Origin of the sequence: Bradyrhizobium sp. WSM1253 (genome assembly GCF_000244935.1) — a bacterium.
In the GTDB taxonomy this organism is placed as follows: Bacteria; Pseudomonadota; Alphaproteobacteria; order Rhizobiales; family Xanthobacteraceae; genus Bradyrhizobium; species Bradyrhizobium canariense.
Window position 1 is genome coordinate 258,444 of the sequence record NZ_JH600072.1, and the last position, 57,671, is coordinate 316,114.

39 protein-coding genes and 3 pseudogenes (2 of these 42 cut by a window edge) are annotated in these 57,671 nt (G+C 59.2%); 18 read left to right on the top strand and 24 right to left on the bottom strand.

Annotation, left to right across the window (positions count from 1 at the left end; translation table 11 throughout):
• The 4 genes from BRA1253DRAFT_RS01185 to BRA1253DRAFT_RS01200 all read right to left on the bottom strand — a co-directional run.
• Nucleotides 1-604, bottom strand: partial view of a DsbE family thiol:disulfide interchange protein gene (locus tag BRA1253DRAFT_RS01185; RefSeq protein WP_009859371.1) — the 5' portion only. Its footprint begins 20 nt before the window's first position; 604 of the gene's 624 nt are visible here — the first part of the coding sequence; its start codon is at nt 602-604; the stop codon falls past the left edge of the window.
• Nucleotides 601-753: a heme exporter protein CcmD gene (gene ccmD / locus BRA1253DRAFT_RS45795; RefSeq protein WP_083869754.1), complete on the bottom strand. Its 153-nt coding sequence runs from the start codon at nt 751-753 to the stop codon at nt 601-603. The genes BRA1253DRAFT_RS01185 and ccmD overlap by 4 nt, the downstream gene beginning before the upstream one ends.
• A gap of 10 nt (nt 754-763) precedes the next feature.
• On the bottom strand, nt 764-1,537 hold the full coding sequence (locus tag BRA1253DRAFT_RS01190; RefSeq protein ID WP_009859373.1) for a heme ABC transporter permease: 774 nt from the start codon (nt 1,535-1,537) through the stop codon (nt 764-766).
• 1,357 nt (nt 1,538-2,894) lie between these two features.
• Entirely contained in the window at nt 2,895-3,851 is a 957-nt protein-coding gene (locus BRA1253DRAFT_RS01200) for an AraC family transcriptional regulator (RefSeq protein ID WP_009859375.1), read from the bottom strand.
• A gap of 486 nt (nt 3,852-4,337) precedes the next feature.
• On the opposite strand from BRA1253DRAFT_RS01200, the gene BRA1253DRAFT_RS01205 reads away from it, so the two are divergent.
• Nucleotides 4,338-5,378, top strand: a complete 1,041-nt coding sequence (locus BRA1253DRAFT_RS01205) for a LysR family transcriptional regulator (protein ID WP_009859376.1) — start codon at nt 4,338-4,340, stop codon at nt 5,376-5,378.
• Nucleotides 5,379-5,494: 116 nt separating this feature from the next.
• Here BRA1253DRAFT_RS01205 and BRA1253DRAFT_RS01210 read toward each other — a convergent pair whose 3' ends face one another.
• Entirely contained in the window at nt 5,495-6,169 is a 675-nt protein-coding gene (locus BRA1253DRAFT_RS01210) for a redoxin domain-containing protein (protein WP_009859377.1), read from the bottom strand.
• 845 nt (nt 6,170-7,014) lie between these two features.
• On the opposite strand from BRA1253DRAFT_RS01210, the gene BRA1253DRAFT_RS01215 reads away from it, so the two are divergent.
• From BRA1253DRAFT_RS01215 to BRA1253DRAFT_RS01225, 3 genes are all read left to right on the top strand, one after another.
• Entirely contained in the window at nt 7,015-8,202 is a 1,188-nt protein-coding gene (locus tag BRA1253DRAFT_RS01215) for an AraC family transcriptional regulator (RefSeq protein ID WP_009859378.1), read from the top strand.
• Nucleotides 8,203-8,650: 448 nt separating this feature from the next.
• The gene (locus BRA1253DRAFT_RS01220) at nt 8,651-9,307 is read left to right on the top strand and encodes a response regulator transcription factor (protein WP_009859379.1); all 657 of its coding nucleotides are present in this window, start codon (nt 8,651-8,653) and stop codon (nt 9,305-9,307) included.
• A gap of 355 nt (nt 9,308-9,662) precedes the next feature.
• Complete coding sequence (locus BRA1253DRAFT_RS01225) at nt 9,663-10,052, top strand: response regulator transcription factor (RefSeq protein WP_009859380.1); 390 nt, start codon at nt 9,663-9,665, stop codon at nt 10,050-10,052.
• Between the two features lie 38 nt (nt 10,053-10,090).
• Here the strand turns inward: BRA1253DRAFT_RS01225 and BRA1253DRAFT_RS01230 are convergent, their stop codons facing one another.
• The 4 genes from BRA1253DRAFT_RS01230 to BRA1253DRAFT_RS40375 all read right to left on the bottom strand — a co-directional run bounded on the left by BRA1253DRAFT_RS01230 (nt 10,091) and on the right by BRA1253DRAFT_RS40375 (nt 14,683).
• Nucleotides 10,091-10,657, bottom strand: coding sequence for a molybdopterin-dependent oxidoreductase (locus BRA1253DRAFT_RS01230; RefSeq protein ID WP_035992194.1), 567 nt, complete (start codon nt 10,655-10,657; stop codon nt 10,091-10,093).
• Between the two features lie 215 nt (nt 10,658-10,872).
• Nucleotides 10,873-11,397, bottom strand: a complete 525-nt coding sequence (locus tag BRA1253DRAFT_RS01235) for a PAS domain-containing protein (protein WP_009859382.1) — start codon at nt 11,395-11,397, stop codon at nt 10,873-10,875.
• Between the two features lie 374 nt (nt 11,398-11,771).
• Nucleotides 11,772-12,485, bottom strand: coding sequence for a response regulator transcription factor (locus BRA1253DRAFT_RS01240; RefSeq protein WP_009859383.1), 714 nt, complete (start codon nt 12,483-12,485; stop codon nt 11,772-11,774).
• On the bottom strand, nt 12,482-14,683 hold the full coding sequence (locus BRA1253DRAFT_RS40375; protein WP_009859384.1) for a PAS domain S-box protein: 2,202 nt from the start codon (nt 14,681-14,683) through the stop codon (nt 12,482-12,484). Before BRA1253DRAFT_RS40375 ends, BRA1253DRAFT_RS01240 begins: the two co-directional genes overlap by 4 nt.
• A 1,125-nt stretch (nt 14,684-15,808) precedes the next feature.
• Between BRA1253DRAFT_RS40375 and BRA1253DRAFT_RS01250 the strand changes: the two genes are divergently transcribed.
• From BRA1253DRAFT_RS01250 to BRA1253DRAFT_RS01265, 4 genes and pseudogenes are all read left to right on the top strand, one after another.
• A complete protein-coding gene (locus BRA1253DRAFT_RS01250) occupies nt 15,809-20,659 on the top strand; it encodes a trifunctional serine/threonine-protein kinase/ATP-binding protein/sensor histidine kinase (RefSeq protein WP_009859385.1) in 4,851 nt (1,616 codons plus the stop codon).
• Nucleotides 20,660-22,458: 1,799 nt separating this feature from the next.
• Entirely contained in the window at nt 22,459-23,391 is a 933-nt protein-coding gene (locus tag BRA1253DRAFT_RS01255) for a LysR family transcriptional regulator (protein ID WP_009859387.1), read from the top strand.
• Nucleotides 23,392-23,834: 443 nt separating this feature from the next.
• Nucleotides 23,835-24,722, top strand: coding sequence for an oxygen-dependent coproporphyrinogen oxidase (gene hemF, locus BRA1253DRAFT_RS01260; RefSeq protein WP_009859388.1), 888 nt, complete (start codon nt 23,835-23,837; stop codon nt 24,720-24,722).
• A pseudogene (locus BRA1253DRAFT_RS01265) lies at nt 24,719-25,087 on the top strand (HAD family hydrolase); the annotation flags it as partial. The gene hemF and the pseudogene BRA1253DRAFT_RS01265, both read left to right, overlap by 4 nt.
• Nucleotides 25,088-25,569: 482 nt before the next feature.
• On the opposite strand, the gene BRA1253DRAFT_RS01275 reads toward BRA1253DRAFT_RS01265, so the two are convergent.
• The gene (locus tag BRA1253DRAFT_RS01275; RefSeq protein WP_009859390.1) at nt 25,570-26,619 is read right to left on the bottom strand and encodes a cyclopropane-fatty-acyl-phospholipid synthase family protein; all 1,050 of its coding nucleotides are present in this window, start codon (nt 26,617-26,619) and stop codon (nt 25,570-25,572) included.
• A gap of 1,892 nt (nt 26,620-28,511) precedes the next feature.
• Between BRA1253DRAFT_RS01275 and BRA1253DRAFT_RS01290 the strand changes: the two are divergent.
• The 3 genes and pseudogenes from BRA1253DRAFT_RS01290 to BRA1253DRAFT_RS01305 form a co-directional block, all read left to right on the top strand.
• Nucleotides 28,512-28,959, top strand: a pseudogene (locus tag BRA1253DRAFT_RS01290) (DUF3788 domain-containing protein); the annotation flags it as partial.
• A 666-nt stretch (nt 28,960-29,625) separates the two neighbouring features.
• Nucleotides 29,626-30,081, top strand: a complete 456-nt coding sequence (locus tag BRA1253DRAFT_RS01300; RefSeq protein WP_009859391.1) for a (2Fe-2S)-binding protein — start codon at nt 29,626-29,628, stop codon at nt 30,079-30,081.
• Between the two features lie 3 nt (nt 30,082-30,084).
• A complete protein-coding gene (locus BRA1253DRAFT_RS01305) occupies nt 30,085-32,277 on the top strand; it encodes a xanthine dehydrogenase family protein molybdopterin-binding subunit (protein WP_009859392.1) in 2,193 nt (730 codons plus the stop codon).
• Between the two features lie 250 nt (nt 32,278-32,527).
• Here the strand turns inward: BRA1253DRAFT_RS01305 and BRA1253DRAFT_RS01310 are convergent, their stop codons facing one another.
• From BRA1253DRAFT_RS01310 to BRA1253DRAFT_RS01325, 4 genes are all read right to left on the bottom strand, one after another.
• Nucleotides 32,528-33,550 carry a hypothetical protein gene (locus tag BRA1253DRAFT_RS01310; protein ID WP_009859393.1) on the bottom strand — a complete coding sequence of 341 codons (1,023 nt, stop codon included), beginning with the start codon at nt 33,548-33,550 and terminating at the stop codon, nt 32,528-32,530.
• A 234-nt stretch (nt 33,551-33,784) separates the two neighbouring features.
• The gene (locus tag BRA1253DRAFT_RS01315) at nt 33,785-34,186 is read right to left on the bottom strand and encodes a hypothetical protein (RefSeq protein WP_009859394.1); all 402 of its coding nucleotides are present in this window, start codon (nt 34,184-34,186) and stop codon (nt 33,785-33,787) included.
• Between the two features lie 296 nt (nt 34,187-34,482).
• Entirely contained in the window at nt 34,483-37,656 is a 3,174-nt protein-coding gene (locus tag BRA1253DRAFT_RS01320) for an efflux RND transporter permease subunit (RefSeq protein ID WP_009859395.1), read from the bottom strand.
• Entirely contained in the window at nt 37,653-38,894 is a 1,242-nt protein-coding gene (locus BRA1253DRAFT_RS01325) for an efflux RND transporter periplasmic adaptor subunit (RefSeq protein ID WP_009859396.1), read from the bottom strand. Before BRA1253DRAFT_RS01325 ends, BRA1253DRAFT_RS01320 begins: the two co-directional genes overlap by 4 nt.
• A 743-nt stretch (nt 38,895-39,637) precedes the next feature.
• Here BRA1253DRAFT_RS01325 and BRA1253DRAFT_RS40950 point away from each other — a divergent pair.
• From BRA1253DRAFT_RS40950 to BRA1253DRAFT_RS43270, 5 genes are all read left to right on the top strand, one after another.
• A complete protein-coding gene (locus BRA1253DRAFT_RS40950) occupies nt 39,638-40,129 on the top strand; it encodes an OsmC family protein (protein ID WP_157158507.1) in 492 nt (163 codons plus the stop codon).
• 245 nt (nt 40,130-40,374) lie between these two features.
• On the top strand, nt 40,375-41,295 hold the full coding sequence (locus tag BRA1253DRAFT_RS01335) for an NADP-dependent oxidoreductase (protein WP_009859397.1): 921 nt from the start codon (nt 40,375-40,377) through the stop codon (nt 41,293-41,295).
• 188 nt (nt 41,296-41,483) lie between these two features.
• Nucleotides 41,484-42,101 (top strand): nitroreductase family protein, encoded by a 618-nt coding sequence (locus BRA1253DRAFT_RS01340; protein WP_009859398.1) that lies wholly within the window; start codon nt 41,484-41,486, stop codon nt 42,099-42,101.
• A gap of 34 nt (nt 42,102-42,135) precedes the next feature.
• Nucleotides 42,136-42,681 carry a carboxymuconolactone decarboxylase family protein gene (locus BRA1253DRAFT_RS01345; protein ID WP_009859399.1) on the top strand — a complete coding sequence of 182 codons (546 nt, stop codon included), beginning with the start codon at nt 42,136-42,138 and terminating at the stop codon, nt 42,679-42,681.
• Nucleotides 42,682-43,454: 773 nt separating this feature from the next.
• Nucleotides 43,455-43,826, top strand: coding sequence for a hypothetical protein (locus BRA1253DRAFT_RS43270; RefSeq protein WP_009859400.1), 372 nt, complete (start codon nt 43,455-43,457; stop codon nt 43,824-43,826).
• Between the two features lie 623 nt (nt 43,827-44,449).
• Here BRA1253DRAFT_RS43270 and BRA1253DRAFT_RS01350 read toward each other — a convergent pair.
• Nucleotides 44,450-45,814, bottom strand: coding sequence for an MFS transporter (locus tag BRA1253DRAFT_RS01350; RefSeq protein WP_157158508.1), 1,365 nt, complete (start codon nt 45,812-45,814; stop codon nt 44,450-44,452).
• Nucleotides 45,815-47,716: 1,902 nt separating this feature from the next.
• Here BRA1253DRAFT_RS01350 and BRA1253DRAFT_RS01355 point away from each other — a divergent pair.
• On the top strand, nt 47,717-48,154 hold the full coding sequence (locus tag BRA1253DRAFT_RS01355) for a hypothetical protein (protein WP_009859402.1): 438 nt from the start codon (nt 47,717-47,719) through the stop codon (nt 48,152-48,154).
• A 106-nt stretch (nt 48,155-48,260) separates the two neighbouring features.
• On the opposite strand, the pseudogene BRA1253DRAFT_RS46085 reads toward BRA1253DRAFT_RS01355, so the two are convergent.
• A pseudogene (locus tag BRA1253DRAFT_RS46085) lies at nt 48,261-49,102 on the bottom strand (transposase).
• Nucleotides 49,103-49,309: 207 nt separating this feature from the next.
• On the opposite strand from BRA1253DRAFT_RS46085, the gene BRA1253DRAFT_RS01365 reads away from it, so the two are divergent.
• A complete protein-coding gene (locus BRA1253DRAFT_RS01365) occupies nt 49,310-49,711 on the top strand; it encodes a hypothetical protein (RefSeq protein WP_009859403.1) in 402 nt (133 codons plus the stop codon).
• A 984-nt stretch (nt 49,712-50,695) separates the two neighbouring features.
• Here BRA1253DRAFT_RS01365 and BRA1253DRAFT_RS01370 read toward each other — a convergent pair.
• From BRA1253DRAFT_RS01370 to BRA1253DRAFT_RS01405, 8 genes are all read right to left on the bottom strand, one after another.
• Nucleotides 50,696-51,238 (bottom strand): cytochrome b, encoded by a 543-nt coding sequence (locus BRA1253DRAFT_RS01370; RefSeq protein WP_009859404.1) that lies wholly within the window; start codon nt 51,236-51,238, stop codon nt 50,696-50,698.
• Nucleotides 51,239-51,600: 362 nt separating this feature from the next.
• Complete coding sequence (locus tag BRA1253DRAFT_RS01375; RefSeq protein WP_009859405.1) at nt 51,601-51,810, bottom strand: hypothetical protein; 210 nt, start codon at nt 51,808-51,810, stop codon at nt 51,601-51,603.
• Nucleotides 51,807-51,974: a hypothetical protein gene (locus BRA1253DRAFT_RS44205; protein ID WP_009859406.1), complete on the bottom strand. Its 168-nt coding sequence runs from the start codon at nt 51,972-51,974 to the stop codon at nt 51,807-51,809. The genes BRA1253DRAFT_RS01375 and BRA1253DRAFT_RS44205 overlap by 4 nt, the downstream gene beginning before the upstream one ends.
• A 1,461-nt stretch (nt 51,975-53,435) precedes the next feature.
• Nucleotides 53,436-54,470: a uroporphyrinogen decarboxylase gene (gene hemE / locus BRA1253DRAFT_RS01385; protein WP_009859409.1), complete on the bottom strand. Its 1,035-nt coding sequence runs from the start codon at nt 54,468-54,470 to the stop codon at nt 53,436-53,438.
• Nucleotides 54,471-54,768: 298 nt separating this feature from the next.
• Nucleotides 54,769-55,599, bottom strand: coding sequence for an FTR1 family protein (locus tag BRA1253DRAFT_RS01390; RefSeq protein WP_009859410.1), 831 nt, complete (start codon nt 55,597-55,599; stop codon nt 54,769-54,771).
• A gap of 11 nt (nt 55,600-55,610) precedes the next feature.
• On the bottom strand, nt 55,611-55,943 hold the full coding sequence (locus tag BRA1253DRAFT_RS01395) for a cupredoxin domain-containing protein (protein WP_157158512.1): 333 nt from the start codon (nt 55,941-55,943) through the stop codon (nt 55,611-55,613).
• 38 nt (nt 55,944-55,981) lie between these two features.
• Nucleotides 55,982-56,854 (bottom strand): hypothetical protein, encoded by an 873-nt coding sequence (locus tag BRA1253DRAFT_RS01400; protein WP_009859412.1) that lies wholly within the window; start codon nt 56,852-56,854, stop codon nt 55,982-55,984.
• A gap of 617 nt (nt 56,855-57,471) precedes the next feature.
• Nucleotides 57,472-57,671 carry the 3' portion of a cupin domain-containing protein gene (locus BRA1253DRAFT_RS01405; protein ID WP_009859413.1) on the bottom strand. It continues 214 nt past the right edge of the window, so 200 of the gene's 414 nt are visible here — the last part of the coding sequence; the start codon falls outside the window, past its right edge; the stop codon is at nt 57,472-57,474.

Genomic DNA, 57,671 nt, shown 5'->3' on the forward strand with positions numbered 1-57,671 from the left:
CAATTGCCGCCATCAAAGCAGGTCGACTTGCGTCCGAGATGCCTCCAACCAGCTTGTAGGCGATTGTGCCATCCCCCTTGACCACATAGGTCTCGGGGACGCCATAGACGCCGAAATCGATGCCCGTTCGGCCGGACAGGTCAGTGCCGACTTGTGCGAAGGGGTTCCCATTCGCGGCGAGATAGGCTAGCGCGTTTCTGGGATCGTCTTTGTAGACGATGCCGGTAAGCGTCACCCCCTGCCGCTGCAGCATCCGGTCGCTCGCCAACGCCATCAGAGCCCCTTGTTCTTCCCGGCACTCGATACACCATGATGCGAACACGTTCACAATTGTCACGTGCCCCTTCCGCAGATCGGCGCTCGACAAGCCGGGTGGACCAGGCGTGCGAAGCCCCTCGAGCGGCTCCAGTGCAAACTGCGGTGCCGGCTTGCCGATCACAGCGGAGGGCACGAGCGACGGGTCTCCGGCGCCGAGCCGCACCAGGAATAATACCGCGATTCCGAAGAAGACTAGAAGCGGGATAATCACCCACAGGCGGGCCAGCGCGCGTTGACGGGCCGTGGTGCTCGCAGGGAGGTGAATCGAAGGTGTGATGTTGCTCATACGCGGCCGCGCGGATCCGAGTGACCAAGTCGCAGACGACGCAGGGTACGGCGCTGAACGCGATAGTCGATGAGGACCGCCGCGATCATCCCGGCAAGCACGGTGCCCGTCACCAGAAAAGTCATTGTGATGAATCCGCTATGCTGCATCACAATCTGCTCAGGACGCCATTTCGACAGGCAGTATGCAAGCCATGGCAGGTTCACCCGCAGCCGCCATCGTGATCGCAAGCCGCCGGATACGGCGTCGCATGATTTCGTTACGGACTGCCATTACGTGGAGAGTCACGAACAAAAGCGAGTATGCGAGCGCCATCACAATCAGCGGCCATAACATCGTGCCGGCAATCGCCGAGCCCTCCATGCGAAATACCGATGCCGGTTGGTGGAGAGTGTTCCACCAATCAACCGAAAACTTCACGATTGGGATGTTGATGAACCCAACCAAGGTCATGATCGAAACTGCTCGTGCCGCCCGGTTCGGGTCCTCGATCGTCTGCCAGAGCGCGATTAGACCGAGATAGATCAGAAACAGAACCAACACGGAGGTGAGCCGGGCGTCCCAAACCCAATATGCGCCCCACATCGGTTTACCCCAGAGGGAGCCTGTGACGAGGCAGATAAAGGTGAAAGCCGCGCCAAGCGGCGCAGCCGCCTTTTGTGCTGCATCGGAAAGTGGATGACGCCAAACTAAGGATCCGAGCGCAAACACCGCCATGAACGTGTAGGCAAGCATCGCTGTCCACGCTGCGGGAACGTGGATGTACATGATGCGCACCGTCTCGCCTTGCTGGTAGTCGGGTGGCGCGGCGAATGTTCCAAGCAGACCAACTGCGAAGGCGAACGCCGTCCAACCCCAAAGCCAAGGCAGCAGCCTTGCGGCGATACGCACGAAATTACCAGGATTGCTGTACGCAGTGAAGTTCAGACTCAAATTCCGATCTCCTCGAACTCAACCTGCAGGCCGGGATTGCTCGCGCTCCCGACGAAAGTTCGTGCCACTCGGGCGTCTACAAGCCGATGAGCATCGCATCACACCGGAGACGATTTCACAAATTACCTCCAGTTATTGTTTTGATGCCCGCTAGGCGCCCAGAGCTGAGCGGCTCCGATTTGTATACTTGGAGTGCCGAAATCGTCCCGTGCAGACGGCACAGCAATTCGAGAGACCGATAGTAGGTGGGAGCCGCGCGCTATTCGATCGCGTGCGACGTCGAGATAGCGGTTAATGCCGCGCTCGATGCTCGGCGTAATGAGCTAAAAGTGACGGCGCTCGTCTCGTGTAAGCGGTCCGCTTCAAAGGGCGCCTTCTTCGTATAGGTCCCTTACTCCGTTTGGATGCCCGACCCGTACGTAGGGTCAATTGAGCAACAATCGCGATCGTCGTATCTATAACGCGTGCGGTGGCCCTCCCAGCTATCGCTGCCCACCTTGGGCGTTTCCTCCCTAGACTTAGGCCGCTTGTGGCAACGCAGGCGGCCCTTTTTTTGTGTGCACTCATTTGGAATTGAACCGAGGTCTGGTCGACCTATACCTCGGCAGGGTCACTTCATACCCTCGCGCAATGGCAACAACTAAGCGCTCGGTGCTACCAGATGATACGGAGCGAGCAGCAACGGAACCGGCCCGCGAGCAGGCAGTTGCAGGACAAGGTCGGCCACGTAATGCTCGACCGGTCTTTCCCATCATCGAGCCGTATGTTGCCAGTAATTACTGTTTACTTCCATGGTTGCGGAGAGCCCCCCAATGATAAGCATCGCCGATCTCTTAATCCGGTTCCGGCAAGGGAGCCGGCCCGCGTCCAATGCTCAAGTTGCGGTTGTGACCGATCGGGATCGATCCAGCATGGCCGAGTTTGTCCGCATCCTGCAGGCCTACGATCAAGGCCGGTACGGCAGGAGTTAGAGGGCGACCGCGTCTCAAGCAGCGAAGAAAATCCGGGACACGGGACCGTCCACACTTGACTTCAATCAGTCATTTCGGTTTCGCAATGCAGGTGCCATCAGTTGCTAATCGGCGATCCGCTTTCGAGGCCATGATCGAATTCGTGACAAAGGATCGTCGCCCAACCACGATGAGCCGCGGCTAACGTTGTTGTGACCACGACAGCTCGGCGACGCGTTTCAGTCGCCCCGGTAGTAACTCGCAAGGCGAGCTGCTGAGGTGCCGTCGCCGCCGGATAATGGGAAATGCCCTGCGACTATCTATCCGATAGCCATTTATCATAAGCTTAATTCAGACGCGATCTTATCACGGCGGCGTTTGGCTGCCCTCACCACCTCGCCGTATGTTCAATCGGAGTTCTGTCCATCACCCTCAGATTCTTCCGGAACGTATCCATGCACTTGGCGGAAGGCACGGAGAAAGCTACTGTAGCTCCTGTAACCGACCGCCCGCGCGATCTGCTCAACTGAAAATGTCCTCGCGGCGAGCATATCGGCTGCACGCTTCATCCGTATTTGCCGGAGCGCTACCATTGGCGAACATCCTATCGTGCGCACAAAGCGCGCCATGAATGCGGATCGGCTCAAGCCGGCCTTTTGCGCCAAGGCCATGACAGAGTGATCGGCCGCCGGCCGCGCTAGCATATCGGCGAACGCAAGAGCGATTTGACGGTCACTCAAAATAGAGAAGCGTTCGAGCCAAACGCTGGTCGAATTGAGACTGCGACGGACGAGCGTGACGAGCACCTGCTTGAGAATGGCGGTTGTCATCGCCTGCATTCCAACCCGCCGGCCGCTGATTTCTGCCAACGCGGCCTGCAACTTTGACCCCACTTCATCGGCTGGTTCGAAGCGCTCGACAATCGGCGTGGAAAGGCCTGCAAAGAGGTCGATCGACGAGCCGTAGGTAGCGCGAAAGTACCCGCAGATCAGCATGACCATCGGGTCCAGGTCCCCGGCGACGAATCGCTGGATTCGCTCGCCGAAGCGCGGATCCCATTGCGCTTCGACCACATTCACTCTCTTGGCCGCTGTGCGGTCATCGACCTCGATGTGAAACGGCTTCTTGGCCGGTGTGATGACAAGGGTGTGAGGTACTAGAGGAAATGCGGAGAAGCCACCCACGACCATTCGTCCGGTCCCGGAAAGATTGTAGTGGATAGCCGGCGCCTCCGCGCTTCCGAATGACAGGCGCCAGCCTGGGCTAACCAAACACTCGATGAGCCCAATGACGTCGACATCCAAAGTTGCCATCAGCACATCGAGATGGGATCGAAGCAATGTAAGATTTGGACGATCGGACATGTGTTTCGGACTCTCGGATTGAGCTGATGTCCTAGTCTTAGGACAGGACAATTGCAAATCGTGGAACTGCATTATGGCTAGGATGATGCGCATCTGCTCGCCATGACCAACTGCCTAAGCGAAGTTGGGAACCTCTTCGACGAGCGTGAGCGTGCCGCGCTTCCCGCGGCCCTCATTTCACTGTCCAGAACTGACGCCTTAGGAGATCCCCAAATACAAAAAGCACTTAATGGAAAGGTAGGCGAGGCGATCCCAATGCAAACCTGACATTAAACTGGTCTCGCGTACGATGTTCTAGCAACCGCGACCTCAATAGGAAACAGCATCGATGCGAACGCTTTCAGCAAGACGCGGCCGGCAATTCCGAGCCGGCGCACAATACCTGTTTCCTCGGAAGCTCCGCGAGCAACCGCTTGATCATCACCCCTGCCTACTATGGCAACGAACCGAACGGCCCGTACCGCGGCAAATGTTTCGAGTATGACTATGCAGCTGCAACTTTATCAGGTGCGATATTTCTTAGCCCTAGCAAAGACGCTAAATTTTACGCGAGCTGCGGAGCAATGCAATGTGACGCAGCCGGCGCTGACAAAGGCGATACAAAAGCTGGAGCAAGAACTCGGTGGCGCGCTGATTCACCGTGAACGTCATCTCACCCAGCTCACCGATCTGGGCAAGATGATTTTGCCCACGCTGGAGAAAATATTTTCCGCCGCCGAGGCCGTACGGCTTCAGGCACGAGGCTATCAAAAGAAGACAATAGCCCCGCTTAAGATCGGACTGGTGCCGTCAGTCTCCGCCGCACTCATTACGGAATTGCTCGTGGAGCTCGCCAGGATCATCCCCGATCTTCGAGTCGATCTGCGCGAGGCCGATGCCAACGGGCTGGTTGCGATGCTTTTGGATGGCGAGATCAATGCCGCACTTGTCGGTGACGCCATGGAGCTGCCTGAGCGTATCGACCGCTGGCGCCTGTTCGAGGAACGCTGCGTGCTCATCTTGTCTCGGAAACATCCGATGGCCAGGCAAACCGTCATCCTGCTCGAAGACTTGCATGAGTTGGTCTTTCTCGAAAGGGTCGGATGCGACGTCGCAGACCGATTTAAGCGGGCTTGTTTTGCCGGCCACCCAGGCCCCAAGGTTGTGCACAGGAGCGATCAGGAAAGGCATCTTCAGCAAATGGCATTCGCCGGTTTGGGGGCCATCTTGGCGCCAGAGCACGCTCCCAGACTACCGTCGCTCGCCACTGTCGGAATTGAGGGCGACCCCGTCCGGCGCGAGGTGCAGCTTTTGGCCGTGGCGGGGAGGCAGTATTCGCCGGCGCTTGACGCCTTCATCAAGGTTGCTCGTGTTCGCGACTGGACGAGTGCGTTGGACAAACTCCGCCGCGCATCTGCCCCTGACTCGAACAAGGACAATGTTTGCACCGCTGATGCACAAGGTGCAGGTTCCTTGATCCAAATCACGGGCCCCGGCCCCGCCTCCTCATGCCCGAGCTTGGCACGGGCATCCAACCGTCGTTGCTGAAGTGACGCGAAGTCGTGGATGGCCAGGACAAGCCGGGCTATGACGCAGTTGCAGTGGCCCATGCGCAGCCTCTTGAATTGACTTGTCTCATTCCGGTCGGCCTCGAAGGACGAGGCTTAGGCCCATCCTATTTCGGACAGGGCAGCAAGTAAGGTTTCGGTCTGCGCTCCCGTGATGGAGTCCGGGCCGACAAACGCTCGACGGATGATCCCTCGTTGGTCGAGGACATAGATGGCCGGCATCGGCAACATCCAAAAGGAGAAGCCATGGGGAGCGCAGAGATCGAGTCCGAGCCGCAAGAGATGGCTCTTTACGTCCCCCGGCACCACGGACAACAGGCCGAACGAAAGGCTCACCCCAAGATCTAGGTCGGAGAGGAGTTCCAGATCCAGTCGGTGGTCGCGTTTGAAATTGCGCAGCAAGTCCCCTGTCTCGGGCGTTATCGCAATTACTCTGGCGCCAGCAGCGCGGATACTAGGGATGGCCCCGTGAAGAGCGCGTAGACCAGCTGCGCACATTGGGGACCAAGTCCCGTAAACGAAGATGACAATTAACGGTGCAGTTTGTCGCAATTCCAAAGATGAAACGAGCTTTCCATTTGCCTCGGGCAGAAGAAAATCGGGGGCAAGTTCGTTCGCCTTCAGGGCGCCGTCAGGAATACCGGCCTCTTGCAACCATGACGAAAGCAGGCGGTCGGTCCGGATGTCCAGCATGCGTAAACCGCTCAAGGTCTCCGCAGAGGGTTCGACCTGCGTACTAGCCGGGCGCCCCTTTGAAACTTCATCGCCCATTCTGGTCCTCCCCGGTGCGCCCACGGTACTTGGCAGCGGATGTTTCTTCCATGGTGACCGAGCGTTTTGGAAAGCGAAAATTCAACTTTGGAATGGTAACCGTCCACGAATAATCGTTAGGAATAGTCGCCGCCCCCAGTATCGCGATGCGCGCGGGCAGACGAACAAGTAGGCAGCAGCTTCCGTTGAGGAGGTCACGACCCTTTCACCGCGCCAGGGCTCCTGCATACCGAGCGACACGATCGAGGAGAGACAATAGCCAAGCATCGAGCTGGACGAGCTGGTACACCAAGAGTGTCCTTCGAACCGATACCTGATCGCTGCACGACGCATTGGGTCCCATTAGCGCGTGCCCTATTCGGCATTTTGTCAGGAGTGCTTCTGCAAGATGCAGCCGCGAGCCACGACAATCGGTGAGCAAGCCAACCTCCTCAGTCGAACATCTGTTGCTGATAACGTATGCCCCGACCGACAGAGGCGCCTTCTAGCCCGCACGGCGTTGAGGGAGACAGACGTAACCAAATTGAGGTTTGCTTGCCCGCCGCTTCAAAAATCAGAGTCGGTGAAGTGACGCCGCGCGCCAAATAGGTCGGAGCCGGGATATCCAAAAGTCGCAGCCCTGCTCCGCCAAAAGTCTAATCCCGTTTTGCCCTTTCTGTCAGACATGCAAACGCGAGTGCAATTGGCGACTTCCGTGTCGCAGGGCAGGCTCACCTCGCATCCCTTGTAGCAGCTTTCGGGGAGGATCTGCCGCTCGGCCCGGCGCGACGCCCTACTCCCAAAGCAGGCACCGCGATCGCGCAACGGTATGGATGAATGCAGTCCTGAATCGGAGTTCGAATTCCATGCGTCCAGCCAATGATGACCAGTTGATGCCACGAGTCAAATTCCAGCAGACGGGTGAAGCGATGTTGGAACGCCGCCGACCACTTTCGCCCTCCACGCCGCGACCCGAGCTCCAGCAAGTCCCTTTTTGCAAGGAGCTTGGAAAGCCACGCGATTGGCGCCACGGCCCTGAAGATCGGCAACAACTTTCAAGATCACGAATGTTGCTGCCGATAGCTCAATCTCCGATCATTGTTTGCGACCATGAGCCACTCATTTTCGATCCAACTCGCCAATTGGATGATCAGGTGCCGGCGGACTTGATCCATCCCGTTGTCGAAATTTCTCCTCGCGAGGCTGTGGCACGCCTCACCATAACGGGGCACGGCATGACGGCCGAATCTGTGCGATCCACAAATCGAGGCAAAATCCAACATCAGTATCGGGCTCCAATGCATATGCTCGTCATGTACGAGAAGGGGGAGCGCCGCGATGGAGAAACATTTGTGGAAGGTCTGCCGCCATCAGCCCTCCGGAACCTCGAGCGGAAGCTGACATTCGTTCCTGCTGGCCGCGAGTTTTACGATTGCCACGAGCCGCGCGGATCGCAGATGCGGCTCATGTACTTCTACTTCGACCCTGAGAGGCTGAGGGCTCTTTCTAAACGTGGCATCACCGGCCTGCCGGACTCCCCACGCCTACTGTTCGAAGACGAAACGCTATGGAACACCGCGCTCAAGCTGAAGACGTTCGTCGATAGCTCTGCAGGAGACCCGGTCTACTTCGAGAGTCTCGGTAGTTTGCTCATGCATGAAGTCGTGCGTTTCACTTGCGGGATGCCCAGCATTCAACGTCAACTCCAAGGTGGTCTTGCACAGTGGCAGCAACGGCTCGTCACAGCCTACATCCAGGAGCATCTCAATGAGCGGATACCGATTGGCACGTTGGCGCAGCTCGTTCGTCTTAGCCCGTATCATTTCTGCCGGGTGTTCAAGCAATCTCTCGGAATGCCGCCTCATCGGTACCAGACCAAACGTCGCGTTGAGCAGGCCAAATTACTGCTGGCAAACCGCGCAGGCTCTATGACGGAAATCGGTCGGGCGGTCGGCTTCAGCAGTCGTAACGCGTTCGCCACAGCGTTTCGGAAGGCGACGGGAATTGCTCCCGCGGAGTACCGCCGAAGCGTGGCTCCTCCGATAACCGTATGAATGAATTGCGCCGTCGCGCTCAACTTTGCCATTCGAAGGTAGCGTCTCGGTGTCACATTGCGATGAGGACGATCGGGCGTTGGATGCCCGTCAAGAAAGCAGGTTACGGACCTTAAGAAGGCATGCATCTGCCGCTGGTGGCGAAGAGAGGCAGAAAGCCTATCGCGGGACTTGGACAAAGCGACCGAAAGCAAGCGGCGCCGGGAAAAGGACCCGCCCAGAGCGATCCTAGGGACGTTTCGCAAATCTGTAGCTGCTGATAGGCTGGGCGCGAGACTAGGTCGATTGTAGTCATCACCCCTATTTTGGTCCGACCGATGAAAGGTCAGATCATCTTCACGCGCAAACGATCGCGTTCCACGCTGGAACTCGCGGAGTGTCATTTGTTGAATGGTCTTCGTGAAGATGATAGTTTTACACGGAATCGTCGGTTTTGGCGGAGTATCCCGTGGCGCAGCATTCAATTCAAAAGCGTGCGGTAGCTGAGGAGCCAACTATCGTCGTGGTTGACGACGACAACGACTTCCGCGCCTCACTCGGGGACCTGTTCAACTCGGTTGGCTTCAAGGTCAAGATGTTTGGCTCGGCAGCGGAGCTGCTGCAAGGCGAATTGTTGCCCGACGCGGTGAGCTGCCTCGTACTTGACGTCAGATTGCCGGGCCTAGGCGGTCTCGACGTCCAAGCCGAGCTGTCGAAAGTGAACGCTTCCATTCCCATTATCTTCATGACCGGCCACGGCGACATTCCGATGTCGGTCAGGGCCATGAAGGCAGGCGCTGTGGATTTTCTAACCAAGCCATTCCGCGATCAAGACATGCTGGATGCAGTCACGATCGCGCTCGAGCGCGATCGGACGCGGCGGAAGACCCAGCAGTGGCTCACGGAATTGAACTCGCGTCTTGAGCGATTAAGCGCGCGCGAGCGAGAGGTGCTGGCTCTCGTGACGACTGGCTTAAAGAACAAGCAGATCGCTTTTAAGCTGGAGATAGCTGAGATTACTGTAAAGGCGCACCGCGGTCATGTTATGCAGAAGATGGGTGCGCAATCGCTGGCCGAGCTTGTCAAAATGGCGGAGACGCTCGGTATAAAGTCGCCCCGGTCTTAATCGCTTCCTGCTTGCACGTGGGTCCATCAGCTAAGAGGGTTATTATTTGGGCAAATCAACTGACGGCTTAATCGCTTGCCGCCAGGCCCTGCTGCCGCGTCAAGCGCGACGGCCCGACATCAGCGCACGCGTTCGGACGCGGCCCAAACTGGGCTGAACTATTCACATGGTCTGCATCGATTATTCCTAAGTATAGCATCGGTTGTTCCAAAGTGTAGCACCGCCCGTCCGCCGTACAATCGCCAATTCAGACCCTTGTCGTTAGGGTCCAATGGTGTCCGCGCAGTGCGCTTCCTGAGATGGACACGGAACGCGAGATGCGGCGGGCCACCTCCCCAGTGATGAAGGCGGGGATATGTCTAGCGAGAGTCAAATTTCGATCATCGATGATGATGAACAATCTCGCTCAGCCTTAGCGGGTCTCCTGCAAGCGATGGGATTTACGACTGAGACCTACTCGTCCGCAGTGGAGTTTCTGGCGTCTCCAAACGTGCGCGATAGCTCCTGTTTGATCGTTGATGTCCACATGCCGCGCATGACCGGGACTGAGTTGCATAGCCGCTTGGTAGGATCCGGCTATAATATACCAACGATTCTGATCACCGCTTACCCCGACGACAGCGCGCGAACTCGGGCTCTGGATCAAGGCGTCGTTGGCTACCTGACCAAACCCATCGACGAAAAGGTTCTATTCGGATGCGTCGAATCGGCTCTACAGCGCGCGAAATCAGATGAAAATCCCTAATCAGCAATCGATCGGCTGCCGCGCAGGAAACGTACCCTTCAGCTCGAAAATCGTTGCTCTTTGAACGGGTCCCCGTAAATGTGAAATCCGTTAAATTCCCACAAGCCCGGCGATTCGCGATCCAAGAACTGGATCCCGCGCACCCATTTCACGCTCTTATAACCATAGAGGTTTGGAACCACGAGCCGGAGCGGGTAGCCATGTTCGGCCGTAAGGGGTTCGCCGTCATGCCGCAAGGCGAAAACCGTCGTCGGGAGCAGAAAGTCCGAGATTGGCAGGTTCGCCGTGTAGTTGTTCTCGCCATGGATCATCACGTGCCGCGCCTCTGGCCGCAACGTTACTCGCTTCATCAATTCTGCGGCGAGAATCCCTCCCCAATGGTTGTTGAACCGGCTCCAGCGCGAGACGGAGTGCAAGTCAGCAAACACTTCACTTTGCGGCAGTTTGCAGAGCGCTTCCCAGGAAAGCCGCAGCTGCTCCTCTACCAGGCCGAACACGCGAAAATCCCACGTCGTGGGAGCAAAGACCGGCACCGAGCCCACATGCAGCACCGGCCACTTGAGGGTCAGCGACTGCCCTGGGGGCAGCCGCCCAGCGTCACGCATCTCACGCTCCCGTTCGCGTCGCTCGTTCGGTTGCACGAATAGCTCCTCCGCAAAGTATAGCTCGGCCTAGTTGGCGCACGCGGTGATCTCCGGGGCATGAAGAGCGGTCACCCGGGTTGCGTCGGGCATCACGGAACATAGGTTCTTGGTACCCTACATTCCGAGAACCGAACTACCAAGGCTCTAGTCCAGCCCAAAGTGGCGAAGGAGGAGGCTCACTCCTCCCCGTCACCGATCTTGGAGTTAGAAATACTTGCAGGCTCGGAGAGTAAGCCAGGAACAGTCTTGCTGGTGTTGTGACGGAAAATGTTGACGGCTCCGATCACCTCGTCCTCGTCGTCGCGAATCGGAAAGACATTAACGAGGGCCAGAAGACGATTACCGTTGGGCTGTTCGCAGATGACATCGGCGTTCCGAACGGTGCCGCCGTTGTTGATCACCACGGAGGGGGGTGCAAGTTCGTGCGGCATCACTTCTCCCGAGGGGTAACGAAGAAGGTGTGACCCGCAATACTTTTCTGAGGTTCCCAGAGAAGGCGAGCGTCCCCAACCCGCGATTGCAGCTTTGTTGCACTTGACGACGGTGGCATCCTTTTCGAGAACGTACATCCCGACTGGGATAGAATCCATTGCCGCTTGGTCCGCAAGAATCCCTTTTGCGACGAGATGTCCGTCGACCAGTTCTCCTCGGAAGTCGATTTTGTCGAAGTCGCCATCCAAAATCATCTTGCTTGTTGCCATGTTCAACCTCCTTCTGCGAAAAAAAGCTCCAGTGCATTTAACGGAGTTTCCATTTCGCGGCCGTTGACTCAACCCCAACATGCTAACTTGCACAGCCGGCCGTCGGTACCTACCATTTTGTAGTCGCAGATAAACAATGAGAGGGCAGTCCTTTCGTTTCGTTTAGGCCAACTACGATCGGGTTCAGAACCCGGCCTCTTCGCTTATGCGACATTAGAAAAACGCCCGCTTCAGTTCATGAGCCCGCGCGGACCCGTGGGGCCTGGCAGCGGACTCATTGGGAGCGCAGATGGTGGAGCCATCCAAGTCTTGTGGTGGGGGCCAGATGAACGCCCGCATCACGCCCAATGGGTTCCTCGAAGATGGTCAAAGAGTCACTTCGTTATATCGCCGCGCCCCTTCTGTTTCCCTGTGACGTGCTTCGCCGTGCGGCTCATGCGAGGCAGTCCTTCCGGGTCCGCGGGGTTTTCGTCATCCGCCTTGAGCCGATCCGCAATTCGTACCAAATCCGCCAGCGAGCGCGCGTCCATTTTTTGCATAATTTGGCTACGATGAACGCGGACAGTTACTTCGCTGACGCCAAGTTGGCCGGCAATCTGCTTGCTTACGCGCCCCTTTGCAAGCAAAGTCATGATTTCCGTTTCTCGATCGGTCAGGCGCGCAAATCGCTCGTGGATTTGCGCCCGAGCGCGTCCTTGCGCGGCGAGCGCACGGTGGCGTTCAATCCCTTGGCGTACCGCATCGAGCAGCTCTTGCTCCCGGAAAGGCTTTGACAGGAACTCTATTGCACCTGCTTTCATGGCCCGCACTGACATCGCGATATCGCCATGGCCGGTAATGAAAACAATAGGCGTATCGACGTGAGCCGCGACTAGTTGTTTTTGCAACTCAAAGCCGCTTGCACCTGGAAGTCTCACATCCAGAACGATGCAGCTCGGTAGTACCGGAGGGTTGGTGCCCAAAAACGCCTCAACTGACTTGAAGAGCGCGACCTTCACTGAGATCGTCTCCAGAAGGGCACCCAAACTTTCGCGGACGAATTCGTCATCGTCTATGACGGCAACGACGGGCTGGTCACTCTCGTTCATGGTGCATCTGCAATGGGTAAGCTGAATTGAAAAACTGCTCCAAATGGAGCGCCTGGGGTCACCGAAATCTGTCCATCGTGGGCTTCGATTATCGAACGACAAATTGCCAAGCCCATACCCGTTCCGTTGTGTTTTGTCGTGAAGAACGCGTCGAAGAGTCGATCGATCACCGTGGAATCGAATCCAACGCCGGTGTCGTGGAATGAGATCTCAACCATTCTGTCATCCAGCACCCGAGACCTTATCGAAAGGGTCCTTGGACGATCCTTCACAAGCATCATTGATTCGATGCTGTTCAGTACGAGATTCAGAATGACTTGCTCCAATTGGACGCGGTCGCCGTTGATCCGCGGAACCGACTCGTGCAGATCAGCAAGCGTCGTTATACGGTGCTTGCGAAATTCCTCTTGCGTTAGCTTCATGACATCACGAATCGCCTCAATAATATCGAGCGGGGCCTTTCCAACCGGGGTTTTGTTCATCAACGCCTTAATGCGGGCGATTATATCGCTCGCGCGTCGCGCGTCCTTGGCCAACCGCTGGGCAGCCGCCCTCGCTCTGGTGAGATCCGGCTCCTCCGTGCTCAACCAGTGGAGGCACGTATCGCTATTGGCTGCAATGGCCGTCAGAGGTTGGTTGATCTCGTGAGCGATGGACGCAGACAGCTGCGCCATCGCAGTAAGACGGGTCACCCGGGTCAGCTCTTCCCGCGCTCCGCGTAGCGCCTCCTCCACTCGTCTCTGATCTGTCAAATCGCGCACAAACGCGGTGAAGTGCCAGGTTTCCAGCCGAATAGCAGTGACAGTCAGTTCGACGGGGAATTCATGTCCAGCGCTGTGGAGCGCCGTTATGTCGATGCGTCTGTTTAGTATCGGGCCTTGCCCGGTTGCGAGAAAATGCTCACACCCTCGCGAATGAGCCTCGCGATACTGCATGGGGATAATCGTATCCACGATCCGCCTGCCGACCGCTTCATCGCAGGACCATCCAAACATGTGTTCGGCGCTTTTGCTCCAGCCCGTAATTATATCACGCGCGTCAATCGTGATGACAGCGTCGAGGGAGGAATCCAAGATCAATCGCGTTTGGTCCTCGGCCAGACGAAGGTGTTCCGCCGCGCTTTTGCGTAGTGTGACCTCCGTCGTGATGTGGGCGGTCGCATAGATTCGACCGTCCGCATCGACGATTGGGAACTTCTGAACTGCGCCCCAGCGCGGACCTATATCGGTCGTAGCAAGCTCCTCAAGCATCACTTCGCCCGAACGAGGCACTTCTCGATCGTTCGTTCGAAGTGCGCCCGCTCCGCGCAATTTAGATAGGTCATCCTCGGTTTTACCAATAATTTGATTGCGGAAGACACCGGTGACCTTTTCAAATTCGCTGTTGACCAGCAAAAAGCGACCATCAGGGTCCTTAAGAAAGATCGGGTTGGGGCTACCATCGATGATTGCGAGAAGCCGTCTCTCCCTATCCACCAGCGCGTCCCTCTCCGACCTCAACTCCTGAATATCCGAACTAGAGCCGACGAACCGGAGTACCTTGCCCCGGGCGTCTCGCACCGGGACCGCACGATCAAAGTGCCAACGATAGGAACCGTCTGCATAGCGAAACGGTGCCTCAAACGTCCAGCCTCCGCCAGATCGGACACCGTCCCAAAATATGCGGGACACACGTTCCTTATGGTCCGGATGCAAAGCGGAAAGAAAGGGCGGAAGATCGCTTGGACTCTTTCTCCACGTTTTTAGCGGCGCCGTGCAATAATCCGCCGATAGGCCGGTCGCATCCAGATAGAATTGATTGACAAAGTCACAACTGCCATGCCGCGTAACTGTCCACGCGACCGCGGGCAATTTATGCAAGACCTCGAGTTGCAACCGTGATCGATCGAGGACTTGCTTATACTGGTCTATTTCGTACGAAAGGGCTTCCGAAGCGGTTTTAACCTCGCCCATGCGACGGCGTTGGGCTCGTCGTTGAGCCATGATGTTCTTCTTTACGCTGCGGATCTGCTCGGGCGTTAAACTGCCTTCCTCCCAAGGCTGCCCTTGACCCTGCCCACTTCCGCTCGGTTTCGAGGAACCGACGTGGCGATCATCGACAGCAATCTTCTTGGAAGGTCGCGCCCGTTGGCGCGTTGCATTTGCGCGTCCGATTACCGTCCGCGTTTTCTTCCTCGACTTGGACTTCAAACGAGTCATTTGTAGCTGATCTCGTGTCCAGTATCCGCGCAGGGCTATTTTGCCGTCACGCTTGCACTCAAGTTACACACTAATCTCTTTTCGGCGCGCCGGCTCTGTCCCGGGCGACCTACCATGAACCTGCCGAGGAGCAGGCGCAAATCCGAAGGGCCTTGTTGCGGGCATTGCCCTTAAACGGCAGCGATGGATCATAACAGATCGCCCATCAAGATGAATTGAAGCGCCGGATCAAACTGCCGAAAGCCTACATATAACCGCTGGAAAGTCGATACGGGATGCGCCAGTTGCTCGCCTATTCCTATCTCATGGAACCGATATTTGGCCAATCTGCAGCAGTCTCGCTGGGATGCCAGTCCCATTCGAACTGGTAGCTAGTGGCGCAGGCTGCGACGCGGTGGGGCACAGAATGCGAGGCCCGCAAGCGCAGATTCTTCCATCGCCGCGCCCTTCAGGTCTCGTCGCGCGATTCCGGCGGACTCGTTGGGATTTCCCGCGGACGGGCGGCTTTGCTGTATCGAGCTACACCACCACCGGGGACACGACCTCGCCACGGATGATCATCTGGTCACCATGAGCCTGTGAAACAGCTCCATCCGCTCTTTGAGGCATTTGCAAATAGACAATCAGACGGCCGGCTTCATGTTATCGCATCTTGCCTCAGAAATGCGTTCCCTGAGCTGATCGCCGCAGTTCAGTTACCAAACGTTCAGACGAGTCACGCCGGAATGCTTGCCGGAGCTCTTCAACACTAAACCAAGTAGGTCTCCAATTGCAGGTTCAACAAGTTGCTGGAGGCGCCGCTGAGGCTATGCCGGAATATGGCCGACAAGCCACAATTCAAGAATCGGAGTTCTGTCCCGCAGCGGTGCTCCTGCTCACCAGGCAAGTGCGCCGGCTTCCGCCAACCCGCTGCGCAGTTGTCCGGATAAACTTCAGCCGGGCATTTGCTCATAAGACGGACCCAACTCTCGAGCAATCCCGTCGATGAAGAGACTCTTTTCAGCTCTTAGAAAGTTCCAGTTCGTTAGAAAGCTTGAACCAACTCTGCGGCCCCGCGGCCATTGATGTTTCTTCCCTGTTGACATCCTTTTAGCGTCCTGCCCAAATCAATGTTCCGAGGTCGTGATGCCATGGCAACAAGAATGTCACCTCTCGGGGTACGTGCTGGTGCCCCTGCGCGAAAGCGCGGAATTTACCCTTTACCGCGGCCGAAAGCACGACGACCCTTTGCCAGTCCTAGCGGTCGCACTCTTTGAACAGTCGTCGCCTCAGAGTGTCAAGCGGCTCATGCACGAATACTCATTCGCAGCCGAACTCGATCCCGCGTGGGCTGCCAAGCCTCTGGCCATTCTTCGTCACGAAGGGCGGACGATCCTCTTACTCAAGGATCCCGGCGGTCAGCCGCTGGATTGGATTCTTGAGCGTGACCATGGGCAACCGCTGGATCTGACTCGCTTCCTGAACATCGCTATTGGGCTGGCAAGAACACTGGGTCAAGTCCATCAGCAGGGCCTCATACATCGCGATATCAAGCCTTCGAATGTCCTCGTCGACGGCACCGGAAACGCATGGCTCACCGGATTCGGGATTGCGTCCCAACTTCCGCGCGAGCGCCAGTCGCCCGATCCTCCCGAGTTCATCGCAGGAACGCTCGCCTACATGGCACCCGAGCAGACGGGACGAATGAATCGTTCGATCGACTATCGGAGCGACCTTTACTCGCTTGGAGTGACTTTTTACGAAATGCTGACCGGGAGTCTTCCATTCACGGCCTCCGAACCGATGGAATGGGTGCACTGTCATATCGCGAAACAACCCGCCCCACCGAGAGCGCGGGTGGGAACCGTACCGGTCTCGGTCTCCGCGATCACGATGAAGTTGCTCTCCAAGACCGCGGAGGAGAGATATCAGACAGCGGTGGGAGTTGAGAGCGATCTTCGGCGCTGCCTATCCCAATGGGAGTCCCACGGGTCGATCGATGACTTCACTCCTGGCGCTTGCGACACCCCGGATCGCGTCATCATCCCCGAGAAGCTATATGGGAGGGACCGCGAAGTTGGCACTCTGCTGACCGCCTTCGACCGCATTGTTGGCGGTGGCCGAGCCGAACTGGTGCTGGTCTCCGGATACTCCGGCATCGGTAAATCCGCAGTCATTAATGAGCTCCATAAACCACTCGTGCCGCCACGCGGCTTGTTCGCGTCGGGCAAATCCGACCAGCACAAGCGGGATATTCCGCACGCCTCGCTGGCACATGCGTTTCAGAGCCTTGTCCGGCCGCTCCTCAGCGAGAACGAGGAAGACCTCCGCAAATGGCAAGACGCAATTCGCGAGGCGGTGGGTCCGAACGGACTGCTCCTCATCGATCTCGTCCCGGAATTGCGGCACGTCATTGGCGACCAGCCGCCAGTGCCGGAATTGCCGCCGCGGGAAGCGCAGAGACGGTTTCAGACCGTCCTTCGACGTTTCATTGGCGTGTTTGCGCGACCTGAACATCCGCTTGCGCTCTTCCTCGATGATATGCAATGGCTGGATGTCGCCACACTCGACCTCCTCGAAGATCTGCTAACACGCAACGATTTGCAGCATTTATTGCTCATTGGTGCGTATCGGACCAATGAGGTCAATGCCAACCACCCGCTGGTACGTAAGATTCAAGCGATCCGTCAGGCCGGAGCCGCAGTGCAGGACATCGTTCTCACGCCACTCAGTCGCGACGATCTAGGTAAACTGCTTGTGGACTCCCTTCACTGCCAACTGGAGCCCGCCGCCCCACTGGCAGACTTGATTTACGAAAAGACCACGGGCAATCCGTTCTTTGCAATCCAGTTTATTTCTACTCTGGCGGACGATCGCCTGCTGACATTCGATTACCGCGCGCGCCGATGGATATGGGACCTGCCCCGCATTCGTGCCAAAGGCTTCACGGACAACGTCGTAGAGCTGATGGTCGACAAGTTAAAGCGCCTTTCGCCGGAAACCCGGAAGATACTCCAGCAGTTCGCCTGCATGGGCAACACTGCAGAGTTCGAGATGCTGCGGATTGGGTATCAGGGCTCCGTCGAGGACATGCACGATCATCTCTGGGAAGCGGTGCGATCGGGCCTGATCTTCCGCACGGACAATTGCTACGGCTTCCTGCACGACCGCGTGCAGGAAGCGGCCTATTCGCTTATCCCGGCGGAGTTGCGTGCCGAGGCTCACCTCCGCATCGGAATGCTCCTCGCTGAGCATACGCCCTTAGAAAGACGTGAGAAGGCGATATTTGATATCGCCAATCAACTTAACCGTGGCTCTCACCTTATCAACGTTGTCGAGGATCGCGAGCGCGTCGCAGAATTGAATCTGATCGCAGGTCGGCGCGCGAAACTCTCGACAGCATACGACTCCGCTCTCATCTATCTCAGGGCGGGCCGCGCCCTTCTTACAGAAGAGACTTGGGAACGCAATTACCGGCTTATCTTCTCGATCGAGTATCTGACAGCCGAGTGCGAACTGCTGACCGTCACGGTTGGTCTCGCTGCCGGGGATCCACTCGCGGAAGTGCAAGAGGAATGCGAGAAGGGCTTGGCATTTGCGAGGCGGGTGCGCTTCGGTCCGCTCATCGAGCGCTGCGGAGCACAACTTGGTTTGATCCTCACCCTGCGCGGGCTGACTGAAACGTTCGGCTGCCTGGATCATGAGGGATATAGCGAAGTCGATACCGAGCGCCGTTTGGCCAACAGCCCGGATCTCGTGCTCTCGGAGTTCTATTACTGGACGCGAAAGCTGCAGGCGCATTTTTTTGCCGGAGAGCTTGCGGCGGCGGTCGATGCATCGCGGCACGCGGAGCCCCTGCTTTGGACGTCGGCGGCAACGTTCGAGTCGGCGGAGTATCGCCTCTATGCCGCGCTGGCGCATGCGGCGATGTGGGATCACGCCCCACCGGAGCAGAGACGGACGCATTTCGCATCTGTACTTCAGCACCACCGGGAACTCCTAGCATGGGCGGAGGTCAACCCCGAAACTTTCGAAGACCGCGCCGCCTTGGTCGGCGCCGAAATCGCCCGCATGGAGGGCCGAACACTGAACGCTCAGGAGCTGTACGACAAAGCGATCCGCGAGGCTCGCAAATACGGGTTCGTGCACATCCAGGCAATTGCCAACGAGATTGCCGCGGGCTTCTACGCGGAGCGCGATTACGGGAAAATCGCGGTAACCTATTTGCGCGCCGCGCAGGGCTGCTATCAGCGCTGGGGAGCCGACGGAAAGGTTTGCCAACTCGAGAAACTTTATCCGGAGCTCAAGCTGGACGAGTCGATCCCGAATTCCACGGCGACGATAGTGACACCCTTCGAGCAACTCGATTTGGCTACCGTAATCAAGGTTTCGGAAGCGGTCTCAGGCGAAATCGTCTTCGAGAAGTTAATGAACACGCTCATGAGTTCGGCAATCGAACACGCAGGCGCAGATCGAGGTCTCCTGATTCTTCCCCGAGCCGACAAATATCAAATTGAAGCAGAGGCCACAGCCAGCGGTGACAACGTGACGGTGGTCCTGAAACAGGCGCGCGTCACGACCGCAGATCTCCCAAACTCGGTGTTTCACTACGTGCTTCGCACAAAACAAAGCGTTCTGCTGCACGATGCGTCCAATCAGAAGTCGTTTTCAGGGGACGACTATATCCGTGACCGTCGCTCGCGCTCAGTGCTCTGCCTGCCGATACTTAAGCAGACCAAGTTGATTGGCCTGCTGTACTTGGAGAACAACCTTACGACTGCCGCGTTTACGCCTGCTCGAATGGTAGTCCTCACACTGCTCGCTTCCCAGGCCGCTATCTCAATAGAGAACGCCAGCCTGTATCGCGAACTAGCCGAGCGGGAGGCCAGAATCCGACGGTTAGTGGATGCCAACATCATCGGAATCTTCGTCTGGGATGCTGACGGTAGGATCATCGATGCCAACGACGCGTTTCTCCGCATCGTCGGATACAGCCGCGACGATCTGGTCTCTGGCCAACTGCGCTGGCGGGACCTGACACCCACGGAATGGAGCGATGCCGACGACCGACGACTAGCCCAGCTGGAGGCGACCGGGACCACGCCACCCTACGAGAAGGAGTACTTCGCGAAAAACGGCAGCCGCGTGCCGGTGCTGGTCGGGGCAGCGACCTTCGGAGAGCGATCCGAGCAAGGCGCGGCCTTCGTGGTAGACTTAACCGAGCGCAAGCGGGCGGAGGAGGAAATTCGCGAAAGCGAACGGCGTTACAGTGAGGTGCAGATGGAGCTCGTGCACGCGAATCGAGTTGCAACAATGGGGCATCTCTCGGCTTCGATCGCCCATGAAGTCAACCAGCCGATCGGGGCGACGCTCAACAATGCCTCTGCGGCGTTGCACTGGCTGAGCAAAGAACCAGCAGATCTGGATAAAGCTCGGGACGCTCTCAACCGGATCTTTGCTAACGGCAATCGCGTCAGCGAGGTAGTCGGCCGGATACGAGCGCTTTTCAAAAAAGCACCTCTACGGAAAGAAGACGTGGACATCAACGAAGCAATCCTTGAGGTGATCGCCCTGACCCGCGGCGAAGTCGTGAAGAATGGCATTTCGGTGCAATCACACCTCGGGGACGATTTGCCGCTCATTCAAGGAGATCGGGTCCAGCTGCAACAAGTGATAATGAACCTGATCATCAATGCCGTTGAAGCATTGAGCTCGATCAGCGGGGATCCGCGAGAACTGGTGATCACCACTGGTAAGGGCGAGCCGGACGGCGTGCTGGTAGTACTGCGGGATTCCGGGCCAGGTCTGAGTTCACTGGGTCTGGAGCGCATCTTTGACGCCTTCAACACGACAAAGCCCGGCGGCTTGGGGATGGGCCTATCGATCTGCCGCACCATTATTGAAGCGCATGGGGGCCGACTGTGGGCCACCGCCACTCAACCTCGGGGCGCGACGTTTCAATTCACGCTGCCCGCACGGTCAAATCAGGCCTCGTGAATTGAACAGTTTGCAGCGCGTCTGCAACGGAGCGGATCGCTATCGGCGTCACGAATTGTGATATCAGTCTCACGTCTGTTCTGCTGTGCGGAGATGGTGCAGCGGAGTCATCTTAGCTCGTATGTGGCGCATTAAGATGGCCAATACGCCAGGGGTGGCCAAATCACAGCGCCATGATCCCTAACGGAAGAACTCTGGGCTCGCACGCACTGGAGTTCCGCCGGCGCAGCCAGCGCGCTATTCATCATTTAGGAGGTCGTCATGTTCGTGGCTTGTTCCTTGGAACGGCTCATGTCCATGTCGTTCCACGTTCAGCGCAGCTAAGGAACGACGAGTCTGAGCACTCGGATTGCGGCGACGTCGGGTTGGCCACGGCGTTGAGAGTGGTCGCCGGGGGCGCCTCAGAAATCGTCAAGCACCTCTCCGTGACATGCCCGAGATCGACAAAGCAGAGGCGAACTTCAAGATAAATGCCGATATTGTGTCGCCGCATGGGAGCGGTGATCGGAAGCATTGACGCGCTAACCTGACCACCGTCGCCGTTCCGGGCCTCGTGCGCACTCATTGCATTCGCTAGGTCCGGTCAACGCCGGAACAAGTTCGATTTGGCAAGCGAGGAGCGCAAGGTACGTTCCTTGATTATGAGTATCAGTGGCGTGTGTCGCACCTTAGCGAACCCGTTTTAACGGGCGGTCGCGCGGCCCGAACAGCGCGACCGTTACTCACCTCTATACTACGGCGGATTGTTCGAGCCAGTTGGGTCGAGCTGGTGTCCAGACCTCTGAGTTGTCGGCACGCAACGGACGTCGGCGCCATAAAATACGCGATCAACAAACCGCAAGAATGAGAACGCCGTAACAAGAACTGCGCTTCACGCAGTGATTAGCCCGTTATATCTGTAGTCCGCAAGAGCATCAGGCTTAGCGGCGACAAGGAGAACAATGATGCCGGCGATATTCACAGCGACTAGTTGCGACGATGTGACCGTCACGTGCACCACGCGCTATGTCGACACTCACGGGCGAGGCTACCGCAACTTCAATCAACATGGGCAGAGCCATCGCCATAGACGGGATATCGGCGATGGTCGCTTTGCAACCGATCGGCAGATGGACACGACGCGTGCCGCGCAAGGCGCAAAGTCGATGCTCTGTCCGCGCGACTGGAGGTTTTTGGTGCCCGATGTGATCCGACCATTTGATCGGATCCGCCTTCAAAGGAGCTGTATATTTCTACGCTTAGCCGAACTGTAGTTCCCTATCGCAAGGATGGACGTTTCCCCGATGCCATTGCCCCTCCACGACACTCACTCTCTTCTGCTGTCAGGTCATCGAACCGGATGTGAAACGGCTTCCCGGTCGATGTGATGACAAGTGTGAGGAATGCGGAGAACCGACCCGATCCCACGACCATTTGTCCGGCCCCGGAAAGTGCAGTGGATAGGCTGTGCGTGCACGCTCCGAGTGACATATTCACACTTCAGCTGACCAAACAGGCGATGACGCCAATGACGGCGAATTCAAGGTCGTACCAGTACGTCGAGATCCGAGCGAGGCAATGCAACGTTCGTACGATTACGCGTCTTTGGGACGCTCAAAAGCGGATGGCGTGGTCCGCAACGTTAATTCAAAGCAGTGTCGGTGAGGAAACGTTCCGCAAGACGCGGGTCGAGATGCCGAGCCGGCACACAATACCTGTTTCCTGGGAGGCTCCGCGACAAACCGCTTTATCATCAGCCCTGCCCGCCCCGGCAACGAACTGGAATGGTCCGAACCACCTCAACCCTTTCGAGTATAAGTATGCAGCTGCAGTTTCATCAGGTGCGATATTTTTTAGCCCTGGCAAGGACGCTCAATTTTACGCGGGCTGCGGAGCAATGCAATGTGACTCAGCCGGCGCTGACAAAGGCGATACACAAGCTGGAGCAAGAACTCGGTGGCGCGTTGATCCACCGTGAACGTCACCTCACCCAGCTCACCGAGCTGGGCAACATGATTTTGCCAACGCTGGAGGAAATATTTGCCGCGACGGAGTCGGTACGACTTCAGGCGCGAGGCTATAAAAAGAAGACCATCGCTCCGCTGAAGATCGGGCTGGCGCCATCAATCTCCGCCGCACTCATTACGGAATTGCTCTTGGAGCTCGCCAGGATCATCCCTGATCTTCGAGTCGATCTGCGCGAGGCCGATGCCAACGGGCTCGTTGCGATGCTTTTGAATGGTAAGATCAATGCCGCACTCGTCGGCGACGCGGTGGAGGTACCTGAGCGCATCAACCGCTGGCGGCTCTTCGAGGAGCGGTATGTGCTCGTCTTGTCACGGAAACATCCGATGGCGAGTCACACAGTTATCCCGCTTCAAAACCTTCACGAGCTGGTTTTTCTCGAAAGGGTCGGGTGCGACGTCGCAGGCCGATTTAAGCAGACGTGTTTTGCCGACCATCCCGGCCCGACAGTTGTGCACAGGAGCGATCAGGAAAGGCACCTTCAGCAAATGGCATCCGCCGGTTTAGGGGCCATCCTGGCGCCAGACCATGCTCCCACGCTGCCGTCGCTCGCGGCTATCCCAATCGAGGGCGACCCTGTCCGGCGTGAGGTGCAGCTTTTGGCCGTGGCCGGGAGGCAGTATTCGCCGGCGCTCGACGCCTTTATCAAGGTTGCTCGTTTTCGCGACTGGACGAGTGCGCTGGGCAAAACGCGGGGCTCGACGGTCGCGTCCTCCGACGCGGCGTGAATACGGGGCCGGCTGCGAGGTGCGGCACATGAGCGAGTACCGCGAAACCGTGCGATTTAGGTGACGTTAAGGCCCAGAAGCACCCAGGTACGAGTTTGGGGAGCGCGTTGAGGGTTACGGATGTTCCGACAGAGCCAGATCAGGGCCAAGAACGCGAGTTCGTCGCGCGCGGGAATGAATGCCACAGCATCGTCCGCTCATCACCCCGATCCTGGAAAACCTATTGCGCTTCGGCGGCTACAGCATATCGGCAAGCTCACCCGCGTCAGCATTCACCGCCACACTTGCAACGAGAGCGCACCGATTACGGTCCGCAGGGATAGATCGCGTCGGGTGGGCAAAGCGCCGCGTGCCCACGATTCAAGACGCCGGTGAAGGATGGTGGGCACGGCGCGAGGGCGCCTTTGCCCACCCTACGGGTTGGTTCCTTCAGGATTTTGGATATGGACGTTTCAATCATTGACGATCGCAAAGCCCGCGCCCGCGCCTGGTTCGAATCCTTGCGGGACGGCATCTGCGCGAGCTTCGAGCGGCTGGAGGATGACGCGCCCCAAAGCCTCTATCCGGGCGAAGCCGGCCGCTTCGAACGCACGCCGTGGCGGCGCACCGACCACACCGGCGCGCCCGGCGGTGGCGGCGTGATGTCGATGATGTGCGGCCGCCTGTTCGAGAAGGTCGGCGTGCACTGCTCGACCGTTCACGGCGAATTCGCGCCCGAGTTTCGCGCGCAGATCCCTGGCGCGGCGGAGGATCCGCGGTTCTGGGCCTCCGGTATCTCGCTGATCGCTCACTTACGCAATCCGCAGGTGCCGGCCGTGCACATGAACACCCGCTTCGTAGTCACCACCAAGGCCTGGTTCGGCGGCGGCGCCGACCTCACTCCGGTGCTAGATCGCCGGCGCACCCAGGACGATGCCGACACCATCGCTTTCCACGCTGCGATGAAGGACGCCTGTACCGGCGCGAACGGCGTCGCCGATTACGACAAATACAAGAAATGGTGCGACGAGTATTTCTATCTGCCGCACCGGAAAGAGGCGCGCGGCGTCGGCGGCATTTTCTACGACTGGCACGACAGCGGTGATTGGGGCGCCGATCTCGCCTTCACCCACGACGTCGGCCACGCCTTCCTGAAGACCTATCCTGACATCGTGCGTCGCAATTTTGCGACGGCATGGACGGCCGAAGACCGCGAGGAGCAATTGATCCAGCGCGGACGCTATGTCGAGTTCAACCTGCTCTACGACCGCGGCACGATTTTCGGACTCAAGACCGGCGGCAATGTCGACTCGATCCTGTCGTCGCTGCCGCCGGAGGTGAAGTGGCCATGAGCGCGGGCAAGCGTCTCCCCCGCGCCATCCTGATCGACATGGACAACGGCATCCTGTCGGCCCACGGCCGGCCCGAGATCGCGTGGACCAATGCGGACGCCTCATGGCGACTGAAGCTTGCCGAAGCCCGGCATCTGACCGTCAAGGGCGGCTTTGCCGCGCTCGCGGCTGCGGGCCACCGCGCTCTGCCCGACGATCTCGCCATGAGCCCGGACGATCGCTTCACCAGCTATCGCGAAGAGGATATGTCCATCGGACCGGGCGGGCATGATGTGATCGACAGGCTGAAGGCGCTCGGCGTCAAGCTCGCGCTGGTGACCAAGGGCGCCGCGGACACGCAGCGCACTATGCTCCAGCGGTTTGAGTCTTAGCACCATACCAGCGATTATCTCCGCGCCTGGAGACAACATGCATCTCCTGAGATCGAATGGCGAAATCGAACAGACACGTCCGCCGTGGTGGTCATTTCTAAGCGAAGATCCTCATCATGAGGGTCGGCTCGCCCCTCGACCCCGACCGATCGCCGCGATTGTGGCCGACACCATCGATCCCTCGGCACGCGCTGGCCGGAGTGGTCACCGCTCACTGCTACGGCGCGGCAGGCGCAGTCAGTTCGCTTGTGTCATCGGTACCGGACCGCCGCCGACTGTCAGATAGCATTCGACTTCGGCGCGAAGGAGTTCGTTGACCTCGAGAAGGACGGCTTGGAGGGCGCCGGCGGGCCCGATCCGGTGTTTGATGTCGTCGGCGGCGACATCCAGATGCGGTCCGCAGGCGTATTCGTGCCGGAGGAACGCCGGTGACGATCGTCAGACCGGCGAGGCGCGGCCCTCTAAGACAGCGATTATCATGAAGCCGGTATTGATGCGCGGAGTTCGTGGTCAGTGTCGGAAACCCTAGCCACTCCTTCCGAACATATGAGTGTGGGAGTGTGCCTGGGTTTGGTGGCCAGCACCGTGTTGTACGGGTTACCGAACACAAATACCTTCGACGTGCGCCAAATGATTCGCTCCAGTTCCACGAATGTGCGCATCTTCAGCCGGTATTTCCACAACAGCATGTGTTGAATGAAGTTCCAGGTTACTCCCCACGCCAAGAATGGTAGGCGCCGATAGTGGATTGGACCGAAGCCAAGTCGGCGCATCTTGTAGACCAGAAGATTGGCGCCGACAAAATTGTAACGCCAATTTTCGAAGAAGGCGGTGACACTCAGGTAATCTTCGGTACGGCGACAATGATCCAGCGACCCCGGCGAATGGATCAGCAACCGTCCTCCCGGCTTGAGCATCCGCCAGCACCTAGCTAGCCACGCGTCCAGATCTTTGGTGTAGCCAATCGATTCTAGCGCATAGATGCCGTCAAAGTGTTCATTCGGGAGATCGAGGCTGTCGAAGTCGATGACTATCACCTGTCCACGTCCCCCAAGCCTCGCAAATTTGCGCCGGCAGATCTCCGCCTGGACAGAGGAATTGGTCACGCACACAACTTCGATATTGCTCCGTCTGGCGAGGTATTCCGCTGCCGCGCCGGAGCCGCATCCGAGATCGAGGAATCGCATCCCGTCTCTCGGCTTCAAAAGCGCATATTCGGCCTCGTAAGGGTGCGAAAATGCCAAGCGGGGGAACACACATGTGCTGTAGTTTGATTGTTCGTCGCGATACCTGCCGAACACGTCATCGTATGTGCGCGTTTCGTCGTCATGTTTCAGAAAATCGTTCGGCTTTGGTGTCCACTCGATCAGTTGGCGCTGCTCGAACTCATTTAGCTGGTGGCCGATTTTACTCGCGTCCTTCGGTCGGGTCACCAAAAGGAACAGTACGTAATGAAACAAGTTATATGCCACAAAGGACGCGACGATGACGCCCGCCACCAACTGAGACATTAAAGTGATATTCAAGGTGTGCTCCTGTGATAGCTGCAGAAGTTCTACGAACGGGCTGGAAATCACAGCAGTGCCGCATCATCTCAGAGGCAAATTTCCGGGTTGGGTCATTCGCGTCAGTCTGACCGTGAGCCGCCCCTGGCGCCCTTCTCCGGCAGCTGGTCGAGAGCGATTTGGAGCCAGGCCACCCAATTGCGATCACTCCGAGTTCTGAACCGGTCAACGCATTTCTTGGAGCAAAGGGGGGTTCGCCACGAGTAGTGCCGGACGAGACCAAACTTGCCGTCACAAACTGCGCATCGCGCGGCTCTGCCAGATCTAAGGCTCGGAGAGCAGTGGGGCATTGTGCCTTCCTTCTGGTACTTTCGATCGAGTGGAAAAAGCGGGCGGTGAAGTTGGGGGACTTCACCGCCCTTAGACCTTCCGCGGGAGGGGGCGTATTCCACCGGAAGGCGGGAGCGAGCTGTTTCGAGCGCCGCACCCTTTAACGCATGCAGCCTAGATAGTCGCGATCAGCGATTCAATTAGACCTAGGAAATCGTCGGGTATCCAAAGTCGCCATGGAACGATACGAAGGTTCATTGCGTTCGCCCTTAAAGCCGACCCAGTTCCGCAATGCCTCAAAGTAAACCGCTCGAGTGGTAGAGCATGAGAGCCGGCGGGGCGGCTAAGAGCATAGCGCAACGCAGCCTGCTCTCTCTTGAGTAGGGATTCGTAACCTTCTCCCTAGAGAGGAGCCGCCCATGACCAACGAGGCAGTGAGCCCGCTGCGTCGGCGTGCGCATGATCGATGAGATGACGATACGCAAGTGCGCGCCAAACACCCAACATGACCACCTTCAACTGGTCAGACAGTCGCAGCGTTCCTCAGATGGGCTTCAGCTCCGGCAACCTTCGAAGAGGTGCGCCGCTATCAGCTCCATCTGGGATCGAGCGCTCTCGGCGTCCCGATCGACCAGAGTATCTCGACCTTACGATTCTTCTTCAAGATCACCTTACGGCGTCACGATATCGTCGAACACACCCACTTCATCCAAGAGCCGCGCAGGCTGCCGGTGATGTGATGCACGATGTGAAGGCGGTCGAAGCCGTAGACACGCTTGATGGACCGGCCGTTGGTGCCAAATGCGCGAGTCGCCGGTGAACGATCGTTTCACGTGGGCCAGCGGCGGGCTTGTATTTGGGCCCCGGGCGGCATCGAGCAGCCGCGCCACTCCTCGACGCTCAGCTGCTGGTCGGCGCCGAATTGGCGGCTATCGTTCCGCGACCGCTGGCGCGTGGGCCCGAGCAAGCCCATGCGATCACGAACTATGAACTGCCTTACATCGCGAGGTCCTTGCAAGCTCGGCTGCTCTGGTACGAACACGCGCAGGACGAGCCGTCCCACGAATCGCCTTACGAGGTGCTCCGGGCGCGCCATCGAGGAACGCAGGCGCGCGCTAGCTAAGGATTGCGACTTCAACCCAAAGACCGGTGTGCAACCCATTGCGCAGCGATGGCGCGCGATATCGGAACCGCACGCTCGCCCTCGAAAGGCTGCGGCCTGCGATGCGCGCACACACTAATCGTGCGGGCTGGTGACCGTGCTGGCCCGGAAGCGCGCGGAATCGTTAGCGTGGTCGCATACTTATTCATGTTCTGCCCCGAAAGATCGTCACTGCAACGGACTAGCCCCAAATGTCAGTACAATCCTGTCCCCGAATAACGGACCGGACGTCCGTTTTCCGTGTCCGCAAGTCCACGCGCCCGATATCAGCTTTGACAGGCAACTCGCCTAGCCCCAATGGTGGAGAGGTCCGCGACAGAAGTTGCGAAATCTGGAAAGAAGGCCCACACATCCCTTCGTACAAGGTCAAGGTCGGCCGCCAAGCTTCGAATCGGTTCGTGAAAAATTGAAGGACACCGGCATGGAAAAGTCCCCCCAAATCGGCGACAGGATTACTGACAAATCAGCATCGCCCGATGATAGCACCGTTCGGGACTGGATCGGACCGGGCACGTTCAAGCATTGGGCCTCTCTGCAGAATTGGATTGAGAAAATTTACCCCGGGGTCTTCGCGCCGGAATGGCTCTATGGCGGCAAGAAGCGCGGCTGGTCCCTACGCTACAAGAAAACAAGGGCATTTTGTACCTTGCTGCCGGAATACAGGCGGTTTTCCGCCGTGGTGGTCTTGGGGGGCAGAACGAGATCGGTTTGAGGAGCGCCGTAATGCCTGGCGCTCGCAGTTGATCAAGCTTTACGATAAAGCCAAGACATACCCGGATGGTAAATTCCTGACAATTGCCATTTCATCCGCAGATGATCGGCATGATGTGACGGAGCTTTTGACTATGAAGCGCCCTCCACGCGCTCGCGCGCTTGAATGTCGCGGAAGTGTTAAGTCTAACGAGGAAAGACGCTGGATAGGTGTAAAGGAACTGGCTAGCAAGTTTCGGATATTGACCATTCGGCCGACGAACCTCGCGACGTCTCGTTGCAGATGCGTTATCGTGTGAAGAGTTGCTCGGGCACACCAACTACCGTCAATATGCTCGGCCAGGAGTGTGGTTACGATCTGCCCTATATGACCAGTGCTGTCAGCGCTAACGCGCGGTTTCTATGAACAAGATGTGGGTTCTGCTCGACCAGAGCGACGCATGCGCCGCGGACGGCGGGGCTAGTCATTGTTCCCCGATCACATCCGCAGCCCTTTGGCATCAGGTCTTCCGTAGGTTGATCGACCAAGTAGATGCTGACTCCAAACGACGTCACGCCGAGCGAACGCGAGAAGCGCTCGTTCTCCCTCAGGCTGTCATCCGGCAACAGGTCTAGGCGCGCGGCGACACCGAAGCGAACACTGGCTGCGTTAATCGTCTTCTTAGCTATCCGGTTGGCGGCATTCCCCGCTGGTATGAAAACTATACATGCCGGTTATTGGAAAGCGTCGTCCCTTGTTGCGATCAATGTGTGAGCTTTCGCGGATTTCATGAGTGCTGTTGATCGACTCATGGCTGACGCCCTAGGCGGATCAAGAGGCATTCATGGCTTTCACATTAAAGATCAACGGCTCACCCCATGAGATCGATGTCGACGGCGACATCCCCTTGCTATGGGTGCTGCGCGATGTGCTCGGCATGACCGGGACCAAGTTTGGTTGCGGCCGAGCATTGTGTGGCGCCTGCACGGTGCATATCGACGGCCGACCGGCCCGCTCCTGTCAGACGTCGGTCGATAGTATCGGCGACAGCGCGGTTACCACCATCGAGGCGGTTGGGCGCACGCCGCAAGGCGCCGCCTTGCAGAAGGCCTGGCTGGATCTGGAAGTAGTGCAGTGCGGCTACTGCCAATCCGGGCAGATCATGTCGGCGGCGGCATTGCTAAAAGAGACTCCTAAACCTAGCGATGCGGATATCGACTCGGCGATGTCGGGAAATGTCTGCCGTTGCGGTACCTACCAGCGCATCCGGGCCGCGATACAGCTAGCAGCGGGAGTGTGAAGCATGGATAACCACACCGAGGGTGAAAGCGCCATGTCCCGGCGCGCCTTTTTTCAGGGAACAGGTTTGCTGCTCGGTTTTGCTATGACCGGTGCACGCGCAGAGCCCGTGTTCGCAGCGCGTGCTTCGCAGGTAACGGAAAACGAGGTCACGGGCACTTTCGCGCCGAACGGATTTATACGGATTAATCCAACCGGCGTCGTCACCCTGATTATTCCGATGATCGAAATGGGACAGGGGGTTTACACGTCGCTCTCGATGCTTCTCGCTGAGGAACTGGAAGTGAAGCTTGACCAGATTCAGGTTCAGCATGCGCCGCCGAATGATGCTCTTTACGTCAACTCGATCATAGGCATTCAAAATACCGGTGGTTCCGCGTCTGTCCGTGCCTTCTGGACACCGCTTCGTCAGGCAGGGGCAGTGGGCCGTAGTCTGCTGATCGCGGCAGCGGCAAAGCGCTGGAATGTCGATCCGGCAACTTGCCGCGCTAGGGACGGCGTGGTGTTCGATGCATCAGGCTCGAAGGATCTGAGCTACGGCGAACTTGCGACCGCCGCGGCGAAATTGACTGTGCCGCCTGCAGCAAAAGTGAAATTGAAGGATCCGAATGAGTTCACCTTGATCGGCACGCGTGCCAAGCGTCTGGATTCAGCAATAAAAGTCGATGGGCGCGCGATCTACGGCATCGATGCGCGACTCCCGGGTATGAGGGTTGCGGCGGTTGCTATTGCGCCCGTGCTCGGCGGCAAGGCGAAAGCATTGGATGAGAAGGCCGCGCTGGCGGTAAAGGGCGTCCGGCAGGTGGTCAATATAGATGAAGCCGTTGCCGTGCTGGCGGACCACATGGGTGCGGCGAAGAAGGGGCTTGAGGCCGCCGCCGTCGCCTGGGACGACGGGCCGAACGGCAAGGTCAGCAGCGCCGATATCGTGAAGCAATTGGAGGAGGAATCCAAAAACCCGGGCGCGGTTGCTCGTAAGGTGGGTGATGTAGGGAAGGCAATTGCGGAGGCAGCGCAACGGGTTGACGCCATCTATCAGGTGCCTTTCCTGGCGCATGCGGCGATGGAGCCGATGAACTGTACCGTTCATCTGCAGAAGGATCGTTGCGATATTTGGGTCGGTACACAGGCGCCTACGATCACGCAGGCTCAGGTGGCCGAGCTCACCCGCCTGCCGATGGATGCGATCAAAATTCACAATCATCTGATTGGGGGTGGGTTTGGCCGAAGGCTGGAGGCCGATGGGACGATCCTCGCCGTCAAGATCGCCAAGCACGTCGACGGGCCGGTTAAGGTGATCTGGAGCCGCGAGGAAGACATCCAGCACGATATGTATCGGCCGTATTATCTCGATCGGTTATCGGCTGGACTTGATGCCGCCGGCAAGCCGGTTGCCTGGATGCATCGAATTGCCGGATCCTCAGTCATGGCTCGCTATTATCCTCCGTACTTCAAGGACGGACTGGATCCCGATGCCATAGAAGCGGCGGCCGAGCCGCCCTATGCGCTGCCAAATGTCCACGTCGACTTTGTCCGGGTCGAGCCACCAGGTGTCCGGACGTCTTGGTGGCGCGGAGTCGGACCAACTCACAACGTTTTTGTGGTCGAAAGCTTCATAGATGAACTTGCGCATGCCGCGAAGCAGGATCCTGTCGCTTATCGCAAGGGATTGCTTGGCCACAATCCGCGAGCACTTGCGGTTCTGTCGCTTGCCGCGGAAAAAGCGGAATGGGGAGCACCCCTCCCCGCGCGGCATGGCCGCGGGATTTCGGTGCAATTCGCATACGGAAGTTATACATCGCAGGTCGCCGAAGTCGAAGTGGCCGCGAATGGCTCTGTCAAAGTCAAGCGGATCGTCTGCGCGATTGACTGCGGCATGTACGTCAATCCAGACACGATCGAAGCACAGATTCAAGGTGGAACGCTTTTCGGTCTGACCGCCGCTCTCCATGGGTCAATCACGTTCAAAGATGGTCGGGTCGAGCAGAGCAACTTCGACAGTTATTTGCCGATGCGTATCGACGAGGTGCCGGTCGTGGACACGCACCTGGTTAAAAACGCGGAAGCTCCAGGTGGTGTCGGTGAAGCTGCGACAGCCATTGTCAGTGCTGCGGTGACCAATGCGATCTTCGCCGCGACCGGCAAGCGTCTGCGCAGCCTGCCGGTTGATACAAATTCGCTGAAATCGTCGTCTTAGTCCTTGCCCCATCATTCCGCGCGCGTCGCAGCGTGGACGGGTGACGGTGCGGTCTAACGCTCTTGCGCGTAACGACCATGAGAGTGGCCGCCTTCTCCGCTCGGAGAAAATCACCTCTCAGAAGGAGCCCGTCGGGCTGCAAATTCGATCCGATTCAAGCTGTCGCGTCGGCTTCCTAGTAGGCCAGCAACGGAAGTACAGGACAGTCCATTCAGGGTAATATTTCGGCTCCTTAGCCTGCCGCTGTTGCCTAGCTGATTCGAATGCCGCACATACCCGCGATGGTCGCTGCCGAGATCAAGGCGCTTATTGCGATGCCCGCGCCCCAAAGACGATTTGCAGCGAACCGATCGACGCCATGCGCGATCAGTACCATCCGTAATCCCGACGCAAGGTGACTTAGGACAAAAAACACGCCCAGCGCGTAGTGAGGCAAAAGGCGGATGTTCCATGCGTCGTGAATCAGCCCGCTCGGGGCGCCGATCGCGAAATTCCAATCTGTGGGTATGCCGAGAAACCCTCTTGCGTAGATGAATACCGAGTTCATGTGCCCAAGGATATACACCGAGAGGTAGGCCCCCGAGGCGACCTGAAATGTCCGATGGAAGCCCTGCGGGGCGGCACTCCAATGCCATGCCAGAAACAGCCCGGTGCCAATCTGGAAAAGCATCGCCACGACCAACAGCGGTTCACCCACGCCAGAGCGGTAGACAAGGCGGCCGATCTTCATGACGGCCGCATGTGCGTCGGGGCCGATCAAGCCAAACAGATGATTGGCTAGATGGAAAGCCACGTATAGGCACAAGACCCCCGCCGTTATTCCGTGGACAATGCGCCAGCGCCCCACGGTTGGCCCCGTTGCCGCGGCGCGATTGCCGGCGGTCTGTGGCCAAATGGCGATCGTAAGCCAAAGCGCGCACCACACGAGTTCGTCAGGGAATGGGCTATGAATCAGGACCTGAACGACGCCAAGAAAGACGAAGAGCGTTGGGGTCGCCACGCCGGCATAGGCGAGCCGCCGCGTCACGGGATCGGCGTCAGGCCGGCAAGCGAGCGCGAACGCGAGGAACGGCACGCCGAACGCCATGGCCAGAATCAAGGTCGCGCCGGCAATTGCGAATGGCGAGGACGTTGCGGCCTGCGTGACGACGACGGCATGAAAGGCCCGGAGTAGAAAAGGGTAGCAAACGGCCGCCGCTGCGGGAGTCAGCGCCAAATGGTCAAGGCGTGGCCCGAACGCGGCGCTTCGGTCCGGCGGCTGAGCAAACGCCATCTTGAGTCTCCTGAATATCAAGCGCGCGATGCGGCCGAACCGCCCGAAGGCTTGCAAAGTGCAAGCCCCCACCATCGGCGTTATGAAGAATGACCCCAGCCCAGGTTCCAAGCGTATCGCTCTCGGGAGAATCGCTAGGGCGGCTGTGAATACCACGCTCCGCGCGGGTTCGTGACGGACTGCCGCAGACCAACACCGGCAACATTTCGACTCTCAACCACGGAGCCGCCGCCTTCACGCCGCTGTGCGCCTGCCCAATCTCGAACGGACCGTGACCGGATCCTCAGGTGCGTTCAAGACCGACGTCGTGAACAGGACAGCGGCAGCGAGGATCCAATAATACCAGGCGTCGATCCCATCGAATTTGCAGGCAAAGGGTGCGATGACAAACACCACCCCGACTGCGCGATCCACCCAAAGGTGCAGCCAGTAGGGAATGATGCGGACGAACCCGGTGGGATGGTCGGTCAGGCCGGCCAAGAGCAGCGCGGCCACACCGACGACAGCCGAAAGCCACATTGCGAGCGGTCCGCTCTGGCCGAGGTTCAGCACGAACGGCATTGCAATTAACACGATCGCGACGGGATAATCGATGAGGTAGGCGTGGATAGACTTGGTGATGAAGCGGAATGACATCGGTGTCTCCTACGTGTTTCGTTGCTACAGTGGGTCCTTGCGACGCGGAGAGTGCATCGACCCAAGCGGACGACTCGGCGGTCCTCTGCTGGCGAGCGCTCGCTAAAACAGTCACGGGACAGCTCAGCTGAGGAACGGTAAGCCAGCACGCCAACCATTAGGAATGCCGGGTCGTTATCGTTTCCATTCCACTCGCCTGGTGCAATAGAAGCGGGTTAGTCGGCAGAAGTGAACGCATCCGCTCCTCGCATGCGCTGAAAAGTTGCAGCTTCGTCGCGGATTGGCGCCACTGCCTGTCACCCTGCCCCAGCCGCGGTTATCTGAGTCGGCTTGCCTTCGTTCTTTCCTTCCGCGAGGTTGCGGACCACCACATAGAAGATGGGTGTGAAGATCAGGCCGAACAGCGTAACACCTAGCATGCCGAAAAAGACCGCAACCCCGACCGCCTGGCGCATCTCCGAGCCGGAACCGGTTGACACCACGAGCGGCAGCACGCCTAGGATGAAGGCGAACGAGGTCATCAGGATCGGCCGCAGGCGGAGCCGGCAGGCCTCGATCACCGCCTCCAGCCGCGGCTTGCCCTCGAGCTCGATATCACGCGCGAACTCGACGATCAGGATCGCGTTCTTGGCGGCCAGGCCCACCAGCACCACAAAGCCGATCTGTGTCAGGATGTTGACGTCCTGGCCCAGGATACGCACACCGATCGTCGCGGCAAACAGGCACATCGGCACGATCAGGATCACCGCAAACGGCAACGTCCAGCTGCCATATTGCGCGGCGAGCACGAGATAGACGAACAGCACGCAGATCGGGAACACATAGAGACCGGCATTGCCGCCCGTCACTTGTTGATAGGATAGATCGGTCCATTCGAGGGAAAAACCGCTCGGCAACGTTTCGTCGGCGACCTTCTGGATGGTGTCGAGCGCGGTCGTCGAGCTCACACCTGGCGCGGGCTCACCTTGTACCTCGGACGCTGAGTATAGATTGTACCGCGCGACACGGTCGGGCCCGGAAATGTCCTTGAAGTCCACGATGCTACCGAGCATCACCATGTCGCCGACAGCGTTGCGGGTGCGCAGCCGCGCAAGATCGCTGGTCTCCTTCCGGAACGGCAGGTCGGCCTGCGCCGTGACGTGGTAGGTCCGCCCGAACAGGTTAAAGTCGTTGACATAGGTCGAGCCAAAGTACGTTTCAATCGTGTCGGTGATGCTGGCGATGGGCACGCCGAGCTTCTGCGCCTTTACGCGATCGACATCGACGAACAGCTGCGGTGTGTTCGCCGAATAAGGCGAGAACACGGAGGTCAGCTTTGGCGACTTCTGCGCGGCTCTGACGAGTTCGTTGGTCGCAGCCGCGAGCAGTTCGGGACCGCGCCCTTGTCGATCCTGGATGCGGATAGCGAAGCCGCCGCCGGTGCCAATGCCCGGCACCGCGGGCGGTGGAATGACGATGATGAAAGCGCCCTGGAGCGTCGACAGCCGCTTGCGCAGATCGGCCGTGATTGCAATCGCCGTCAACCCCTTCTTCTGCCGTGCCTCCGGCTCGTCGAACACCGGGAACAACGCCGCGGCGTTGCCGGCCTGCGTGCGAGTTGCGCCGGAAAAGCCGCTGAACGCCGCGACCCGGACGACACCCGGCGTATCCAGTGCAATCCGCTCGATCTCGCGCACGATCGCAGCGGTTCGCGCAAGCGACGCGGCGCCCGGCAACTGCACCGAGATGATGAGGTAACCGCGATCCTGCGCAGGGATAAAGCCCTGCGAGGTGGTCGCGAGCAGCCAGCCGGCGCTGCCGATCAACGCGACATAGAGCAACAGCATCGGCGCGGAATGCCGGATCCCCAGGAATGCCACAGCCGCATAGCCATTCGACAGCCAATCGAACACACGGTTGAAGACACCAGTGAAGGCCGACCAGCCGCGCGCGATTAGGTTCCAACGCGCAGCCGACCGCTTCTCCTCATGCGGGACCAGGATCTGCGAGGCTAGCGCGGGTGAGAGCGTCAGGGAGCAGAAGCAGGAGATCGCGGTTGCGACCGCGATGGTGACAGCGAACTGCTGGAAGAACTGCCCGGAGATGCCACCGAGGAAAGCTGTCGGCACGAACACCGCGCAGAGCACCAGTGCGATCGAAACCAGTGCGCCGCCGACCTCCCCCATGGTCTTAAGCGCCGCCTCGCGCCGGCTCATACGATTCCGGAGATGTCGCTCGACATTCTCGACCACCACGATCGCGTCATCGACCACGATGCCAACGGCGAGTACAAGCCCGAACAGCGTCAGATTGTTGATTGAGAATCCGAGCGCGGCCATTACCGCGAAGGTACCTACCAGAGACACCGGGATCGCGATAATCGGGATGATCGCAGGTCGCCAGCCCTGCAGGAATACCAGCACCACGATGACGACGAGCGCCATCGCCTCGTAGACCGTCTTGATCAGCTCGTGTACCGACTGGGCGATGAATTCGGTGGGGTTGTAGCCAATATTGTAGTCGAGCCCCTTCGGGAACCTCTCCTTCAGCTTTACCATAGTCGTAGAGATTGCCTTCGCCGTGGCAAGCGCGTTCGATCCGGGCCGTTGGGTCACTACCATTGCAACCGCCGGCTTGCGCAGGATGCGGCTGCTGGTGGCATAGGAGAGCGCACCGAGTTCGACGCGGGCAATGTCGCGCAGCCGCACCGTGCGGCCGTCCGAGCCGGCCTTCACCACGATGTCCTCGAACTGCCTGATGTCCTTGAGGCGGCCGGTGAAGACGAGATTTGGCTGGAACGCGCGATCGGCGATCGGCGGCTCCGCGATCTGGCCGCCAGCGATCTGCAGGTTCTGCGCCCGAATCGCCGCCATTACTTCGGTCGAGGTCAGGCCGAGATTGGCGATCCTCTCCGAGTCGAGCCACAGCCGCATCGAGTAGTCGCGCGCACCGAACATCTGAATGTCACCGACGCCGTCGAGCCGCAACAGCTGGTCGCGGACCTGCAGCAGCGTGTAATTTGAGATGTAGAGCTGGTCGAAACTCTCGTCGGGGGACAGCATGAACACGACCATCAGGATGTCGGGCGAGTTCTTGCGGGTGACGACGCCGTTGCGCTGGACTTCCTCCGGCAAACGGGGCTGCGCGATTGCGACCCGGTTCTGCACCAGCACCTGGGCCTTGTCGAGATCGGTGCCGAGCTTGAAGGTGACGGTAATCGTGAGCTGACCATTAGAGGTCGCCTGGCTGTAGAGATAGAGCATGTCCTCGACCCCGTTGATCTCCTGCTCGATTGGAGCAGCAACGGTGTCGGAAACGGTCTGCGCCGAGGCGCCAGGATATTGCGTGGTCACAGTGACGGTCGGTGGCACTGCTTGCGGATATTCCGACACCGGCAGCGTCTGATAGGCGATCGTGCCGACGATCAGAAGCACGATCGACAGCACCATCGCGAGGATAGGCTGGTTGATGGAAAGTCTTCCGAGATTCATGGCGTGGCACCTGGCGGAGTCTTGTCGCCCCCCAGCGTTTGCGACATGATTGGCGTCACCTTGGCGCCGACGCGGGCGCGCTGAATGCCGTTGATGATGACGTGGTCCTCCGGGTTCAGGCCCTCGCGAATCACCCGCAGGCCGTCATCTAGAGGCCCGAGCACCACCGGCCTTGCCTCCACCCTATTGTCGTCCTTGACCACGAACACGATCTTTCGCGACTGGTCGGTTGCGACCGCGACGTCCGGAATCAGCAGCGCCTCATAGGGCGCGCTGCCGATCAGGCGAACGCGGCCGAACTGGCCGGGTAGGATCGAGAGATCTTTGTTGGGGATGATGGCGCGGCTGCGCAGCGTCGCGGTGGAGACGTCGAGCCGGTTGTCCAGGAAGTCCATCTTGCCCTCATGTGAGGGTTTCGTTTCGCCGGTCAACGACACCTGCACCGGGTTCGCGGTGTCGCGCGAACTCGGCCGCCTGCCTTGAAACCACAGTTTGCTGTTGCGTTGATAGGTCGGCTCGTCGACATCGAAATAAATGTAGATCGGATCGAGCGACACGATCGAGGTCAGCAGGGTCGCGCCGCTTTCGCTCCCCTGCACCAGATTGCCCGGGGTCACTAGATGACGGCTGACGCGGCCGGTGATCGGCGCCAGCACATGGGTGAATTCGACGTTGAGCTGGGCGGCCTTCAATGTACCCTCGGCCTGCGTCTCAGCCGCATGAGCCGCCTGCAACGCCTGACGGCGCTGGTCGACGACCTGCTGCGAGACCGCGCTAGTTTGAACCAGGGTCAGGCCACGGTCGAGTTCACGCTTCGCAAGCTCTTCCTTGGCCCGCGCGTCGTCGAGTTGACCCTGGGCTTGCAACGCGACCGCCTCAAACGGGCGTGGATCGATGATGTAAAGAAGATCGCCTGCATGAACGATCGCACCATCCGTGAACGCGACCCTGTCAATGAAGCCGCCGACGCGAGCGCGGACCTGAACCTCCTCGATCGCCTCGAACCGGCCGGTGAACTCATCCCAGTCGGTGACTGTTCGTTTCACCGGTTGCGCGACTGTCACCGACGGTGGCGGAGGCGCGGCCGCCTGCGATTGCGCCTTGTCTTGGCAGCCAACGAGCGCCAACGCAAGCAGCAGAACGATCGGCGCGCCGCTGCACCGAAGGCGACGAAACGAACTACACACGGGAGGTTCCGCCGCCGCTAAGGACGGAGGTCGCAGTGTCAGCGTGCCCATGGAGCGAGGATTTCGAATACATCGTTGCTTAGCATGTCGACCCACTCTCAAAGATTCCCATGTTGGTCCGGGTGCCGAACCTCGAAACCGTAAATATCCCTCGACGATACTTTGGAGAGTGACCTTGCAACGTCGGCGACTGAAATCACCTCTTGCTATGGAGTTGATAAACGGCCGTTATTGCCGCTCGACCCGCGAGCACGACGCCTAGCGAGGGACCTCAGAAGCCGCACCGCACTCGAGGGCGCCGCGTTACTCTGCTTCCAGGCCGCGTGCAGTCATCGGGTATCGATGCCGCCGCGAAGTCGCGTCAAGGGCTCCGAGCAAAGCTCGTACGACGGGCTTCGTTGCGTCCTCCTGAGACTTAACTGGCGCAACCATCACTGAAGAAGGTCACGCATCGTTTGAGGACCGAGTGTGGAAAGCGGTGTGCTCGTCCACGTTCTGGGACTTCGGCTGACTGGAACTTAATGCATTCTTCGTGACCGGACGGACCCTAGGCCCGCCACGCGCATTGATGCAGTTGTTCACCCGGACGTCGATACGCTCGACGGAGCATTCCTGGCGATTATGGAAATGATAACTTTACCTGAAGGACCTTCGGACTTACCTGCTGAACGCGCTCGCTTGCGTGGACGCAAGGCTGGGATCTCCCACCACAGCTAACATCTATTCCTGCGGTCACTGGCGGACAAGCTCGTCGAAGTCGATGGATCAATCATTCGAAGGATCGGGACCTAATCGTGACCAAGATTCGCGAAGTTGTTGTCGCAACCGACCCCACCAATCATAGCGCGCTGATTTGCCATGTCGGCGAATCTCGGTTTGCTGTCGGCGGCCCAGATGGCATCGGCCACAATTCTTGTGGACCCAATCCTTACGACCTTCTCAGCGCGTCTCTTGCCGCATGCAGTGCTATGAGCGTTCGTTTCCAGGCTCAGCGCCAGAAACTACCGCTGGAGCGCGTGAAGGTGGGTGTCAGCTTCCATCACGGCTCCCGAGGCAAAAAGGATTCGTTCGAGCGCACCGTGGTGCTTGAAGGAGACCTCGACGCGCAGCAGCGCACATTCTTGCTGGAAGCCGCAAACCTCTGTCCCGTAGGCCAAATTCTCGGTTCTGGTGCGGATATTACCACACGTCTGGACGTTACAACCTCCGGCCACCTAGAAAGCCCTCAGGCCAGCTACGAGGATGACGTGGCTCTGCTCCCGATTCCGAATATTACTCCGGATTGACCGTCTCTCGTGCCGTCGATCACAGCACCGGGGCATCGCAGTCTGTCATACCCGCAGGGTCTTCAATTCGCGGCGCGCGATGCCCCGCGGGGCATTCGCTCCGCCGACGCGCTCTGGGCTTTCGCGTCCATGGCATCGATTGCATAGCCACCCGTCATTAGACCATCGATTTTTCACGACCGTACTTTTGCTCGTCAGCAAGAGAACTTGAAAATGACGACACACCACACACAGGGAGGCCGATGATGAAGGCAATTGTCGTAACGGACCAGGCGGCGGGAACTGCGGGTATGAGGCTCGTGGATCGGCCCCAGCCGCGAGCGGCGATCAACGACGTCATCGTTCAAGTTCATGCGTCGGGATTCGTCCCGACTGAGCTGGAGTGGCCCTCTACATGGACCGACCGCCTCGATCGTGACCGAACACCGTCGATTCCCGGACACGAGCTGGCCGGAGTGGTCGCCGCCCTCGGCTATGGCACAACGGGGTTGTCGGTTGGACAGCGGGTGTTCGGCCTCGCCGACTGGTATCGCGATGGCACCCTGGCGGAGTATGTAGCAATGGAGGCGCGCAACCTCGCCCCGCTCCCGGGTGACGTCGACTTCATAGTAGGCGCGAGTCTGCCAATCTCGGGCCTCACGGCGTGGCAGGGGCTCTTTGTGCACGGCCGCCTTCAGGCAGGGCTGAGCGTTCTCGTGCACGGCGCGGCCGGCGCAGTCGGATCAATCGTGACACAGCTCGCACGAGAGGTCGGCGCTTACGTCATCGGCACCGGGCGTGGCGCTCATCGTCAGAAGGCGCTCGACTTCGGCGCGAATGAGTTCGTTAGCCTCGACAACGACGTCCTGGAAGACGTCGGCGGAGTCGATCTGGTGTTCGACGTAATCGGTGGCGACATCGGGAAGCGTTCCGCCCGCCTGATCCGAGCCGGAGGAACGCTGGTGTCCATCGTCGGGCCGAGCGAGGCGTCGCGCGCTGCCGACGCCTTGGCGGTCGACTTCGTCGTCGAATCCGATCGTGCCCAACTGACTGAAATCGTCCAGCGGGTGCGGGACGGGCGACTGCGGACGAACATCGGCACCGTCTCGATCCTCGATGACGCCGTCGCCGCTTTCAATCCGACCGAGCGCATCGACGGGAAGACGATCATCCGCACTCGCCCCTGAACGACGTGCGCCTTCGATGCACGTGGCCGGGCGCGTCCTATCGGAAGAGCCGGAGCAACGTGGGAAACTACCGAGCGGGCTCCGTAGCATTTCCAGTAAAAGGAGCAAAAGCCCTCATTATCTCAGCCTATTCCCGCACGCAGAACAACAACTTGACCAACGGAATCACTATGACCAGCAGAAGAACTATGACCAATGAGGTCATCGAATGCATCCTGAGCCGCCGGGCCACGAAGTACTACGACCCTGCCGCCACGTTGAGCGACGACCAAATCCGCGAGTTGGTTCGAATCGGGACCACCGCGCCGACATCCTTCCACTTGCAGAACTGGCGCTTCATCGCGGTGCGCACGCCGGAAGCCAAGGCTCGCCTCAGTCCGATCGCTTGGAGCCAGCCCGCGATCACCGAGGCGGCTGTTACTTTCATCATCTGCGGCCAGTTGGCCGACTCTAGCGTAGTACCCGACCGTCTGGCACCGCTGGTAAAAGAGGGCATCATGCCGGCAAAGATGGTGCCGGAATGGGAGATCCCCGCACGGGACCTGTACATGGAATACCCGCAGCGCCAGCGCGACGAGGCCGTACGCACCGGCACCTTCGGCGCGGCGGCGATGATTTATGCGGCCCGCTCGCTAGGCCTGGGTTCGACCCCGATGATCGGTTTCGATGCGGAAGCAGTGCACCGCGAGTTCGCGCTTACGAAGGATGAAGTACCGGTCATGCTGTTGTCCGTAGGGGCCGAGCGTCCGGGAAACTGGCCACAGAAGCCGCGGCGGCCTTTGGCTGAAGTGTTGAATCTGGTCTGATTATTAGTGAAGCCACCGAAATACAGAGAACATGATGCCCAGGATTGCAGCTCTAAAGCCGGAACAAGTGCCACCCGAATCGAAACCGACCCTCGACATGTTCACCAAGAACATCGGGTTCACGCCGAACATGATGGCGACTTTCGCGGCAAGCCCGATCGCGTTCAACGCATGGGCCGCCCTGCTCGGCTCCTTGAGCAAGTCGCTCGACGTGAAGACGCGTGACAGCATCGGTCTCGCTGTGTCCGAAGTGAATGGCTGCGACTATTGCCTGACGGTTCATAGTTTTACGGCCGATCATATGGCCAAGCTGCCGGCCAATGAAATAATTCTCGCTCGGATGGGTCACGCCAGCGACCCGAAGCGGGACGCCGGGATCCAGTTCGCGCGCAAAGTCGCCGAGACCCGCGGCAAGATCAGCGACGCCGATCTGAAGACCGTCCGCAATGCCGGCTACACGGATGCGAATGTCATTGAGATCGTCGCGCTCGTGGCCATGTACTCCCTGACGAACTTTTTCAACAATGTGTTCGATCCCGAGAAGGACTTTCCCGCCGTTGCGCCGGCTGGCTCGGTCTAAACTCCATCCGGTCGTATCGAACACCTCCGAGAGTGCTCGGAGCGTTCATGTGATGCGAACGCAACACCACTGCCCGGATGCGCCCAGGAAAAATGGTGGGAGCGCCTCCGGGCGTTTTGGTACGTGCCGACGAGGAGTTTACGAAAAGCCAGAACGGCGATTGTCACTATGAGGGACAGCTTGGCAAGTGCGAAGGAACACAGGATCGGCGCGATACCGAGAAGAGGCCGGGCTCGCTCATAGGATCGGAATTGTTATCAGCTCGAAGCCTTAGCGAAACGGCAAACTGGCACTCGCGACATGAAGCGAAGGAACGATAGCAGAATCGGAGAAGACCGTTGATGTGAAACAGTACGTCTCGTCCGCCTCCCTCAATAGGCAATATCTTAGGCCGAGCAAGATGGGCGTAACCCTCAACAGCGGCACAAAAGCGGAAAACGCGGGAGGTGGCCGAAGGGCCGAGTGCGACGTAACGTCCGGGTCTGCTCGGATCGAGTGGTGGGTCGGGGACCTAGCTCCGTGCTACCGCTAGACCTGGGTATGAAAGAACAGCTTCATTGTTAACCGCGTCACCGCAATATGCAGAGTTAAAAATGGGACTCGATCGCGGCAATGGAAGTATTTGCAGACGCAGTCGTTGAGAGTCCTCGTTCGGGCATCATGCGGCGCGGCGGCAATAATGATCGTCTATCGACTCTATGGCCAGAGGTGATTTCCCTCGCCGGCCTTGCAACGTCATTCTTGCCGGGGGGTAGAACGAACAGGAGCTACTCATGAAGATTCAAGTCCGCAGCCTCGCGATTGCCCTCGCGATTGCTGTACCTCTTGCAGTGACCGCCACCGCCCAGTCGTCTGCTGCGCCGATTAATGGTACGTCGATTAGAGCGGCGGGACCGGCCCTGACGATGGACGTGCGCTATCAGGCGCGGCGGGGTCATCCTGATCCTTCGTACTCGGGCTATCCGACCGATGATGCGAACTGGGGTTATCCCGCCTATAGTTCGTATTGGGGCGATCCAATCTATAATTCATATTATCGAGCCTACGGCTACGGATATTACAGGTCAGGTTGTGCGCCCGGACCGCGCGTCGGCGCCTTTGCGACAGCCCCCTGGGCCGACTTGCCGACTTGTCCGCCGTATTGACAAAGTCCTCTGCGCTCCCGAGGGTTTGCGCCTGCATGTAAGGAAGTCGGCGCCGACCTCCGGACGATCCACGATCAGATCACCGCCGTCGATGACACCCCAAGGATTGGCGATGATATTGGAGCTATCCTACCATTACTGTCCGAGCTTCTCTTAGGGTCCGGCTGGCCACGCTCGTCGTGACCCCAAAGCTTGGCGGCGTGCGGCTCCTCACGCCGCCGCTGGCCAACATGTATTTGAAAGAGTTTAGCGTCCCTCGGTCATCCAGATGACTAACTAGGAAGGCAACTGCCACCCCTCTATGATCGTTCAGCATTCCCCCTGAGGATGCGATGGCGTGAGTGCATCTGCCCGTCAACGCACCGATCTTCTTGAAATCCAGCAGACCTTCCGGCCGAGGCCTGCGGCTAACGAATCCGGTAATCAAGTCCGAGGATGGCGTTCACGGCGCCAGCGTCAAAGGCTCGCGGCGTCGCGAACATCGCGATAGTCCGGCTTCCGGGCAACTCGTGTTCCAGCGCCTGGTGCGTCTGAGCCTGGATCGAGACACTCCGCTCCGAATGGCTCGGCGAACTTGAGGGCATCTGGCAAGCCAATATCGAATCTAGTTGAATTCCATGGGTCTAGACGCCTCCCGAGCCGGCCGCTTTCGTGTCGGCCGGCATGGCGATTATTGCGGCTGTAAAAGCTCCGCAGATTGAGGTCCCAGCGGCTACGGCGAGACCGATCTCGTAGCCGGAGTCGAAAGACGCGGCACCGGCGGCTAATGCCGCACCGGCAAGCTGCGCAACCCGGCTCGCTGCATTGTTGATGCCGGAGGCGAGCCCTTCATCCGTCTGGTCAACGCTCGACATGACGGACGCGGTGAGCGGTGCCACGAGCACCGCGAAGGACAGGCCAAGCAGCGTCATGGGTACGATCACGCCGAGCATCAAAGATTCTTTCTGACCGAGCGCCAACCAGACATAGGCGAGCGCGGCACCTGCCGGTCCCGCGATAAGCATGGTCCGCGTGCCAATCTTGTCGGCCAACCCGCCGAAGACATTCGACAACAGCCCCACGCCGAGCGTGAAAGGCAGGAACGCCAGCCCGGCATCGGTCGACGACAGGGCGCGGCGGTCGACGAGGTCAAAAGGTAGAAGGAAGAACACGATCGAAATCCCCATATAGATCATCAGCGTCGCAACGTTCAGCCCGAGAAAGGTGCGGTTCTCCACCAGGCGGGGTGGCGTCATCGGATGCTCGCTTCTGCGCTCCCACAACGCGTAGACGGCGAACCCGAGAACGCCGAACCCGGCGACTATCGTGAGCACCGTCACGGATTGGGCTGGTGCGTTTGCAGCGGCCCGAGCTTGACTTGGTCCGATCTGGCTCAGCGCCCAGGTGAGTGTCCCGAGCGCTAAAGCAAGGATCGCTGCGCCAATCCCGTCGAACCGGCGCTGGATAAGGTCATCTCTGCCCGCGAAGACTAGCAGAACTCCCACTGCTACGAACGCGAGCGGCGGGTTGATCCAGAACACGGATGGCCAGCCAAAGGTCTCGGTCAGCCAGCCGCCCAGGACAGGACCTCCGGCGGTGGTGAGAGCGGATGCCGCTGCCCATGCGCCGATCGCCCGGTTCCGCTCTGCGCGCGGATAGGTTGCTCCGATCAGGGCGAGACTTGCAGGTGTGACGATCGCTGCGGCCGCTCCCTGCGCCACCCGGGCAGTGATCAGCCATGCGGGCGAAGGCGCCAACGCGCAAGCCGCGGACGCCAGAGCGAACAGGACGCAACCGAGGGTGAGCATGCGCGCCTTGCCATAAACATCCGCGAGCGCCCCGCCGATCAATGTCAGGGAGGCGAGCGCCAGCATATACCCGTTGAGAACCCATTGGACGGAGACGAGGTCAGCACCGAAATCGGCGCGCAATATCGGCAGCACGACGGGCAGCGCTGTCCCATCGATGAACGCCATCGACGACGCGAGCACACAGGCCGTGAGCACCATGCGTCGGCATGGAGCCGGCGCTTTCCGCCCGAACTCTCGAGGGCAGGGGTCTGGATCGATAACGCCGCAGCTGCGGCACTCTACATGTTTTTGCGCCATTCATTCACCTTCGCCATAGTTTGCCGCTGCTCCTCACTAGTTTTGCCGAAGGCTTGAGGTCGCGGGCCAGACCCAGACGGCCGAATAGACGGAGTCACGATCCGGCTCTGGGGATTGAGAACAAAGCTGGTTGCCTGGAGATAGAGGGATCGTCATTGGCGATGCTCCGGTGACTACGGAGACCACCGGCGCATCGGAGCCGTAGGCGATCATGAAGCTGAGCTTTTCAACAAGCGCCTCCGTGTTTTCCCGACCGTCCAACGATACTGCTTCGATTTGCCCCGGCCGCATTGTCCACCGTCGCAAAAAACTGCAGGCGGTTACACAGGATGGCGCCGACCCGCTCGCCTGATCGCTAAGCAAATGGATTTAGCCGCCACAGCGCATGCAAAAGCAAGAGAGACGTCGCTAGTCTGCAGCCTCAGTATCGCACTCCTCATTCCGGTATCTGGCGATCAAAGCGCCGGACGATCCTCCACTGCCTTTGCCGCAAATGCGGTCTCACACGATGGCGGTCGCCCAGCGGTGAGGGAAATCATCTCGCGGCATAGAGTTGATAGACCATGGTTATTGCGGTTCTGCGGGCAGCGTGCTGCAGCAACGGACTGCGCAACTCGCCTCGACCTAGAATGGATTGAGGAACGGCACCGTGCCATTCCCAGTTTCCATGCTATACGCATGTGCAATTGGCAATGTTCGTCCAGCGTTGGGATTGCAGCGCGGGCCGGAAGCGATAGCGGTTTAGGAAGAGTCTGCTTGAGGTTGCATTGATGCCGAGAGAGTGATTTGTCAAGGGATGCGGCGGCCCGGCTTCAAGCTGTTGGCCAATGAATTCGCGCCCGCGAAGCGCTCGACTTAAACCTGAAGGATTACGTCGTGAGCAGCGCGTCCCTGATGCCGGCCGACCACCGCCTGCCGCTCTTAAAAGCCTAGGCCGTCGGGCACAGCACAAACGTGCTCTCCGCATGCAGCGTGGGCAACTGCCTTATGTTCGTCAGGAGCGCCGTCATCATGGTCCCCTCGCGGCGATTGGCGGACATGGCCCTGTCGCCGTTCCAAGTGCACTGGCTGATGAACGCCGAACTGCGCGGACCGTCCTCGCGGGGCCGATCTCCACGCCTCGGCGCCACCGTGGTTGGCTCCGCGCCGGCTCATCGTCGGCCGGTCACTGCAAGGTTTGGGCGAAGGCTTGATCCTGCCTGACGGCCTTTCGGTGCACGAGCAGCGATTGCCCACTGACAAGAGAGTCCGTGCGGTAGGCATCTGGTCCGGCGCCACGGCTGTCGCTAGCGGCGTTGCGCCCGCGGTGGCCGGTGTGGCATGCGGCTGACCCGCTGGTTGCCTCGAGCAAGTTGCAGTTCACGCGATGTTTTCAGATCGACGATGGCGGCGCCCGGAGTAACTGACCGGTGACAAAAAGAGTGCGACTTTGGATCAACTGTGAACACGCGTTCAGAACGAGATTTGCTCAAAATCGATGGGATGGAAGGCCCCTGCCCCGCCGGTGCTACGTTCGCACGACTTAGCGTGGCAACCCGGGAGCGTTCGAGCGGAAGAGATTTCTACTCGAGCGCTGGTCTAACCGACCGCGCGGGGCGCCCTGGCGTCTGAAAGCTTTAGAGCGGGCGGCTGGAGATAATGAAAACGATAACGATCCGACATTTCTAACCTCGCGCGGACGGGAATACGCTCTTTATACGCCTTATCGATATTTGGTGGCAGCACGGGTCGCCCAGATCACAAGCCCCTATTTTCGATGTCCCGACAACTCGATCTAGCAGCCCAGCATGCAGGAGTTCCGCCATGTCATTCCGCTTCATCACAAAATCTATCCGCACGTACCTAATCGACTGTCCTGTCGCCGTCGTTTTAATTGTTGCGCCATTCCTGCTCAAGCTAGGCAAGAGCAGTCCCGTCGCGCTGTGGCTTTCGGTGGTGACCCGCGTCTCACTGCTGCTGTCGGCATTCACGGACCACTCGACGGCGCTCGTCCGAGTCCTCCGTGCCTCGCTACAATGGGTGGACCGCGCATTGGGTGTGATCTCCATCAATGCCCCCTCCGCTTTCCATGTCACTGGGCCAGACGCCGGCTATTTCTGGGTTTTCGCCGCAGCAGTCTTGCTGACGACCTCAGCTCTCAACGCGCCCGAGGTGAGCGCCGCCCAGAGAGCGAACCTCAACATGCGGACCCGCAGGCGGGGATCGGTTCGTCTTACCGGGTCAAAAGAGCAAACCCAATGACAGACTATGCTCGATGTTCTGTGCTGGGGGGCAAGCTACTTGCGGAGCTCGAACTGCCGCGATCGGCGGGATGACAGACTGTCGCGCGGGCTACGCCAGCAGGCGCTCAAGATGCAAGAGTGGCGCTGTGGTGCCGTAGATGCTCGCGTTCGAGATCAACGATTCGCGGCTCAACATCCGGCACTGTGGCCGCTGTTTGAGCGGTTATTCGGCGATGCGCAGCAGTTTGGAAGCAATAACCCCCGTTGGAGACCCCACACACCTTCTTTAATGTTGATCGAAACCCGTGCTGCAAATCGATTGGTGTGGTCCCGGCATCCCTATCCAGCACGGCGAGCCCTTCGAAGTGGAAATACGATCCGCTACGATGCCGCGCAACGCAATGTGCCCATTGCGTCCCGTGGTGTGGTTTAGCTGGCGGCGGATCACCGCGTTTCCGGCGAGAGCCGGGCAGGTCAGCTGGCGAGAGCCGTGAGGCTGACGCTCGAATCATCGCGCAACGGCGACTGCTTCCATTGTCATAACGGGCACAGTGAACCGCCCATTCTTCGTTTTGTTCGAGCAGGATCGCGCCGATGAGGCGAACGACGGCGTTCTCGTTGGGGAAGATGCCGGCCACCTCGGTGCGCCGCTTGATCACGCCGTTGAGGCCTCAATCGGGTTGGTGGAGTGCAGCTTGGTCCGGTGCTGCGGCGGGAGGTCGTGTAGGCGAGCACGTCGGTCTCCGCCGCCTCGAAAAGGCGCAAGCTTCGGCAGCTTGTGGCGGAACTGATCGGCGACCTCGCGCCACTGCATCTTGGCAGCCTCGGCATCGTCCCGGGCAAACAGTTTGGAAGGTGGAGACGACGCGCCGTCCGGTCTTGCGGCATGCGCCAATGCATCGCGCATGAAGTCGAAACAGCAGCGCTGCCAGCCGGATTTAAGCAGATTTGCGACGGTGGCCTTCATGCCCTCGTGGGCATCGGACACACGAACTGAACGCCTCTGGCGGCGTGCCCCGAGCGAGTGGAATGGAAACCATAACGACCAGGCACTTCTAATGCTTGGCGTACTGTCATAGGTTTCCTGTGTGTCTAACGGGCTGACCCTTGACGATTGTGCAGAGTGCTTGCTGGCATACGGCGGCACGAGCAGCAAAGCACGTAGGAGTCACTGATGTCGTTCCGCTTCATAACCAAATCTGTCCACGCTTACCTGATCGACTATCCCGCCGCGATCGTCCTGATCGCAGCGCCATTCGTGCTGAACCTGGGCCAGAGCGAACCACTCGCGATGTGGCTTTCCGTTGTCGTAGGTGTTGCCGCGCTGCTCTTGGCCGCTGCAACCGACCATCCCACCGGTCTCGTCCGTATCATCCCCTACTGGCTGCACCTTCGGCTCGATCGCGCCCTTGGGGTGGTGTTTGTGATCCTACCCTTTGCCCTCAAATTCGGTTGGCTCGACGCGTCGTATTACTGGATCCTCGCTGCCGCTGTCCTGCTCACGACGTCAATCTTTGACGCGCCTGAAGAGCCGGTCGTAAGGCGTCAGGGATTGCACACGCGCACAGCGGGTTAGGCATGAAGCCTCCCGCGCTGTGCAGCAAACCTTGCGCCGCGTTTGAATGCAAGTCCCGGGATGCGACATCAGCGCCGGCTTGCTAAGCGTCGAGCGATTCAGCCACGTGAAGGCATGCATCGACCACAACCCCGTCGCCCGAGCGCCTCCTCCGGAAAGGCGGCCGGCTCAAGCGTGGCCGATCGTCGTGGTGGGTCGAGGCCTTTCCGCCCAGAAGATGTTCCAGGAGTTCAGGTTGCGGCTCTTTGTGAATTTTCCTCACGTCGGAGGCTATGCATCTCCGTTTCGAGTCTGCCTTCGCGCTCGTCGAAGCGACCGATGAACCGCCGTAAATCGGGCCGGCATCGGAGCAACGAGCGAGTTTCAGATCAAGGTATGAGGGCCCTCGCACTTTGGCAGTTCGGCACTTTTCTTAGATCACAGTAAACGGCAGCCGAAGCGTTTTACCCTCATTGTCACCGGCTCAGCTCTCTTCGGCGTCGAGGTTCATTTTGCTCTCCGTCACTGCTAGGGTTCGATCACCAGATCGCGATTGACGATCACGTTGACTCGAAGCCTCGCCTGATTGTCATTATAGCTTGAATATTGCAGGTCACGGAACGATCTGCTGTCGGGTCTGGCTCAGAAAATTTTCCGTCGCCGATCAAAGCCGCTGGACGACGGCCTGTTATGCGCGCCAGCGCTGAGCTCTGACCCAGCGCCCAGGACCGTAGACAACAGCCCTGCCCTTACAATTCGAAGCCGATTTAGTCCTCAAGACCAGAGTGACGGCCGAGTCGGCGCCCTCCTGTCGCTCCGAAAAGATCGCGCGACCGTTTGACATTATTAGCCGCGTCCACACCCGCAGCACGCGTCACTGCTCGTGCGACCGTGGTAGGTTCGGTCAAACGCGTTCGCTGTCGATCTAGCTGCGGGCGGTAGGGTTTTCAAAATGATCTCTCTACTTGCGCGGCCATGGCTTGAGCTAAGCGGCAAGATAATCATTCATGCGCCCGGAGTCATCGATTGAAGAACGTCGTCGCGCAGATAGAAGTGGTGGAAGAGAGCCGCGGCTGTATGCACAGCGGCAATCCAGAGGATGGCGTTGCCGAGGATGGTGTGTATTTCCATGATCAGCTGCCCCAGTCCATGCGCCTTCGCGATCAGGGGGGCGATGTCGAATCCGGGAAGGGTGACGGGAATCCCCTCCAGCCAAGTGCCGAGCACCGCGGTTGCCGGAATCGCGATGAGGAGCGCATAAAGCGCGAAGTGAACGAGCTTTGCGGCCGCAGCCATCCATGGCAGCATCGGCTGCTTCGCGGGCGTAGTCTCGATCAAGCGCCATAGCAGCCGCAGCACGACAACAATGAATAGGACGACCCCAAGCGCCTCATGAACCCTGCGAAGCCCGTCCGCGGCCGCGGAATAGAGCGAATAGCCGTCGCCGGTGCTCAGCACATAAGCGGCGAGAACTAGCATGACGGTCAGCCAATGCAGGACTTTGGCCCCGGCGCCGTGGCGAGAGGAATTGCTGCGCAAGCCGATCATCTCGCTCCGATCCCGCCACACGGTTGGTGAACTGTCGCGGCGTCTAGCCAGAGATTTGGGCGGTGGTAAGCCGGCCGGTTGCCCCGGCGATCAACTTTACCTCCGACCCATTGCCCAGGGGCCCAAAATGGGGCGTCTGAGCCTCCGGTGCTATTAAACCCAGACTGCAAGCGGGAGATGATCATCGCCAGGGCCGCGGAGATTGGAGGGGAGGTCGTAAAAAAGAACCGCCGATTAGCTTCGTTCCGTCGTGCTCACAACTGGAGTGATAAGCGCACAGCGTAGTTGTCTTCGCTCCTGCATTGACGGATAGCATGTTCGCCGGAGTCTCGGAGGACGACCAGCGAACGCCGCCTTCTAATCTAAGCGCCCCTGCCATCCTGTCTTCCAATTACGCAGCGCCATGCGGCCAAACGCTCGGCCGGATGCTGGTTCATCCAGTCGGCGAGCTGCGGCGCGCCCATCAGGCAGGACTGCATCGAGACCTCGGCGAAGTCCGAGTTGGTGACAATTTGCTCGTGGCAATTCGCCGGAGAGGAAAGACTGCAGAGGACGGCGATGATTTTGATCATGAGAACTCGCCCTCGTCACCGGTGGTGCCGCCCACTTCGTGACTTGTCAGTGCCTTGTCCTGCTGCTCCGGCGGGAAGATACTGTCGTGGATCGCGCGAGCCTCTCGAATTAGGCGAACTCGCTCGCGCTCAGATTTTGGGACAAACCGAATGACTTCGCCCATATTCGCTCCGAAAAGCTGCCTCGTGAACCAGCTTCGCTATGATATGACCATAATCATTTCATTCAGATGTACCATCTGAGCTCCAACTTTGAAGCCGTGCGGGCGGTTCAATAAAACTGCTCGTGACCGGGGTCGCGCGCCGGACGTTCGAAAGATCGCTTCGATTTCTTCCGAAGACGAGCGATGAAGCAGCCCGTCAGGTCATGCACGCCACTCATCTCAGTTCTTGGCAACCGATCGAGCCGATGCCGTTGGGTTGATCAAGATGCGAACGTTCTCATCCTGCGACTGGTAGTCGTCGGCAAGGGACTTGAGCCGGGCCGCAATCACTGAGTCAATCACCGCTTGAGCCGTGCGGAGCAAAGTCCGCCCTGCTTCCAAATACACAGTGCCGCGTTGCGAGCTCCGGAGCGTCATGATGAGCCCGGCCGTTTCTCTGGCAGTTGGTTGAAGGCGATCGGGAGCCAGCTTACCCAATCGAGGTCACGTTCCCTGCGAGCTCTGAAGCGATCGACGCATTTCTTGGAACATAGCCCGGTTCGCCACGAATAGTGCCGGACGAGACCAAACTTGCCGTCACAAACTGCGCATCGCGCGGCTCTGCCAGACTTAGGAGTTTCGGAGCAATAGGGCATCGCAGTCTCCTTCTGGTTTTAGTACAGTTGTTCCTCGATCCTCGTTTTTCCTCATCGCACTTCATAAACTCGTGTGCGTTCCAACAGATGCAGCCTAAGACCATCGGGGCCAGCAGCTCAATCGGACATAGGTAATCATCGGGCACCAAAAAGTGGGCACGGAACGATACGAAGGTGTATGGTGTTCGTCTCTAAGTCGACAGCTCCACTTTGATCGATTGCGCTGAAAAACTGCGACGGCCGGAAGGAGGTTTGTTCGGCTCCCGATCTCAGTCAGGTGGACAGCGAGTTCGGCGGCGCGCTCGTAGCAACCCGTTGGTTTACAGTTCGACTGCGAGCTGGGCCACCAACCGGCCGCAGCGGCGCGTTCTATCCCGCGGGGCGCTTGTCAGCGGTGGAACGCACATCGCCTAGAGCGTGGCGGGTCGCTCGAAGCATCCGAGCACGAAAAGAGTTCCGGTCGGAAGCGCGCATGCGCTCGAGAATATCCTTGAGCACCTTGAATCGAGCGGTGCGGAACGTTGATCGAAATAACCGCCGAGCTCAGCGGAGCTTGTTAGTTACACACAATTGTTGCGGTTACGCTCGCGGCGAGTTCATTGGTCACTGTGGGACTTAGGGCCATGCCAGACGAAATCCTTCGATGATTTCTATCTTGCATGGCGTTGTTTTCGCGTTTTTTTCAGTGAAGGCAGTCGGTTTCCATGGCGTCATGGTTCAAGACGCGGCGTAAGGCGGCGCTCGTCAGTCGCAAAGTAAGTCCTCATCTGAGGAGCCCGCCTTAAGCGAGCGTCTCGAAGGATGCGCCGCAAGGAAGAATCGCTCTTCAGCCCCGCACCCGCTTCAGCATCTGCTCGACATGGGCGATCGGCGTCTCCGGCTGGATGCCGTGGCCGAGATTGAAGATGAACCGTCCTTGCGCGAAATTCGCCAGCGTGTTGTCGACCGCGCGGTCGAGCGCGGCGCCGCCTGTGATCAGCACCAGCGGATCGAGATTGCCTTGAACCGCGACCTTGCTCTGCACGCGCTCGCGGATGAAGGCCGGCTCCGCGGCCCAGTCGATGCTGACCGCGTTGACACCGGTCGCCTCGACGAAACCGGGCAGTTGCGCGCCGGCGCCGCGCGGAAAGCCGATGATCTTCGCGTCCGGCACCTTGGCGCGCACGCCTTCGATGATGCGCCGGGTCGGTTCGACCGACCAGCGCGCGAACTCGGCGGGTGGCAGCACGCCGGCCCAGGTGTCGAAGATCTGCAAGGCGTTGGCGCCGGCCGCAAGCTGCGCCAGCAGATATTCGATCGAGTTCTCGACCAGCACGTCGATGATCTCGGCGAACGCCTCCGGATGCCGGTAGGCCATCATCCGCGCCGGCGCCTGGTCGGGCGTGCCCTGGCCGGCGACCATGTAGGTCGCCACCGTCCACGGCGCGCCGCAGAAGCCGATCAGCGCGATCTTGGGATCGAGCGCACCGCGCACGATTTTGAGGGCCTCGAACACCGGCGCGAGCTTGCCGAAATCGGCTTGCTTCGCCAGTGTCGCGACCTTGGCGGGATCATCCAGCGGCTCGAGCCGCGGACCCTCGCCGACCTCGAAGCGCACGGAACGTCCGAGCGCATAGGGGATCACCAGGATGTCGGAGAAGATGATCGCCGCATCGAAGCCGAACCTCCGGATCGGTTGCAGCGTTACCTCGGCGGCAAGCTCCGGGTTGAAGCAGAGATCGAGGAATCCGCCGGCCTTGGCGCGCACCTCGCGATATTCGGGCAAGTAACGGCCGGCCTGCCGCATCATCCAGACCGGCGGGATCGCCTGTCGCTCGCCGGAGAGCACGTCGCTGAAAGGCTTGGTCGGAGACTGGGGCACGAACCGTCCTGTTGCAGATTGAGGTTCCTGATACACCGGCGAGGGCCCGAGCGGAAAAGGGGAACCAGCGGTGCGACTATGCCGGGCTTCAACTCGGCTCAGCTTGCCACGTTGAAGAGTAACTCCTTGGACCTTCCAGAACTTCCCTCGCCCGCTTCATGGAATGTCGTGGGTGGCTGGGTAAACGTCATCCACGCGCCTATGTAGCCGTTGCGGCCTCCAGAAAGACGTTAACTTCCAGTTATCCGCGCGCGAAGCTACATTGTAAGCGCCGGGCCCTGAACCCATCTCACGTTCATTAGGCTGGTGCGATAGCGTTCTCACCGCGCACCCGCGAGGTCAGCCGCATCAGAAGACCAGTAACCGCGATAACTACAAGGTAGACGATGAGCTGCATTTGCGTCGGTTGATCACTATAGCCGATCAGCGTGTGCAAGGCGCGGCCAGGAATGCTGGCTTCGGATAAGAACCAGCCCGAGTCCCACACGACGCTGTCGAGCGACGTTAGCCAGTTCGCCCGCTCCAGGAAGGCGACGGCCTGCGCCGCCAAACCCGCCGCCAGGAGGGTGATCAAAACAGTCGTCGTTGCGAACAACGCGCGCGGTGGAATCCGCACCAGGCCCAAATAGGTCAGCAGGCAAACCGCGACCCCGAGCAACAGGCCGAGGCAGCCGCCGAAGGTAAGGCCCAGGGCCGAGCCGCCTTCGGAGGTCCCGACCCCATAGAGAAACAGCGCGACCTCGCTGCCTTCGCGCAGCACCGCGACGCCGACCACAACCGCCAGTGCCCCTAGCGGCTTGCTGCCCTCGGCCACCGCGTGGCCAACCGCGCGCATTTCGAGGGCAATCTCGCGGCCATGGCTCGCCATCCACACATTGTGCCAGGTCAGCATCACGACGGCGATTCCGAGGATGGCGGCGTTGAACAGTTCCTGTCCCATGCCTGCGAACAGCTGCGATAAGCCGCCAGCAAATGCCGCGACAAGACAAGCTCCCCCGATTCCCGCTAGCACGCCGCCGACAATCCAGCGACCGCGGTGGACGACATCACGCGTGACCGCGAGCACGATGCCGACGATGAGGCCAGCCTCGAAAACCTCGCGGAAAACGATTATGAGCGCGGCGAGCACGAGACGTGGGCCTATTCGACGACAAGAACGCCACGCGCGCTCTCGTTAAAATCGTCGTAGAACTCATAGCGTCCTGGCTTCAGAGGGCGGACGTTGATAACACCTTGGCTTTTGGCGGCTACGACCTTTTCCACTCTTAGTGAGGTGCTTTCAAACTCCATCGCCTTGCCCTCGAGATTCCTGATCCGGAATAGGACAGGCTTGTCTGCTGGGGCACGCACCTCGCGGGGCTGAAACTGCCCGTTGGAGTAGGAGATCTGGATTTCGGTCGCCTGCTGCGCCGATGCTGTAGAGAACGGCAGCATAGCCGTACAGAGCGTTGCGAAGACCAGCTTCCTGCTCATGGTCAAAACGTACATTCTGAGCCCTGGATTTGAGGGAATTAGAACTCGATGGCGAATTTGAGTTTGGCGCGATTCCGCTGGAATTCGGCAAGATTGAGCGAGAACGGACTGCTGACTTCGCGACCCCATACTTGCGTATTCCACGCCGCTGTCATGAACATCTTTGGCGTAAACCGGACGAAGAGCGTCGGACCGAGCATCACGGCATCACCCGTAAAGGCCGAGAGCGCGAAGTCGTCATAATGACGCAGATACCAGACTTCCGCTCCGATGAGGACGTTCGGCGAGAGGCGGAACGACAGCGCGGCGGAGCCGCCGAGCTTCGTTTCCCGGATGGTCTCGTCAAGCAGGGTGTGGGTGTATTCAGGCTCATACAGGAGATTGAAGCCGGCGAAGAGCCGGTTTCTGACCAGCTCGAGGTCAGCATTGAGAGTGGTCTCGAATTCGTAGTTGTGAACCCGCTCACCACTTGTCTCATCGACTAGCCGAACCGTCGGTTCGAATGCAAGCGTCACCGACAGCGGGTTGTTCGACGTCCGCTCAAGCGCAAGGTAGCGGAATTCACCAAACCCGCCGCTGAACGCAACTTGGCGACGGTCGTCGAGATCAGTAGCATTCCGGATGTCATGGGTCGATCCAAGCGCCCCAAATTCGATTTGCACGAATTGAGACGGGGTGAATTCGAACTCGTACTTCGTCTCCGTCGCACTGTAGCGTCCGCCGCGCTTGCCAAACCGGCCGATCGTGTCGGTCGTGAACTCCTTTTCGCCTTCAATCCCGATACCTGAGCCGGTGGTAAATCCGAAAATGTATTTTGTCTCGATCTCGCGCCATGAGCTTGCATCCGAGCTGGCGGGGCCGCCAGCGCGCGCAAATCCGCTGAGACCAATCAGCACAATGAACGCGCCCATTAGCGCGCTCGAATGCCGTACACGTCCAATTGTTTGGCGCATTCCGTCGGCCCTAGCCTATTCGGCTGCATTGATTAGCGGATTACAGCACTCGATCCAAAGAGATTCCCGTCCCGCTAATTTGGAATGCTTCAAAAGCGGGCGTCAACACGCTAAGCCGGTGTGCGATGGATAACAAAGGTTCCGGCCAAGCATGGAATTCCGCGCGACGAATGAGAAATGACGTCGCGCCATGAAGTTGATAACCCCGCGTTATGATGCCCGTAGGCACCTGAACTGCGCTCCGCGGTTGCCTATGCGAACCGGCGCAGTCCCACTGCATCGTCCTCTGCTATTCCGACAATTGGCGGCTATCGGCTTTTTCTCGGGTGTTTGGCGACGCTGCCACGAATATGCAAGACACCAGCGGCGCGACGACTTGTCGGTCCCCCGTGTGTACTCTTCGGCCAGCGGGATTCTTGCAGACGACCAGGCGCATTAGCGCATTTCACCGCTCAGCGCGCTAGTTGGTTTGAACCGGGAGACCGCTGGCGCACTCGGCCGGCGCGGGTCGCGCGCGGCCTGTCGCCGGGCCGAGTGGGCGCACGGCCGCGGGCTCCGCGCGGCCGGTCCCCGCCCTAGGGGAACGTCAGGCCGAAAGCAGCCGGATCGAGCTGCTCGCCTTTGCGAGGGACCAAGAAGCGCTCCAGCCCACCCGGCACGAAGCTGAGCAGCAGGATGGCCTGATCGCCGACCACCTCTATTGTATGCGGCACACCGCGGGGAAGAGCCGCGTAGGCGCCCTGCCCCACCTCAATGCGGGCATCGCCGACTCGCG

Excerpts from the sequence above, each read along its gene's own strand:
- BRA1253DRAFT_RS01240 (WP_009859383.1), bottom strand. The coding sequence starts at position 12,485 with ATGAACGAGAGTGACCAGCCCGTCGTTGCCGTCATAGACGATGACGAA.
- BRA1253DRAFT_RS01300 (WP_009859391.1), top strand. The coding sequence starts at position 29,626 with ATGGCTTTCACATTAAAGATCAACGGCTCACCCCATGAGATCGATGTC.
- BRA1253DRAFT_RS01210 (WP_009859377.1), bottom strand. The coding sequence starts at position 6,169 with ATGGGCGATGAAGTTTCAAAGGGGCGCCCGGCTAGTACGCAGGTCGAA.
- BRA1253DRAFT_RS01365 (WP_009859403.1), top strand. The coding sequence starts at position 49,310 with ATGTCGTTCCGCTTCATAACCAAATCTGTCCACGCTTACCTGATCGAC.
- BRA1253DRAFT_RS01215 (WP_009859378.1), top strand. The coding sequence starts at position 7,015 with ATGCGTCCAGCCAATGATGACCAGTTGATGCCACGAGTCAAATTCCAG.
- BRA1253DRAFT_RS01340 (WP_009859398.1), top strand. The coding sequence starts at position 41,484 with ATGACCAATGAGGTCATCGAATGCATCCTGAGCCGCCGGGCCACGAAG.
- BRA1253DRAFT_RS01305 (WP_009859392.1), top strand. The coding sequence starts at position 30,085 with ATGGATAACCACACCGAGGGTGAAAGCGCCATGTCCCGGCGCGCCTTT.
- BRA1253DRAFT_RS01325 (WP_009859396.1), bottom strand. The coding sequence starts at position 38,894 with ATGGGCACGCTGACACTGCGACCTCCGTCCTTAGCGGCGGCGGAACCT.
- BRA1253DRAFT_RS01250 (WP_009859385.1), top strand. The coding sequence starts at position 15,809 with ATGCCATGGCAACAAGAATGTCACCTCTCGGGGTACGTGCTGGTGCCC.
- BRA1253DRAFT_RS01345 (WP_009859399.1), top strand. The coding sequence starts at position 42,136 with ATGCCCAGGATTGCAGCTCTAAAGCCGGAACAAGTGCCACCCGAATCG.
- BRA1253DRAFT_RS01375 (WP_009859405.1), bottom strand. The coding sequence starts at position 51,810 with ATGATCAAAATCATCGCCGTCCTCTGCAGTCTTTCCTCTCCGGCGAAT.
- BRA1253DRAFT_RS01225 (WP_009859380.1), top strand. The coding sequence starts at position 9,663 with ATGTCTAGCGAGAGTCAAATTTCGATCATCGATGATGATGAACAATCT.
- BRA1253DRAFT_RS01310 (WP_009859393.1), bottom strand. The coding sequence starts at position 33,550 with ATGGCGTTTGCTCAGCCGCCGGACCGAAGCGCCGCGTTCGGGCCACGC.
- BRA1253DRAFT_RS01205 (WP_009859376.1), top strand. The coding sequence starts at position 4,338 with ATGCAGCTGCAACTTTATCAGGTGCGATATTTCTTAGCCCTAGCAAAG.
- BRA1253DRAFT_RS01335 (WP_009859397.1), top strand. The coding sequence starts at position 40,375 with ATGAAGGCAATTGTCGTAACGGACCAGGCGGCGGGAACTGCGGGTATG.
- BRA1253DRAFT_RS01395 (WP_157158512.1), bottom strand. The coding sequence starts at position 55,943 with ATGAGCAGGAAGCTGGTCTTCGCAACGCTCTGTACGGCTATGCTGCCG.
- hemF (WP_009859388.1), top strand. The coding sequence starts at position 23,835 with ATGGACGTTTCAATCATTGACGATCGCAAAGCCCGCGCCCGCGCCTGG.
- BRA1253DRAFT_RS01320 (WP_009859395.1), bottom strand. The coding sequence starts at position 37,656 with ATGAATCTCGGAAGACTTTCCATCAACCAGCCTATCCTCGCGATGGTG.
- BRA1253DRAFT_RS01370 (WP_009859404.1), bottom strand. The coding sequence starts at position 51,238 with ATGATCGGCTTGCGCAGCAATTCCTCTCGCCACGGCGCCGGGGCCAAA.
- BRA1253DRAFT_RS01315 (WP_009859394.1), bottom strand. The coding sequence starts at position 34,186 with ATGTCATTCCGCTTCATCACCAAGTCTATCCACGCCTACCTCATCGAT.
- BRA1253DRAFT_RS43270 (WP_009859400.1), top strand. The coding sequence starts at position 43,455 with ATGAAGATTCAAGTCCGCAGCCTCGCGATTGCCCTCGCGATTGCTGTA.
- BRA1253DRAFT_RS01400 (WP_009859412.1), bottom strand. The coding sequence starts at position 56,854 with ATGGGCGCGTTCATTGTGCTGATTGGTCTCAGCGGATTTGCGCGCGCT.
- ccmD (WP_083869754.1), bottom strand. The coding sequence starts at position 753 with ATGCAGCATAGCGGATTCATCACAATGACTTTTCTGGTGACGGGCACC.
- BRA1253DRAFT_RS01255 (WP_009859387.1), top strand. The coding sequence starts at position 22,459 with ATGCAGCTGCAGTTTCATCAGGTGCGATATTTTTTAGCCCTGGCAAGG.
- BRA1253DRAFT_RS01355 (WP_009859402.1), top strand. The coding sequence starts at position 47,717 with ATGTCATTCCGCTTCATCACAAAATCTATCCGCACGTACCTAATCGAC.
- BRA1253DRAFT_RS01200 (WP_009859375.1), bottom strand. The coding sequence starts at position 3,851 with ATGTCCGATCGTCCAAATCTTACATTGCTTCGATCCCATCTCGATGTG.
- BRA1253DRAFT_RS01230 (WP_035992194.1), bottom strand. The coding sequence starts at position 10,657 with ATGCGTGACGCTGGGCGGCTGCCCCCAGGGCAGTCGCTGACCCTCAAG.
- BRA1253DRAFT_RS44205 (WP_009859406.1), bottom strand. The coding sequence starts at position 51,974 with ATGGGCGAAGTCATTCGGTTTGTCCCAAAATCTGAGCGCGAGCGAGTT.
- BRA1253DRAFT_RS01350 (WP_157158508.1), bottom strand. The coding sequence starts at position 45,814 with ATGGTGCTCACGGCCTGTGTGCTCGCGTCGTCGATGGCGTTCATCGAT.
- BRA1253DRAFT_RS40375 (WP_009859384.1), bottom strand. The coding sequence starts at position 14,683 with ATGACTCGTTTGAAGTCCAAGTCGAGGAAGAAAACGCGGACGGTAATC.
- BRA1253DRAFT_RS01235 (WP_009859382.1), bottom strand. The coding sequence starts at position 11,397 with ATGGCAACAAGCAAGATGATTTTGGATGGCGACTTCGACAAAATCGAC.